The 57671-nt window shown below is 53.1% G+C and carries 46 protein-coding genes and 1 tRNA gene (1 of these 47 running past the window's edge); 24 read left to right on the forward strand and 23 right to left on the reverse strand.

The features are described 5' to 3' along the window. Positions 1-185 precede the first annotated feature (185 nt). Positions 186-1685, forward strand: coding sequence for a TIR domain-containing protein (locus ABD851_RS00005; protein WP_344973336.1), 1500 nt, complete (start codon positions 186-188; stop codon positions 1683-1685). Positions 1686-1792: 107 nt separating this feature from the next. Next, complete coding sequence (locus ABD851_RS00010; RefSeq protein WP_344973338.1) at positions 1793-2359, forward strand: hypothetical protein; 567 nt, start codon at positions 1793-1795, stop codon at positions 2357-2359. 38 nt (positions 2360-2397) lie between these two features. Here the strand turns inward: ABD851_RS00010 and ABD851_RS00015 are convergent, their stop codons facing one another. The 5 genes from ABD851_RS00015 to ABD851_RS00035 all read right to left on the reverse strand — a co-directional run bounded on the left by ABD851_RS00015 (position 2398) and on the right by ABD851_RS00035 (position 8516). Then, entirely contained in the window at positions 2398-3090 is a 693-nt protein-coding gene (locus ABD851_RS00015; RefSeq protein WP_344973341.1) for a DUF2711 family protein, read from the reverse strand. A 391-nt stretch (positions 3091-3481) separates the two neighbouring features. Beyond that, positions 3482-5350 (reverse strand): phosphoinositide-specific phospholipase C-related protein, encoded by a 1869-nt coding sequence (locus tag ABD851_RS00020; RefSeq protein ID WP_344973344.1) that lies wholly within the window; start codon positions 5348-5350, stop codon positions 3482-3484. Between the two features lie 237 nt (positions 5351-5587). After that, entirely contained in the window at positions 5588-6094 is a 507-nt protein-coding gene (locus tag ABD851_RS00025; RefSeq protein WP_344973347.1) for a hypothetical protein, read from the reverse strand. A gap of 127 nt (positions 6095-6221) precedes the next feature. Continuing rightward, positions 6222-6737, reverse strand: coding sequence for an RNA polymerase sigma factor (locus ABD851_RS00030; protein ID WP_344973350.1), 516 nt, complete (start codon positions 6735-6737; stop codon positions 6222-6224). Between the two features lie 642 nt (positions 6738-7379). After that, positions 7380-8516 carry an acyltransferase family protein gene (locus ABD851_RS00035; protein WP_344973354.1) on the reverse strand — a complete coding sequence of 379 codons (1137 nt, stop codon included), beginning with the start codon at positions 8514-8516 and terminating at the stop codon, positions 7380-7382. A 104-nt stretch (positions 8517-8620) separates the two neighbouring features. Between ABD851_RS00035 and ABD851_RS00040 the strand changes: the two genes are divergently transcribed. Continuing rightward, positions 8621-9370, forward strand: a complete 750-nt coding sequence (locus ABD851_RS00040) for an MBL fold metallo-hydrolase (protein ID WP_344973357.1) — start codon at positions 8621-8623, stop codon at positions 9368-9370. A 99-nt stretch (positions 9371-9469) separates the two neighbouring features. Here the strand turns inward: ABD851_RS00040 and ABD851_RS00045 are convergent, their stop codons facing one another. Continuing rightward, a complete protein-coding gene (locus ABD851_RS00045) occupies positions 9470-12241 on the reverse strand; it encodes an alpha-L-rhamnosidase (protein WP_344973360.1) in 2772 nt (923 codons plus the stop codon). A 236-nt stretch (positions 12242-12477) separates the two neighbouring features. Here ABD851_RS00045 and ABD851_RS00050 point away from each other — a divergent pair, with 236 nt between their 5' ends. Next, positions 12478-12843, forward strand: a complete 366-nt coding sequence (locus tag ABD851_RS00050) for a DUF2200 domain-containing protein (protein ID WP_344973362.1) — start codon at positions 12478-12480, stop codon at positions 12841-12843. Between the two features lie 8 nt (positions 12844-12851). Here ABD851_RS00050 and ABD851_RS00055 read toward each other — a convergent pair whose 3' ends face one another. Genes ABD851_RS00055 through ABD851_RS00065 form a run of 3 tightly spaced genes read right to left on the reverse strand, consistent with a single transcriptional unit; the run spans position 12852 to position 15122 of the window. Next, entirely contained in the window at positions 12852-13454 is a 603-nt protein-coding gene (locus tag ABD851_RS00055) for a Fic family protein (protein WP_344973365.1), read from the reverse strand. A 34-nt stretch (positions 13455-13488) separates the two neighbouring features. After that, the gene (locus ABD851_RS00060; protein ID WP_425549945.1) at positions 13489-14409 is read right to left on the reverse strand and encodes a helix-turn-helix domain-containing protein; all 921 of its coding nucleotides are present in this window, start codon (positions 14407-14409) and stop codon (positions 13489-13491) included. Next, the gene (locus ABD851_RS00065) at positions 14403-15122 is read right to left on the reverse strand and encodes an SDR family oxidoreductase (RefSeq protein WP_344973371.1); all 720 of its coding nucleotides are present in this window, start codon (positions 15120-15122) and stop codon (positions 14403-14405) included. The genes ABD851_RS00060 and ABD851_RS00065 overlap by 7 nt, the downstream gene beginning before the upstream one ends. A gap of 186 nt (positions 15123-15308) precedes the next feature. On the opposite strand from ABD851_RS00065, the gene ABD851_RS00070 reads away from it, so the two are divergent. Further along, positions 15309-15473, forward strand: coding sequence for a hypothetical protein (locus ABD851_RS00070; RefSeq protein ID WP_344973374.1), 165 nt, complete (start codon positions 15309-15311; stop codon positions 15471-15473). Here the strand turns inward: ABD851_RS00070 and ABD851_RS00075 are convergent. After that, positions 15467-15856 (reverse strand): DoxX family protein, encoded by a 390-nt coding sequence (locus tag ABD851_RS00075; RefSeq protein ID WP_344973377.1) that lies wholly within the window; start codon positions 15854-15856, stop codon positions 15467-15469. The genes ABD851_RS00070 and ABD851_RS00075 overlap by 7 nt on opposite strands. 253 nt (positions 15857-16109) lie before the next feature. Between ABD851_RS00075 and ABD851_RS00080 the strand changes: the two genes are divergently transcribed. The 4 genes from ABD851_RS00080 to ABD851_RS00095 all read left to right on the forward strand — a co-directional run bounded on the left by ABD851_RS00080 (position 16110) and on the right by ABD851_RS00095 (position 22298). Next, complete coding sequence (locus tag ABD851_RS00080) at positions 16110-16868, forward strand: ImuA family protein (protein ID WP_344973380.1); 759 nt, start codon at positions 16110-16112, stop codon at positions 16866-16868. Between the two features lies 1 nt (position 16869). Next, the gene (locus tag ABD851_RS00085) at positions 16870-18366 is read left to right on the forward strand and encodes a Y-family DNA polymerase (protein WP_344973383.1); all 1497 of its coding nucleotides are present in this window, start codon (positions 16870-16872) and stop codon (positions 18364-18366) included. An 18-nt stretch (positions 18367-18384) separates the two neighbouring features. Continuing rightward, a complete protein-coding gene (locus tag ABD851_RS00090) occupies positions 18385-21576 on the forward strand; it encodes an error-prone DNA polymerase (protein ID WP_344973386.1) in 3192 nt (1063 codons plus the stop codon). A gap of 155 nt (positions 21577-21731) precedes the next feature. Beyond that, positions 21732-22298: a dihydrofolate reductase family protein gene (locus tag ABD851_RS00095; protein WP_344973388.1), complete on the forward strand. Its 567-nt coding sequence runs from the start codon at positions 21732-21734 to the stop codon at positions 22296-22298. A 4-nt stretch (positions 22299-22302) separates the two neighbouring features. Here the strand turns inward: ABD851_RS00095 and ABD851_RS00100 are convergent, their stop codons facing one another. Next, positions 22303-23205 carry an NmrA family NAD(P)-binding protein gene (locus ABD851_RS00100; RefSeq protein ID WP_344973391.1) on the reverse strand — a complete coding sequence of 301 codons (903 nt, stop codon included), beginning with the start codon at positions 23203-23205 and terminating at the stop codon, positions 22303-22305. 245 nt (positions 23206-23450) lie between these two features. On the opposite strand from ABD851_RS00100, the gene ABD851_RS00105 reads away from it, so the two are divergent. The 3 genes from ABD851_RS00105 (at position 23451) to katG (ending at position 27146) form a co-directional block, all read left to right on the forward strand. Continuing rightward, positions 23451-24386, forward strand: coding sequence for an SRPBCC family protein (locus ABD851_RS00105; RefSeq protein ID WP_344973394.1), 936 nt, complete (start codon positions 23451-23453; stop codon positions 24384-24386). Between the two features lie 156 nt (positions 24387-24542). Continuing rightward, positions 24543-24710: a hypothetical protein gene (locus ABD851_RS00110; protein WP_344973397.1), complete on the forward strand. Its 168-nt coding sequence runs from the start codon at positions 24543-24545 to the stop codon at positions 24708-24710. 159 nt (positions 24711-24869) lie between these two features. Continuing rightward, positions 24870-27146 carry a catalase/peroxidase HPI gene (gene katG / locus ABD851_RS00115; protein WP_344973399.1) on the forward strand — a complete coding sequence of 759 codons (2277 nt, stop codon included), beginning with the start codon at positions 24870-24872 and terminating at the stop codon, positions 27144-27146. 114 nt (positions 27147-27260) lie between these two features. Here the strand turns inward: katG and ABD851_RS00120 are convergent, their stop codons facing one another. From ABD851_RS00120 to ABD851_RS00145, 6 genes are all read right to left on the reverse strand, one after another. Then, positions 27261-28772 carry a sulfatase family protein gene (locus ABD851_RS00120; RefSeq protein WP_344973403.1) on the reverse strand — a complete coding sequence of 504 codons (1512 nt, stop codon included), beginning with the start codon at positions 28770-28772 and terminating at the stop codon, positions 27261-27263. A gap of 49 nt (positions 28773-28821) precedes the next feature. Continuing rightward, the gene (locus ABD851_RS00125; RefSeq protein WP_344973407.1) at positions 28822-30240 is read right to left on the reverse strand and encodes a sulfatase family protein; all 1419 of its coding nucleotides are present in this window, start codon (positions 30238-30240) and stop codon (positions 28822-28824) included. Between the two features lie 59 nt (positions 30241-30299). Beyond that, positions 30300-31790 (reverse strand): RagB/SusD family nutrient uptake outer membrane protein, encoded by a 1491-nt coding sequence (locus ABD851_RS00130; protein ID WP_344973412.1) that lies wholly within the window; start codon positions 31788-31790, stop codon positions 30300-30302. A 40-nt stretch (positions 31791-31830) separates the two neighbouring features. Then, a complete protein-coding gene (locus ABD851_RS00135; protein WP_344973415.1) occupies positions 31831-35283 on the reverse strand; it encodes a SusC/RagA family TonB-linked outer membrane protein in 3453 nt (1150 codons plus the stop codon). 119 nt (positions 35284-35402) lie between these two features. Next, positions 35403-36452, reverse strand: a complete 1050-nt coding sequence (locus tag ABD851_RS00140) for a FecR family protein (RefSeq protein WP_344973418.1) — start codon at positions 36450-36452, stop codon at positions 35403-35405. A gap of 61 nt (positions 36453-36513) precedes the next feature. Next, a complete protein-coding gene (locus ABD851_RS00145) occupies positions 36514-37098 on the reverse strand; it encodes an RNA polymerase sigma factor (protein ID WP_344973421.1) in 585 nt (194 codons plus the stop codon). A gap of 246 nt (positions 37099-37344) precedes the next feature. On the opposite strand from ABD851_RS00145, the gene ABD851_RS00150 reads away from it, so the two are divergent. Continuing rightward, positions 37345-38874 (forward strand): glycoside hydrolase family 32 protein, encoded by a 1530-nt coding sequence (locus ABD851_RS00150; RefSeq protein ID WP_344973424.1) that lies wholly within the window; start codon positions 37345-37347, stop codon positions 38872-38874. Positions 38875-38931: 57 nt separating this feature from the next. Here the strand turns inward: ABD851_RS00150 and ABD851_RS00155 are convergent, their stop codons facing one another. Continuing rightward, positions 38932-39366, reverse strand: a complete 435-nt coding sequence (locus ABD851_RS00155; RefSeq protein WP_344973427.1) for a YdeI/OmpD-associated family protein — start codon at positions 39364-39366, stop codon at positions 38932-38934. A 158-nt stretch (positions 39367-39524) separates the two neighbouring features. Between ABD851_RS00155 and acpA the strand changes: the two genes are divergently transcribed. Continuing rightward, positions 39525-40859, forward strand: coding sequence for an acid phosphatase (gene acpA, locus ABD851_RS00160; protein ID WP_344973430.1), 1335 nt, complete (start codon positions 39525-39527; stop codon positions 40857-40859). A 36-nt stretch (positions 40860-40895) separates the two neighbouring features. Next, positions 40896-42701: a cytochrome-c peroxidase gene (locus tag ABD851_RS00165; RefSeq protein ID WP_344973433.1), complete on the forward strand. Its 1806-nt coding sequence runs from the start codon at positions 40896-40898 to the stop codon at positions 42699-42701. 31 nt (positions 42702-42732) lie between these two features. On the opposite strand, the gene ABD851_RS00170 is transcribed toward ABD851_RS00165, so the two are convergent. Next, positions 42733-43494 (reverse strand): SDR family NAD(P)-dependent oxidoreductase, encoded by a 762-nt coding sequence (locus tag ABD851_RS00170; RefSeq protein WP_344973436.1) that lies wholly within the window; start codon positions 43492-43494, stop codon positions 42733-42735. A 289-nt stretch (positions 43495-43783) separates the two neighbouring features. On the opposite strand from ABD851_RS00170, the gene cysS reads away from it, so the two are divergent. Then, the gene (gene cysS, locus ABD851_RS00175) at positions 43784-45286 is read left to right on the forward strand and encodes a cysteine--tRNA ligase (protein WP_344973439.1); all 1503 of its coding nucleotides are present in this window, start codon (positions 43784-43786) and stop codon (positions 45284-45286) included. 47 nt (positions 45287-45333) lie between these two features. Continuing rightward, a complete protein-coding gene (locus ABD851_RS00180; protein WP_344973442.1) occupies positions 45334-46326 on the forward strand; it encodes a M28 family peptidase in 993 nt (330 codons plus the stop codon). A 136-nt stretch (positions 46327-46462) separates the two neighbouring features. Here the strand turns inward: ABD851_RS00180 and ABD851_RS00185 are convergent, their stop codons facing one another. The 4 genes from ABD851_RS00185 to ABD851_RS00200 all read right to left on the reverse strand — a co-directional run bounded on the left by ABD851_RS00185 (position 46463) and on the right by ABD851_RS00200 (position 50177). Further along, positions 46463-46705 (reverse strand): putative signal transducing protein, encoded by a 243-nt coding sequence (locus ABD851_RS00185; RefSeq protein WP_344973445.1) that lies wholly within the window; start codon positions 46703-46705, stop codon positions 46463-46465. An 82-nt stretch (positions 46706-46787) separates the two neighbouring features. Continuing rightward, positions 46788-48422 carry a CotH kinase family protein gene (locus ABD851_RS00190; RefSeq protein WP_344973448.1) on the reverse strand — a complete coding sequence of 545 codons (1635 nt, stop codon included), beginning with the start codon at positions 48420-48422 and terminating at the stop codon, positions 46788-46790. A 115-nt stretch (positions 48423-48537) separates the two neighbouring features. Further along, positions 48538-49533, reverse strand: coding sequence for a GTPase ObgE (obgE, locus tag ABD851_RS00195; RefSeq protein WP_344973451.1), 996 nt, complete (start codon positions 49531-49533; stop codon positions 48538-48540). A gap of 56 nt (positions 49534-49589) precedes the next feature. After that, positions 49590-50177, reverse strand: coding sequence for an adenylate kinase (locus tag ABD851_RS00200; protein ID WP_344973454.1), 588 nt, complete (start codon positions 50175-50177; stop codon positions 49590-49592). 69 nt (positions 50178-50246) lie between these two features. Here ABD851_RS00200 and msrB point away from each other — a divergent pair, with 69 nt between their 5' ends. From msrB to ABD851_RS00235, 7 genes are all read left to right on the forward strand, one after another. After that, positions 50247-50699 carry a peptide-methionine (R)-S-oxide reductase MsrB gene (msrB, locus tag ABD851_RS00205; protein ID WP_344973457.1) on the forward strand — a complete coding sequence of 151 codons (453 nt, stop codon included), beginning with the start codon at positions 50247-50249 and terminating at the stop codon, positions 50697-50699. Between the two features lie 18 nt (positions 50700-50717). Next, positions 50718-50791 (forward strand) — tRNA-Thr (locus ABD851_RS00210). 124 nt (positions 50792-50915) lie between these two features. Continuing rightward, the gene (gene glk / locus ABD851_RS00215) at positions 50916-51983 is read left to right on the forward strand and encodes a glucokinase (protein ID WP_344973460.1); all 1068 of its coding nucleotides are present in this window, start codon (positions 50916-50918) and stop codon (positions 51981-51983) included. Positions 51984-52162: 179 nt separating this feature from the next. Then, complete coding sequence (locus tag ABD851_RS00220) at positions 52163-52750, forward strand: RNA polymerase sigma factor (RefSeq protein WP_344973463.1); 588 nt, start codon at positions 52163-52165, stop codon at positions 52748-52750. 73 nt (positions 52751-52823) lie between these two features. Continuing rightward, entirely contained in the window at positions 52824-53792 is a 969-nt protein-coding gene (locus ABD851_RS00225; protein ID WP_344973466.1) for a FecR family protein, read from the forward strand. A gap of 108 nt (positions 53793-53900) precedes the next feature. Beyond that, a complete protein-coding gene (locus ABD851_RS00230) occupies positions 53901-57251 on the forward strand; it encodes a TonB-dependent receptor (protein WP_344973469.1) in 3351 nt (1116 codons plus the stop codon). A 36-nt stretch (positions 57252-57287) separates the two neighbouring features. Further along, positions 57288-57671, forward strand: the beginning of a protein-coding gene (locus ABD851_RS00235) for a RagB/SusD family nutrient uptake outer membrane protein (RefSeq protein ID WP_344973472.1). Its footprint extends 1239 nt past the window's final position; 384 of the gene's 1623 nt are visible here — the first part of the coding sequence; its start codon is at positions 57288-57290; its stop codon lies beyond the right edge, outside the window.

Here is a 57671-nt window from a genome sequence, read left to right on the forward strand (position 1 = left end):
CGACTGCACAACATTTTTTATTTCATAACTATATACATATTTGTTATTCCCATAAATAATCACCCGTTAATAGCACAACGCGTCAAATATTAATATTTATCCCATTGCCTTGAAAGGAGCGAATGACTACATCATTAGACCGTCTGATAAAAACGGGTAATCAGGGGTTATTAATCTAAATAATTATGAAAACTTATCTTGAAGATGTTTTTAAAAAATCTGGCATACCAACTTATACCTTCGTAAAACCGATTGAATATAACAAGATTATCGTTTCGCTTAGGACGAAGGGAAGAGGAATTATCATTGAAGGTCCTTCTGGAATCGGAAAGACAACTTCCATCCAAAAAGCCATTGAGGAATTAAGTCTAAATAAAAATGTCCTTAAATTATCAGGAAGGAAAGCTTATGATAGAGATTTGATTAAGGAATTACCAGAAATGGGAGATATCGGAACAGTAATAATCGATGATTTCCATGTATTAATCGCTGAAGCCAAATTATCTATCGCTAATTACATGAAGATATTAGCAGATGAAGAAAGCGGATATAGCAAACTAATACTAATAGGAATAAATAAAGCAGGCGATTCTCTTGTACAGCTGGCATCGGATTTAAATAATAGAATTGACACTGTAAGATTCGAAAAAAATCCAGATGAAAAAGTCATGCAAGTAATTGAACAAGGAGAGATAGCCCTGAACATATTATTTAATACCAAAAAAGAAATAGTTGAGCTCTCTAAAGGCAGTTTCCATATTGCACAATATTTATGCAACGAGATTTGCACTTTTGAGGGCATTCTTGAAAGATCAGATAATAAAAGGATTATTGAGACTAGCCTTGAAATAATAAAGCAAAAGGTACTTGATGAATTTGGAAGAACTTTTTATAGTAAAGCTAGAAGCTTCGCAACAGGAACAAGACTTAGAAGAGAAGGTAGGGCTCCTTACCTTCATCTATTATATTGGCTATCGCTCTCTGATGATTGGACAATTCAAATTGATGATATTTCAAGAGAGCATCCTGAACACAAATTGAGTATTCTCCAAGTTGCTGATAAAGGACATTTAGAAGGCGTGATTAAAGATGATGAAAGCATACAGGAAGTTATCCATTTTGACAGCCATTCTCGAGTATTGTCAATCGAAGATCCCAAATTCATGTTTTATCTAAGAAACTTGCTTTGGAGCAAGTTTGCACGTCAAATAGGTTATTTAACTTTTGAAATAAAAAGCAGATATGATTTCGCATTGTCCTTTGCTGGAGAAGATAGAAATCTTGCTGATGAAATTAACAAAATATTGCTTGAAAATGATATCGCTGTGTTCTACGATAAAAACGAGCAGAGTAGAATATTAGGCGAATCCGTAGAAGATTATTTGGCTCCGATATATTCTTCTGAAGCAAGATTCATAGTGGCGCTACTAAGTATGAATTACCCTCGAAAAATATGGACCAAGTTTGAGTCAGACAATTTCAAGCAGAGATTTGGAGAAAATTCCGTAATACCAATCTGGTATTCAAATTGTCCCATTACGATGTTTGATGAATCGAGGAAATATGGAGGGATAACATTTGATGTCAATGTCGATATTCATTCTCAGGCTACCTTGATATGTAGCGAACTAATAGAAAAAATCTATATAGAACGGCAGCTTGAATCTGAAAAGTTAGAGAGCTAAGCGAATCATCAAAAAGTCAACCGCCTCTAATAGCAGAGATAGGATAATTCGGTAAATTAACTACATCTGAATCTAACAGAACCGCCCTCGTACAAGAGAAAATGGAAATGGAAAAACAATACGAAATATTAGACGCTTTACCGACTTACGGGCCGATGCATATTTCCATAACTGATAATGAGCAGCCGTTCTATTCAGAAGGATTTCCTGTTCGGCTTTATAAGACAGATGGAACCAATTGGGTTGCCAACTTTAAACCAGGATGGACTGATTTAAGGAAGGTGATAGAACTTGAAAATACCCAAAACTTATTGGTGATCTCCGGTGGAACCTGTTATTTAATGAACCCAAACCACACCCAACCAATTTTAGCCTTTGGAACTGACTACAATAACATCTTTGAAGCGAGTAACAACAGGCTTGTTTTACAAGATCTAACCGGCTTAACGATCATTGAGCCGGATGGCGCCCATTGGGATACGGAAAGAATATCGTGGGATGGGCTAAAGGATCTAAAAGTTGAAAGCAATATTGTATCAGGGCTCGCCTTCGATCCGATCCATGACGATGACGAATGGGCTCCGTTTAGTTACAATCTTGATACAAGAACTTGGACAGGCGGAAGCTATAATAACTATGCACACACAAAGCCCTGGTGGAAACTATGGAAGTAAACCCTTAAGCCATATATCTGAAAGCCTCCGACGGACGTCTATTGAATATACCAATAAATATTTGTCTCCTGATTTGCCTTAAATCCTTCATAATTTAACCTTGCAGCAATTTCATTCGCAGCAATGCCATTGGTTAATAAAAGGGAATAAGGGGAGTCATGATAAGGCAATTTTAAACAGCAATCCTTTTCCAAAGAATAGACAAAATTTCGATTCGCAAGTTTTACCGCAAGATCAAATTTATTCTCTCCTGTCAGTTTTACAAGTTCAATTTCCTCTCCCATATATTCCGGCCAATGTCCGACCTTAATATCGGTATGTCCCATCTCCAAAAGAAAGTTAAGAAAACGAAGAAGGACATCTTCCGGAATCTTGTCCTCAGCCCAACTTGGTTCAAGAATATGGTTTTCTTTCAAAAAAGGATGAAATTCATTCCATTCTGATCCCACCATTTTCCTAAAGTTATCATTCAAGGATGGATAGGTGATAGTCAATGCTAATCGATCTTTATTCTTTATGCCCGTCTGTTTTATTACCTGACTCCAGGTCACCCTTTCAATTAATGGGTACGTAAGTTCATAATTTTGAAGCTCGTTATAGTGGTCTGCAAATACTTCTTTATAGAACGGATGTAATATGATAAAACAGTCGGTAAAAACCCCTTCAAAAAAAGATAGAATCGGCTCTTCAAGTTCAGTTGCTAAAAGTTTTTTATCTATCTCAGTGATCATTATCCGTAGATTAACTGCATAATTATAACCCCGCCGTCACTTTTCCTCATTAAAATTAAACTTTTTGAGTTAATCATAAATTGTTTGAGATTTAAGGGCGGATACCCGCGTCAGAACACTGGCTATGCCGTGAGCTTACTCCGTTTTCAACAACAATACATCCCAAACGATCCATTACGGGAACTGGATCAAGTATATACGGCGAGATTTCATCGTGTGAATAGCGCATTTCATGTAAGCCAGGCCGGATTTCATGTAATTGGCTACGGATCCAGGGGTAATTTCAGGATATTCGTTACCGAACCTGGCACCGCGCTGCTTTTCCTCTGCGGGATCGCCTGCTTCGTCCTCGCCATCGTCAAGCAGGAATTCGCCTGGGATCAGGGAGCACCTAACCGATAATTTTAAACTTGTTGGGATAGTTAGGATAACCAAAGTTCGAATCTATGATAATAGATACCACATTAAGCGCTCCGTATTTGTCCGTATTATAGGACGTTAATCCATAATTGAACAAACCCCACCCAAAAGTTCTTATCCGTTTGTCAGCGGATGTTTTTCCAAAGTAATTGATTACCCTGTCGTTGATATCTATTTTAAAGGCTAAATACCAGGTTGCACTGGCGAAATTCCAAACAACTTCCCCTTCTTTTTTCTTCTTATAGGCGTCTATAAACAGTCCAAACTTCTCTTTCTCAGCGCCGAAGGTGGAAAGTCCATCGTACTTATCCTGTACATACACGTTATAGTCTCTGTTACTCGAGTTGTGGGCATAGTGGCCCGGTGTGCTGTGAGGCCAATCTATAGGAACCCCTAATTCCAATTTGTTGTTGATCCTGTTGTAAAGAAATATCTTTCCTCTTACCGCACCCAAAGTGGGCAACTCTTTGAACGCGATAACCGGATACTGATGCAGCAATTGTGCCAAGGCGTCCTTAGCAGCCCCTTTGTCGTCCGAGCTAACACCATTCCAATCATCAATTTTTACTGACATTAAAATCAATTCGCTGGGATTAGTCGATAGGAAATTACGGCACTCATCCATTAAAGACGATAAGGACTGGTAGGTATTATCGGGCAGGTCCCCATGACAGGTGTTGAACGTATAGGTTCCGTTTTTGTAATAAACCTTAATCCGGACATCCAGCAACCGGATCCCGTACTCAAGCTGCTTGCTGATCGAATAGTTATGGCAGGTATAGGGCGTATTAATAGTGGATTTTATCGCCGCCGCATCATGGGAGCCGGGGATATTAATTTCCGATATCACAATGTTATCGGATAACCCTTGCATCCATTTGGCCTGATTACTTAGCGTAACTTCGGAAACACTGACGCCAGGTGTATGATCCGATTCGGCATCCACATCTCCCGCCTGATACCGGATGGCGGTATTGCCCCGCCAGGTGGTTCCATCAAAATACGCCGAATAAAGGTTGTTGTTGTCCCAGCCCTTAAAGACGATATAGAGTTTGTTATCGAAGATTTGTCCATTAGGGGCATAATTTGATTGCGGATTGATGCCCCCCGGCTGAGCGCTGATCGGGACATTCCCCTCCCAGGTATTGCCATCGTACCAGGCCACAAAAATATCGTTGGTGCCCTTCCCCTTATAAAACATATAAAGCAGGTCATTAAAAACGACGGCCTCCGGGGCCTGATCGGATTCCGGATTGACACCGCCATTTGCCATTTTTATTTTATTGTTGCCATGCCAGTGAACGCCATCAAACCGGCAGAGGTAGAGATAATTGCTGTTGTTCCCCCTGAAAACGGCGCAAAGCTCGTTTTTATAAACAGCCAGGCCGGGATTATAATCAGATTGTGCCCCTGCCGTGCTGCCCTCCATCATTATTGGTGTATTACCAAACCATTTGCTGCCATCAAACCAGGCGGCGTACAAGTTTTTAGTGCTGCCTCCTCTATAAACAGTAAATAAGTAGCCTTGATAAACGGCCACATTGGGGCTGGCCGTGGATTCCGGGTGTATATCGCCCAGCTGCCTGCTGATCGCATTATTGCCATGCCACCTTTCCCCATCAAACCAAGCGGAATACAGTTTATTAGAGCTAACCCCTTTGAAGATGAGGTACAGCCAGTTGTTGTAAACCGTACACCCCGGATTGGTCTGGGATTCGGGGTGTATCCCACCGGGTTGATCGGCGATCGGTGTATTTCCGTTCCATTGCGTGCCGTCGAAATAAGCCGTATAAAGGGCATTGGAGCCCGGCCTTTTATAAATAATTGATAGGTTTTCCATAGATGTAATTATTGAGAGGGGTTGTGAGTTTAAAATAGGGGCTATCGCCTAAACAGATGGTAGGATTTTTTCGGGGACATTACTTTGAAACCGGGTTTGGGGGACCTCTGTGCAATGGATCTTTTATAGGAAAAGTCTTCATAGGGGGTTTTCGGTTGGAACTGAAAAAAAGAAATGAGTACTTCCAATGTAGTAACTATATTTTAGAAGTACAAAATTTTTATTCTAATACATTGATTAATATATGGAACCCATTTCGGAAAACTCATCCGTCAGCTCCTTAAGCTGTTGCAAGGGCTTTCTGAATTTTTCCCTGTTTTCTGTTCCGATGGTTACATAACACGAGATCAGGGTGAGGACAAACACGGTCAGCGCTAAATAAATGCTTCCCCGAATGCCGCCGGGTATGAATAAGGCAAAGGTAAGATACGTGCCTATGGTACAACTCAGGGGAACGAGTATTACGTCACTTAATTTTTTAAATCTATAGAACCGGAGGAGCGCACGGCGGGTTTCCTGCAGGTAACCATAAAGCGCGCCCGTAGCCTCTCCATTCGGACCGCCCGAAATAACCTCCTGCGCCCGTTTATATAAAAAAACGGTAAACGGAATGTATAATACTATTCCCGCCACACTGGCCATTACCATAACAGGATCAAACCGATGGGCCACGATCACGTAACTCAGCAACAGGTATATCAATAGCTGGAGCAGCAAATTAACCCGGAAATACTGTATGACCATTTTTCTGTGTTTTTGTACACAGCTTTTAACGGTGTGCTTTAAGGATGCCCTGTCATATTCTTGTTTTTCCGGGATCTGATGCTGAGCTTTCCATTCTGCTTTGAAGTGATCCAGTACATTCATCGGATTAAAGATTTTTATCGTTTTTTAATTTTACCTCGAGCGCCCGCTTTATTCTCACCAATCTTACGCTTACGTTGGATTTGCTGATCCCGACGATAGCGGCAATTTCTTCATAGGTCATTTCTTCAAGATAGAGCAGCACAATAGCCTTGTTCAGGCTTGAAAGGGTAGAAATGGCCTTATAAAGCGCATTAACGGCCTCCTCGCGATCCTGAACAGGTTGATCGGGGACATGGGTGGAAACCTCAAGATGATCTCGCGATAATGTTTCAACCTTTTCCTTTCCGGCAATCGTCTTTTTGTATTTAATGGCCGTATTGATACAGACGCTGTACATCCAGGTGGAGAACTTCGATTTCCCACCGTAGCTATCAAAGGACCGCCATAGCTGATAGATCATCTCCTGCATAGCGTCCTTGCGTACTTCCTCGTCATGGAAGTAAACCCTGCATGCCTTGTATGCTATTCCCAGGTTTTGATTTAACTGCTTTAGAAAAACGGCTTCTTTATTACCGGACATTGTTCTCCTTTGATTTCCTCATGGCGTAATCTTTATAAGATTAGTATGGTATTTCATCAGAAAACTACATTTTTCAGGAAATTTTCTTTCCGGATCGCGAAGAAAGTGTTTATACAATCAATTAGGGGCCAGGGTCAAAGGCCGGATGAAGAAGGGATTTTGAGACTTCAATAGCTTCGCCCCGCCTTATCAACGATTTAAGATCCTGCTCAAGAGGAGTTTCCTTTATTTCAATGGCGGTATGTCCCTTAAACTATACTATTTGATAAATAATCAATCACAAAGTATGACTTTATGATAACTAATTTTATAATCAGTTCAATCTAAATAATTATAAATATTTGATAGTTAATCATTTATAACAATTCTCAAAATCGAATGTGATTATCGGCGATAGAGATTAACACTCAATTTCGCCAAATTCAGGAGCATTGACGGCAAGCTAATGCAAACCGCGGCCGGTGAACACTATACGGCATTGTCTTCGCAATGTGGAGACAATTGGAGTGAACAATGTTTTTTCATGTCGAAAATTAACGACAATTTCGACATGAAGATGAATTGATGTTGAACGGTTCACCATAATGAGGGGGCATGAAGTGAATTATAACAGGATGCTTATCCCCGGAGATCAAACAAGCACTATTTCCGCACCCGCAAAAGACGCTTTGTCAGAAACCGGCGCACGGGTTCGTCATATAGCTTCAGGCATAAATAAGCCAGTATTACAGAACCGGTAACCAGCGCTATGGCGCCGGGCAGAGATTGTGTAAAGGTGAGGTGCTCATTTTTTACCCAGGCATAATACAAATAAATAAAGGGGTAATGTACCATATACAGCGGATAAGAAATATCCCCTAAGAATTTGCATACCCGGATGGTCACCTTATTCGTTGTCCTTTCCGAAGCGCCAAGATAAACAAGCAAGGGAAAGACAACAGCAAAACAGATCGTTTCATATAACCCGTTCATCCACAAATTTTCACTACCGCCGATCCGCGGCACCGCAGATAAGATAATTATGAAAAGGCCGCCGATCCAAAAAACGCCTTTTACCTTGACAGGTCTGAATATCCGGGACAGCAGCAACCCTGCCGAGAAGGAAAATAGCAGGCGCAAAGCACCGCCGATCATATTTTCCGGCGTTAAGGAAAATCCCACGCATATATCGCCAAGTGGCCCCCAAATGGCAAATACCGCCAGTCCGCAACCGGCCAGTAAAACCAATACAGAAAGGGCTTTGGTCGGGAGCCTGCGGATGAAGAATGCATACAGGATATTACCAACGTACTCAAAAAATAAAGACCAGCTCGGCCCATTCAACGGGTACATCTCGCCAAGGCCCCGGATCTCAAAACCGGGAGTGGCCGGAATTAAACAAGCATTGATAAGCGTAGCGACCAACAGCATCGTTATCGATACTTTTGAAACGTCCCAGGCGGCGCAACCCTGAAAGTAGAACATAACCGCGCCGATAACCGCCCCCATAACGACCATGGGATGCAGGCGGATAAACCGGCGTTTGAGAAACTCCTTTATGGTCATCGTTTTCCACCGGTCGTCGTAAGCATAGCCAACAACAAAGCCGGAGAGGATAAAGAAGAAGTCGACAGCGAGGTATCCGTGGTTGATCTTCTGGTCTAAATGGCTGGTAGCATACGCTTCAAATAAGTGAAAACAGACCACTGTCAACGCCGCTACGCCGCGTAATCCGTCCAGTATCCTGTAATGCGGCTTCGTGTCCCCAAATGCAGCGGCAGAGATCTCGTTTTCTGACATGGATATTGAATTTGATAGGGTAAAGGCGCAAAAATAACCTGCCTTTTCCGGTTTTTATCCTGGAAAAAGGTATTTTTATGTGAGCAGCTATAACCTTCAGACCCATGAAAATCGCGCGCTTATTGACAACAGCATGCCTGCTGACGTTAGGGACGGCATACGGACAGCCGGCTCCGGACCAGATCGGCAAGATCACCGTTCAGCCTGTCGAACATGCCTCGCTGGCGCTTTCCGTTCCCGGCAAGACCATCTTTGTGGACCCGGTAGGTCATAGCGACCAGCTGAACGGGATGAAGGCGCCCGATATCGTCCTCATCACCGATATCCACGGCGATCACTTCAGCCCGGAGACCCTCGAAGCTCTGCATCTGGATCATGCCACGCTGGCGGTTCCCCAGGCGGTAGCCGATAAGTTGCCGGCCGCTTACCGGTCCCGTGTGGTCGTGCTGCACAACGGCGACCAAAAAACGATCAAAGGAATATCCGTCACGGCGATGCCGATGTACAATTTACCGGAATCGCCCGACGCCTTCCATACCAAGGGAAGGGGGAACGGCTATATCCTCGTGCTCGATGGGAAACGGGTCTATATCAGCGGGGACACCGGGGGCATCCCCGAGATGCGCAGCCTCCGCGATATCGACCTCGCTTTCGTCTGCATGAACCTGCCCTTTACCATGGATATCGACCATGCTGCGGATGCCGTACTCGCCTTCAAACCGCATATCGTTTATCCTTATCATTACAGAGGCAAAAGCGGGAAAAGCGACGTAGCGGCCTTCAAAAAGCAGGTGCAGGACAAAGATCCCGCTATTGATGTGCGCCTGCGCGACTGGTATCCGGCCGAGCCCTGAACATAAAATCTACTACATAGCCCTGGTAATTTTTACAATTTCGGAATTCAATTCCGAAATTGTAACCCTGTGACTATAATCACAAGGGGCGACTACATTTCATGATCTTTTCGACACAAAGCGATACGTTCCTGAACCCACTTCAAACAAAGCCCGGTCGCCTTCCATTTTTATGAAGCGGACGCCTTCGGCGGCGTTTGCGGCTTTTCCGCCTTCTGTAACATCCTCCATTCGTCCGGCCGGTACAAAGATGCGGGCTGTCGTATTGGCCGGTACGGTGAGCTGCCAGTCAAACGTGCCGTCTTTGCTGTGCCAGCTGCTCCTGATCCAGCCCTGCACCGAATGGAAAGAAGCCTGCACCCGGTCCAGGCCCGGGACGGGTATGGGCTTCATAATGATCTTTTTGAAACCCACCGCTTCCGGATCGCTCCTGATACCGGCCAGATCTTCATAAAACCATACGATCAGATCGCCCAGCAACATCAGGTGGTTCCCGGAATTCATGGCCGGGTCGGCGGTATTGCCGTTCCACAATTCCCATATGGTCGTAGCGCCCTCTTTGACCATATATCCCCAGCTGGGATAGGTGGTATTGGTCGCCAGCTTATAGGCCACATCGGGACGGCCGCAACGGGTCAGCGTGCGCATCAGCCATTGCCCGCCCACCAGGCCGGTGCTGATATGCCCGTTGAAATCATGCAGGGTCGTCTGTACGACATGCCCAAAAACCTTTTGCCGGAGGCTGTCGGGCGCCAGATCGTAGGCCAGTGCCAGGATATTCGCCGTGGCAGTATTGTTGGAATAGCTGCCGTCGGGATGCAGGTACTTCTCATTGAATGCTGCCTTCACCTTGCCGGCCAGCGCAGCAAAGGCCGCCTTGTCTTCGGGCTTGTGCAGCAGACCGGCGAACCGCTCCATCAGCTGCAGCATCCGGTAATAAAAGGCGGTGCCGAGATAATCCCCTGCCGTGATCCGCTCGGGTAAGGTCGAATGGATAAGCTTGGGATCCCGGGGCGGCATGCACCAATCGCCATAGATATCCCTGCCGAGGATGTAGCCGCTCATGTATTTGTCTTTCATGTAATCCAGCCACTTTTTCATCGCATCGTAATGGGTACGTACCGGCTCCAGGTTCCCGAACTGGCGATCCAGCATATCGGCGATGATCAGATAAGTGGCCGGCCAGGTCATGTTGTCGGTATACATCTTCCAATAGGTGGGCGCTATGTCGGGGAGGCTGCCCTCGTCTGTTTGCCCGTCTGCGATGTCCTGCAGCCATTTGGCATAAAAGGTATTGTTGTCGAAAATAAAACTCTCTCCGTAGGACCCTACAGCACGATCGCCCAGCCAGCCCATACGCTCATCCCGCTGCGGGCAATCGGTGGGTATACCCCGGTAATTGCCGCGGATGCCCCAGAAGGCATTGCGATACACCTCGTTGATCACCGGGTTGGACGTTTCAAAATGCCCGGTGACCGGCAGATCGTCATAGACCACTTTTCCGACGAAATCATCAGGCTTGGGCGTTCCCGGATAACCGGAGACCTCTATATAACGGAATCCGTGATAGGTAAAATGCGGCTCCCACTGCTGCGCCCCTTCCTTCATCACATAGCGGTCCGTGGTCTCGGCCCCCCGGAGGTTGTCCGTATACAGCGTGCTGTCCGGATTGAGCCGCTCTGCAAAATGTAAGCGGACGGTGTCGGATCGCTTTCCGTTGGCGATCTTCATGGCGGCCCATCCCACCATGTTCTGCCCCATATCCACGATATATTTCCCCGGCGCGATCTGGAAGACCGTCCGGGCATGGAGGGTATCCATCACCTTGATCAACGGGTTCATCTGCGCCACGATCCGGCCCTCCGGCGCCTGCACCTGCCGGGCCGGCAGCCAGCGGCTGTCGTCGAACCCGGGCTGGCTCCAGCCGGGCATTTCCCGGGTGGCGTCATAACATTCGCCGTCAAATTCACTATTGGCCACCACCGGACCGGCGGCCGTTGCCTTCCAGCCGGTATCGCTGGCGACCTGCTTTACGGTCCCGTCTGTATAGGTGATCTCCAGCTGCAGCCGCAGTTTGGGATAACCGAAATCCATGATGGCCGGTATCGCATCTACCGCGTTCGGACGCATGGAAAAAAAACGGCCGTTACCTACTACGGTCCCCAGGGCGTTCGCTCCGCTTTTGAGCGCAGCGGTGACGTCATAGGTGTTATAAAAAGCCCTTTTATTATATTGGGTCGGCGCCGGAGATAATTCTGCATGACCGATCTTTTCACCATTGATAAAAAGCTGATACGTACCCAGCCCGCTCACGTAAACCCGGGCCTGCTTTATCTTTTTATCCACCGCAAACTCCTGCCGGAAATAACGGGCCGCCAGGCGGGTATGCGGCGCATGCGGCGCTTCCCAGGCAAACGTGCTGTCCAGCCCGATCCATTGCCCCGACCAGTCGCCCTCGTGCAATAATCCCACGCTCCAGTGCGCCGGTGCGGACTCGGCCGTATTCCCTTTATTGGTCCATACCCGGACTTTCCAATACCCGTCCGTACGGCTTTTCAGGTCTTTGCCGGCATAGCGTACGCCCACAGACAGGGCCGATTCCACTTTCCCGGAATTCCAGAGATCGCCGCTGTCCTTCTCCAGCAGCTCCGGAGACGAAGCCACCAAAATACGGTAAGCCTGCTGTACTACCCCGCGGGCCGGGGAAGTTATCTCCCAGCTTAAACGCGGGGCGGCTTGCTGGATGCCCAGGGGGGCTTCCCGGTACTCGCAGCGGAGCTGCTGTACCGACAAGCTGGTTTTATGTTTACCGCAGGACAGACCCAACAGCAGAAAGAGGATCGCAAAACAGAAAGAGATGTTGTGGCGCATGACAGGCTTTTTAGCGTACGGATACGGTAGTTGCACCCGTAAGGGCTACTAAATTAAGCCTTCGCCCGGGCAGGAGCGTCCTGTTGTATCCTGTCTGCATTCTATGGCAAAGGACAGCTCATCATCCTCAGCTTAGCGTAAGCTTAAAGGACCGGAAAATTTTACCGAAGACCCGGTTGCCTTGTAATGACCGGTACGATTTGCTGCGTCAAAGATGTTATCTTTATAGGAGAAATATGAACACTTCCGATACACATAATGAGCGCATCGCAAAAATGACCTTCGCCTCGGTCTATCCCATGTATCTTGCCAAAGTGGAGAAGAAAGGCCGGACAAAAGCAGAACTGCATCAGGTGATCTCCTGGCTGACTGGCTTCGATGATAAGCAGCTCCAGCAGCTGATCGCCGAAAAGGCAACTTTTGAAACTTTCTTCCAACAGGCTTCCTTAAACCCCAACGCACAACTGATCACCGGAATGATCTGCGGGTATCGCGTAGAAGAGATCGAGAACCCCTTAACCCGGCAGGTCAGGTACCTGGATAAGCTGGTGGATGAGCTGGCCAAGGGCAGGAAAATGGAAAAGATCCTGCGCGGCGCGTAGGGGTCGACTTAGAAAAGAGGCAACTGATATTTGGTACTTCTGCCCCCGCTTTCTCCTAAATGAGTAATTGCACCTTTCCGTAACAGGTCCTGAAGATCCCGGGTAGCCGTTGCCTTCGATGCTTTGGTCAAAGAGATGTATTTACCGGTACTCATGCCTCCTTCAAAACCATCAGGTCCGGCTTCAAACATTTTTTTGATGACCTTAAGCTGCCGCGCGTTAAGCAGGCTTTTATATCGATCAAAAAACCGGGTCTTTCTTAAAGAAAACCCCACCATATCTTCTGCAAACTGTTGCGCGGCAAGCGCCACATCCACAAAATAGCTGATCCATGCGGTAATATTCAGGGTTCTTTGCGCTTTTTTCAAAGCATTATAATATGCCTGCCGGTGCCTTTCAATAGTGCCCGACAAGCTCAGCAATACCGGCCTTCCGATGCTTTGCGACAGCACCTTTTCTGCTATGGCGCGACCCATCCGGCCGTTACCGTCAATATGCAGAAAAATAGCGCTCTTGGCAAACTTAAGCTCATCATTTCGGCTTAACCAGGGCAAAAGGGTGATAATACAGCAGCATAATTCTTCTCGATGATATGCGAAACAGCGGTGCAAACAAAAAGAAAGACGGTTACCGTTGCAGCACCGGTCAATTGAACTTCGCCCTGAACGCCAGCGGGGTTTGACCGGTTTGGGTCTTGAACAGCTTGCTGAACGACTGCGGGTGCCCGAAGCCCAGCGCATAGGCGATCTCGCTGACGGACAGCTCGGTGACAGAGAGTCTTTCCTTCGCCTTTTCGATCAGCTTGTTGTGGATGTGCTGCTGCGCGCTTTGTCCCGTCAACGTCTTCAGCAGGCTGCTTAAATACCGGGGCGAAACGTTCAGCCGGCCGGAGATGTATTGAACGGTGGGCAATCCTTTTACGGCTATCTCTTCATTATTAAAATGATCCGTCAGCAATTCCTCGAGGCGGCTCAGTAGCTGGTGGCTGGATCTCTCCCGGGTAATGAATTGGCGATGATAAAATCGCTCGGCATAGCTCAGCAATGTTTCAACGTGTGAAATAATGATCTGCTTGCTGAACTTGTCGATATTGGCATGGCACTCCTGCTGAATGTGGGCAACGATGTTACTGACCGTTTCCTCCTCTTTCTCGGAAAGGAACAGGGCTTCGTTTACGGCATAATCAAAGTATTCGTATCGACGTATGTTTTTTGCCAATGCCGTATTCCATAAAAAATCGGGATGGATCAGCAGCATCCAGCCGGATCGCCCGGTAGCCGGACCGGAATCCTCTTCAATGCTGAAGACCTGGGCCGGGGCAATAAAGAACATTACCCCCTCGTCAAAATCATACGCCTGCTGACCGTATCTCAGCTTGGCATTCACTCCGCGCTTGACCGAAATATGGTAAAAATCATTCACCCACCTGACCTGGCCGAGATCGGGCTGACGTACGATCTTCGCGTAATCTACCACGCTGATGAGCGGATGCTCCGGCGGAGGCAGGCCCCTGAGCCGGTGAAACTCGCTGATCGTCTTTACCTTTTGTGTCTTCATCTTTACCAGGCAATTTCGCCCTTTTTCCCAAAATATTTCCCTGTCGGCCCGTCAGGGTCTATCGTGGCATATTTTACAACCACTTCTGCCGCCTCCGCTGGGGTCTGGATGCCCTTGAACTGATTTAAGCCGGTTGCCGTATAACCGGGGCCCACGCTGTTTATCCTGAAAGCGGTGTCCTCAAGTGCCCGGGCCAGCATTACCGTAAAAGCATTTAACGCCGTCTTTGAACAGCTGTAGGCATCATAGATGCGATGATGGGGATTGGAAGTACCGCGCTGAAAGGTCAACGACCCCAGCTGGCTTGAAACGTTCACGATCCGCGGCCCGGAAGACTTTTTCAGCAGATCAAGAAATACTTGTGTTGTCTGTACCGCGCCGAAGAAGTTGGTGTCAAATACTTCCCGCAAATTGTCCATCCCGCCTGTTGAGATATGTTGCGGCTGCTTTCCGGCAATGCCCGCGTTGTTGATCAGGACATCCAGCTGCTGCGTTTTGCTTTCCAGTTCTTCTCTGGCCGAGCGGATCGAGACGATGTCCGTTACGTCTATCTCCAGGCAGTTCACATGGGTCAGCCCTCCGGCTTTCAGCTTTTTTACCGCTTCCAGTCCCCTGGACTTATCGCGGCTTCCGATATAAACGTAATGATCAAGCTGCGCCAGTTGCCTGGCGGTTTCAAAACCGATTCCCTTATTGGCACCGGTGATCAGTGCGATTTTCATGGTACTTTCTTTATCCGCAAAGTTCCGGCAGGCTTAGCAACCGGAAGTAGCCGAAAGGTGGATTGTTGTAACCGGATTTCCCACCCCTACTTAACAGAAAGATAACCCGGATTTAAAAGAAAAAATCGTTATATTTGGATGGAAGGCCCGGAGCTTTACCCCTGGCTAAATATATAAAATCCGGATATGACTACTGCAGTCGTCATCATTGTGCTGGCCGTTATCATCCTTGTGATCTTCATTATAATCAGAAATCGCAGGGATAAGGAAAAGCTGCTCTCTCCCGGCCCCGAAGAGGATCCGATAACCGAAGAGAAGACGGATATACAACGACGGGAAGAAGATCAGTGACTACGGCGGAACGGTCCATCCGGTCTTAAGCGCCACGACAACAGGGTGAACAGGAGGAATATGAGCGGGAATACGACAGAAGCATAATCCTTCACGACGATATGCGAAACGGTTGCGCCCGTAAACAGGAAGACCAGCCCCGCATATGCCCACTCCTTCAGCCATTTCAGCCGGGGTAGGGATATCGCCACAGCGGCCGGTATCTTTGCGCTACCCAGTATAAAGGCCAGGTAGGCCGGATAACCCAAACGGGAAAGCACCCCCTGCACCGCTCCTTTATTGAGAATATTGAAGTCCCACAGCGCCCCGTCGATCAGCTCGAAGACCAGCAGCGCCGTAACGATCCAGAAAGCGATATGCTTTATTTTGAAAGGCTTGCCCATAAATCTGCCTGTTCGCGGATGGGTTCCATCCAGTCAACAATCGGATGAATACCGGCATTCTCGCATATCCGGCATTCTCGCATATAAAGTTAGGAACTTTTGAAAAGCACGTCGTATGGCGGCATACAGCATCTTTATGATGAGCGGCACAGACAGTCTCCCCTAACTTTGCCAAACCATGCGCTGTCCGAATTACTAATTTTTTTGGCACAATTACTAAAAATATTAGTAATCTTGCGAATAGAACATGGCTATGCCCATAGAAAACCGCCATATCGCCTGCCCGGATACGGACGCCAAAGCGCATATCTTCCAAAAGCTGCAAAAGGAAATACTGGCTTTGCAGGGGCTGCATAAGCCCGGGGAGAGCCTGCGGGTAAACGCAGGACTGGGCGCTGTGGAAGCGGCTTTCCCGGACGGGGTGTTCCCCACCGGCGCCATGCATGAGTTCATCAGCCAGGGCCCGGAAGAAGCCGCCGCCACCGAGGGTTTCATGGCAGGACTGCTGGGCGGGCTGATGCAGCAGGGCGGCTTTTGTCTGTGGGTGGGCTCTCCTCTTTTCCCGCCGGCCCTGACCCGGTTCGGTATCGCACCGGAAAAGATCCTCTTCGTCACTACCACCCGGCCGAAAGAAATCCTCTGGGCCGTGGAGGAAGGACTGCGGTGCGCAGGATTGACGGCCGTAGTAGGCCGGCTGCAGGAGCTGAGCTTCACGGCAGCCCGGCGGCTGCAGCTGGCGGTGGAGCAAAGCCGGGTGACAGGGTTCATCCACCGTTGCCGTCCGCGAAGCGAAAACACGATAGCCTGTGTGGCCCGCTGGAGGATAAAGCCGCTCCCCGCCCGCACGGAAGATGCCCTGCCGGGCGTAGGACATCCCCGCTGGACGGTGCAGCTGCTGCGTGCCCGCAACGGCAAGCCGGGCGCCTGGCAGCTGGAGTGGGCCGAAGGGCGCTTTCATGTGCTGCCGCCGGCCGCCACAGCCCCGGAAGTGCGGATACGAAAGATCGGATAACATGCACACCCGCTATGCCGCCATATGGTTCCCTTACCTGATCGCCGACCGGATGGCCCGCCGCCGGCCGGAGCTGTACGGTAAGCCCTTTGTGCTGGCTGCGCCGGAACAGGGCCGCATGAAGGTAACGGCCGTCAGCGCCGCCGCCCGGGCCGAAGGGATTGCCCCCGGCAGGGTGGTGGCAGACTGCCGGGCGATCCTGCCGGAGCTCCGGGTGTTTGACGACCGGCCGGAACAGGCGGGGAAACTGCTCTATGCCCTGGCGGAATGGGGCCTGCGCTATACTCCCGTGGCGGCGGTGGACCCGCCCGACGGTCTGTTGCTGGATATCAGCGGCTGCCCGCACCTCTGGGGCGGAGAACAGCTCTACCTCGAGGCCTTAACGGGTGAGCTGGAGGGCTATGGATACCATGTCCGCGCAGCCATCGCCGACACCATGGCCACGGCCTGGGCGGTCAGCCGTTACGGGCAGCAGCGGGCGACCATCGTTCCCCCGGACGAACAGGCTGCCGCACTGCATCCCCTGCCGCCGGCCGCGCTGCGGCTGGAACCGGCAACCCGCGAACGCCTGGAAAAACTGGGATTTTACCGGATAGGTCGTTTTATACACCTGCCCAGGCCGGCGCTGCGCCGGCGTTTTGGCGAGGCGCTGCTCCGAAGGATGGACCTGGCCCTGGGGCATACGCCCGGGGTGATCCGGCCGATTGAGCCCGCCGCGCCACACACGGAGCGGCTGCCCTGCCTGGAGTCGATCCGCACGGCAACAGGCATAGAGATCGCCCTGCAAAGGCTGCTGGAAGCCTTGCACCGCCGGCTGGAAAGAGAAGGCAAAGGTCTGCGCTCCGGCATATTCAAAGGTCACCGCGTAGACGGCCAGATCCGGCAGATCGCCGTGGCCACCACCCGCCCCTCCCGGAATGTGGCACATCTTTTCAAACTCTTTGCGTTGCAGATCAGCCGCCTGGAGCCGGATCTGGGCTTTGAGCTGTTCACCCTCGAGGCGCCGGTGGTCGAAGCGCTGCCACCCGGTCAGGAAACCCTTTGGGAAATGAGCAGCCACAGGGATAGCGCCATAGCCGAATTGCTGGACCGGATCGCCGGCAAGATAGGACCGCAGGCCATCCGCCGCTATCTTCCGGATGAACATTACTGGCCCGAACGGTCGTATAAGGTGGCGGCCTCCCTGCAGGAGCAACCCGCGGCCGCATGGCCGGACCACCGGCGGCCGCTGCACTTGCTGCCCCGGCCGGAACGCATCAGGGTGGCGGCGCCCATACCGGACTATCCGCCCATGCTTTTTGTCTACAAAGGGAAAATACACAAGGTCAGCAAAGCCGACGGACCGGAAAGGATCGAGCAGGAATGGTGGATCGAAACCGGGCAGCAGCGGGATTATTATATCGTCGAAGACGAAACGGGCGGCCGGTACTGGCTGTTCCGCTCGGGTCACTATGATCAGCAAAAGCCGGAATGGTTTTTACACGGCTTTTTTGCATAGCAAGAAGGAGGGCGTAGGATGAACTACACGGAATTACAGGTAACGACGAACTTCAGCTTTCTCCGGGGCGGCTCGCACCCCGAAGAGCTGGTGGAGCAGGCCTCCCGTCTGGGCTATACGGCCATCGGCATCACCGACCACAATACGCTGGCGGGCATCGTCCGCGCGCATGCCGCTGCCCGCACACAGGGTATCCGGGTGATCCCCGGCTGCTGTCTGAACCTGGAGGACGGGCCGCCGCTGCTGGCTTACCCTACGGACAAAGCGGCCTATGCCCGCTTGTCCGGCCTCCTCACCCTCGGCAATCTCCGGACCGAGAAAGGCCAATGTCTGCTGTACCGCAAGGATGTCTATGCGCATGCCGAAGGCATTTTGTTTATCGCATTACCGCCGGCGCAGCTGAATGAGAAATGGGATTTTGAACCGGATTTCAAAAACGCCCTGCAGGCCTACCGCCGTGCATTCGGGGCCGCCCTGTACCTCGCCGGCTCCTGGTCCTACCGGGGTTTTGACGCCAAAAGGCTGTATCGTACACAACAGCTGTGTACGGAGCTGGACATTCCCATGGTAGCTGTCAACGATGTATACTATCACGATCCGGCCCGCCGGGAGCTGCAGGATATGCTGACCTGTATCCGCGAAAAATGCACGATCTCCGGCGCCGGCTACCGCCTCTGTCAGAACGCCGAACGCTTTCTCAAGCCTTTTTCAGAAATGCAGCGCCTGTTCCGGCTGTACCCGGATGCTATTCAATGCACGCAGGAGATCGCCTCCGCTTGCCGCTTCTCGCTGGACGAGCTGGAATACGTCTATCCTGAAGAGATCACTACGGAAGGACGCACGCCGCAGGAAGAGCTTTGCCATCTCACCTGGCAGGGCGCCCGCGAAAGGTTCGGGGAACCGGTTCCTGAAAATATCCAACAGTCCATCTTATTCGAGCTGGACTTTATCGCCCGGAAGAACTACGCCGCTTATTTTTTAACGGTCCACGATTTTGTGCGCTTTGCCCGCAGCCGGGATATCCTTTGCCAGGGACGTGGCTCTGCGGCCAACTCCGTGGTCTGCTATTGCCTGGGCATCACTTCGGTCAGCCCTGCCAAATTCAAGCTGCTCTTTGCTCGTTTTATGTCGGATGCCCGCGACGAGCCGCCGGATATAGACGTGGACTTCGAGCATGAACGCCGGGAAGAGGTGATGCAGTACATCTACCAAAAGTATGGCCGCGACAGGGCGGGCATCGTGGCTACCGTCACCCAGGTGCATTACAAAGGCGCAGTGCGGGATGTTGCCAAAGCCATGGGGCTTTCGGTGGATACGGTAAACCGTCTCGCCGCCTGCGGCGGATTTCACGGGGAAGGGGTGGAGGAAGAACGTATCCGGCAAAACGGACTGGATATCCATGATCCCCTCTTGCGCAAAGCGCTGGAACTTACCAAGCAGTACATCGGCTTTCCCCGGCAGCTGGGACAGCATACCGGCGGCTTTGTCATTACCCGGGGAAAGCTTTCCGACCTATGCCCGGTGCTCAATGCCCGCATGGAAGACAGGACCAATATCGAATGGAACAAGGATGACATCGAAGCGCTGGGCTTCCTCAAGGTGGATGTGCTGGCCCTGGGTATGCTGACCTGTATCCGCAAATGTTTTGACCTGGCCGGGCAGCACCACGGCCTTGCGCTGACGCTGGCCAATATCCCCGAAGACGACCCGGCGGTATACGAGATGATCAGCCATGCCGATACCATCGGCGTTTTCCAGATCGAAAGCCGGGCGCAGATGTCGATGCTGCCCCGGCTGCGGCCCAAATGCTTTTATGACCTGGTGATCGAAGTGGCCATCGTGCGTCCGGGGCCGATACAGGGCGACATGGTGCATCCTTATCTGCGTCGCCGCAACGGAGAAGAGCCGGTGGAATTCCCTTCTCAGGAATTAAGGGACATCCTTGGCCGGACGCTGGGCGTACCGCTTTTCCAGGAGCAGGCGATGGAAATAGCGATCGTGGCCGCCGGCTTTACGCCCGACGAAGCCGACGGGCTGCGCCGGAGCATGGCCACATTCAAGGCAAAAGGGAAGGTGGCGGAATACGAAAAGAAGCTGATCTCCGGCATGGTGTCCAGAGGCTATACGGAAGAATACGCCCGCCGGGTTTTTAGGCAGATAGAAGGTTTTGGCAGCTACGGCTTCCCGGAAAGTCATGCCGTCAGCTTTGCCTTGCTGGCCTATGTTTCCTCCTGGCTGAAGTGTTATTATCCCGATGTGTTTGCCTGCGCGCTGCTGAACAGCCAGCCGATGGGTTTTTATCAGCCGGCTCAGCTCATCAGCGACGCCCGCCGGCATGGTGTAGAAGTCCTGCCGGTCGATGTCAACCACTCTTTCTGGGAATGTACCCTGGAGGAGCGCAACGGCAACCACTGCCCGTTACGCCTCGGGTTTGCACAGGTAAAAGGCTTGTCCGCCGGGGATGCAGCATTGCTGGTATCGGGAAGAAAAAAAGGCTACGCCACCCTTACGGCCCTGCGGGAAGCCGGCGTGCCGCCGGAGGCATTGGAACGGCTGGCCGATGCGGATGCTTTCCGCTCCCTGGGCCTCGACCGGCGGCAGGCGCTCTGGGAGGTAACCGCGCTGGGCGACCGTCCTGTCGGGTTGTTCGAAGGGCAGCCTGCGGTAAGCGCCGATGAGGAAAAGGTAACCTTGCCGGCGATGTCGCTCTCCGAACATGTGCTGCAGGATTACGGCGCTACCGGCCTGTCTTTAAAGGCGCACCCCGTTCATTTTGTCCGCCGGGAGCTTTCCCGGCAAAAGGCGACCCCCACGGCAGAGCTGAACCTTTGGCCCGACGGCACCATCGTCAGGGTGGCCGGGATAGTGCTGGTGCGGCAGCGTCCCGGCACTGCGGGCGGCACCTGCTTCATCACCATAGAAGACGAAACGGGGAGCGCCAACCTCATCGCTTTTCCCAAGCTGCTTGAAAAATTCCGCAAGGAAATACTCTATTCACGGCTGCTGATGGTGGAAGGCCGGCTGCAACGGGAAGGAGAAATTACGCACGTGCTCATCAAAAGCTGTTACAACCTTACAGGGCTGCTTGACCGGTTGCTTCCGGGTGAAGATGAAGCGTTCCCGCCGGGAGCTTTGGAACCGGATCAAGAGAAGATAAAAAGACCGCAGGCCATACAGGGAGAGATGTTCCCTTCCAGAAATTTTAAATAATAAAAAGCAATTCAGACGTGGTAAATAATTAAATGTAAGCTTTCTGCGCTAACTTTAAGTTGTTTGAGATTTAGGAATGCGGACGCCCGCGATGACTTTATGTACGGCGGCTGGGCCATAGCAGGAAGCCTTGTTTTTATCTAAAGCAATCTTGAATGAAAAAAGTAATCTTAGACCTCGCCACGACCTTAGACGGGTTTATTGAAGGCCCGGATGGGGAAGTCGACTGGTGTATTATGGACAGCGATATGGATTTTGAGGGTTTCCTATCGGGTATAGACACGATATTTTACGGCAGGGTGAGCTACGATGCCTGGGGAAATTTTCAACCGGATACGAATACCAGCCCTGCAGAAAAATCGATCTGGAAGGAAGTGCATTCAAAACATAAGTATGTTTTTTCCAGCCGGGACAGACAGGATGATAACGCCACTTTCATCAGCTCCGACATAGCCAATAAGGTTTCGGAAATCAAGAAGCAGGGTGGAAAAGACATCTGGCTATACGGCGGAGCAGGTCTCATCCATACCTTTATCCGGTTGGGCCTTATCGACCTGTACCGGATATCGGTACACCCGGTAGCTTTAGGAAGCGGCAAGCCTTTGTTTGAAAATCTCAGGGAACGGATAGAATTAAGACTGGTCAAAACCAACAGCTTCAGATCGGGCGTGGTACAGCTTATCTACGAACCCGAAAACAGAACGGCAGCCCGCCCGGTTTAACCGTCTATGGCTGATTAAAGGCCGCCGCGAAGTCGCGGGCAAAATCGCTGATCTTTATCCTCCCCAACGCCGGGCGATGGCGGTAATAGTCCTCATACAATACACCACCGCGCCGCGCCGCATTCATTTCCACAAAACCCCGGGCGGTCCGGGGGTTCATCCCCGAAGCGATCAAGCCATTCAAAAATTGCTCGTCGGGAACTTCCTCCCACTTTAGTCCGGGCCGGCCGATGGCCGCTCCTAAAATCCCGGCCACCTCGTTTGGCGAAGCCTCGTCGCTGGCGATATAACGGATCGTTCTGCCTTCAAAAGGCTGCTCCATTTCTCCGGCAATCGTTGCGGCAATGTCCGACGGCGAAACCCAGGGCTCCTTTTCATCACCGCCATAGTTTTGCACGATGGCGCCCCGGCTTTTTATAACCGGGATAAAGGCAAGCATATTGTAATAAAAGCCAACGGGCCGCATGAATTTAATGGAAATATTTCCCGGCAATTCGTTCAAAATACGTTCTGCAGCATGGTGGATGGCCAGGATACCATTTCCCTCGTCCATATGAGCGCCTATACTGCTTAAATGTACGACGCGTTGTATACCGGCCCGCCGGACGGCTGCTTTGAGATGGTGCCCAATCCGGATATTGGCCGTTGCAAAATCCAGGTCCGGATCAAAGAAGCTGCCGGCGCCAAGCGCCAACATAGTATACACCACATCTGCGCCGTTGAAAGTTTCCGCCAGGAAATCCACATCCTGCAGGTTACCGATAGCCGCTTTGGCCCCCAATGCGATGATGTTTTTTTCCCTTTCGGCCGTGCTGCTGATAACCGTAACCGCGTGTCCTTTTTGCACCAGCGCCTGCGCCAGTGGTTTTCCGATGTGCCCTATAGAGCCTGTGAGTACTATTTTCATTTTAATTGCTTTTTGACAGGACAAAGGTCGGCAGGCTTCCCAAAGCGGATGTAGCCGGATCTGCTTTTATTGTAGCCAAAATTGAGGAAGATGGCCTGTTGCTCGTCGCCATAGGGCCGGTATGCGGTACCCCATCGTTAAATGTCCAAATTGACCCGCCATAAAGTCTGTTTTACACCACCTCCGGGTAGGGATCTATCTCTACTTTTGGGTTGAAATAATTTCATCATTAAAATCTTAAGGTCATGAAAAACGAAGATTTCACAACGACGCTCCTGGTGGAGGCAACGCCACAGCAAGTTTTTGATGCCGTTAATAACGTACGCGGATGGTGGTCTGAAAACATCGAGGGCGACACGGCTCGGCTGAACGGCGAATTTGTATACCATTACCAGGATGTACACCGGTGTAAAGCGAAGATCACCGAATCGATCCCCGGCAAAAAGGTGGTTTGGCATGTGCTGGACAATTATTTCAAATTCACCAGGGACAAAAGCGAGTGGAAAGACACTGATGTCGTCTTTGAGATCGCCGGCAAAGGCGGCAAAACACAATTGACCTTCACCCACCGGGGACTGGTGCCGGCCTATGAGTGCTATAATATCTGTCACGACGCCTGGACGCATTATGTACAGGACAGCTTAAAAAGTCTTATCCTCACCGGGAAGGGCAAGGCTACCCCCAAAGACGACGGGGCTGGCAGCGCCGCGGCAGGATCGCCGGAGGATCAGGCTGTATCGGAGCCGGCAGCGCCGAAAAGCATTTGTCACAGGCTGCTCATCGAAGCGCCGGTGGAAAAAGTATACGGGGCATTGACTACGCAGGAGGGACTGGCCGGCTGGTGGACGCCGGATACCACGGCGAAGCCCGAGGTAGGAAGCGTGGCAAGGTTTGCTTTTGGCCCGGATTATTTCAAAGAAATGAAAATAACCGAGCTTAAGCCCTACAGCAGCGTGAAATGGGTTTGTCTTAAAGCATATCCCGAATGGATCGGCACCACGCTTAATTTTGAGCTGGAGCCTCATGCCAAAGGTGCCATCTTATCGTTTCACCATGACGGGTGGAAGGAATACACCTCCGAGTTCGCCTCATGCAGCTATGCCTGGGCGCTCTTTTTCAGAAGCCTCAAACTGCTTTGCGAAACCGGCAAAGGGCTTCCTTATCCGGATTTTGAGCAATAGGATGCCAAAAGATCCTGCAGCAGTTCATGTTCCCTGTCGCCTCAGGCGGTAGGGCATGGCTGGCAGAATGGAGCCGGCGTTTTCAGAAAAGCTCTACCTTCAGCCGGTCAATCGTCATCGTGAGCCGTACGGATCTACCGTCAAATATCAAAAGCCATGCTTTTTATCAGAAAATATGCTTCGCTGATCGTCGGGATAGGGTTTTTAGGAGTAGGTATCCTGTCCTTCTCCCGGATCTTTACGGATATATCAAAGCCGGCCGGACTGGCCATGGCGCTGGTCGGCATTATCAGTATTGCCTATTCGGTCTTCAGGAGAAAATAGCACGGCGCTGTCGCTGTTTCTCCCCTTCGAAGGGATGACATAGGTTTTTCCTATCAAAATATAAATTTAATTGATTTTGATTATTTCATCAGAATCTTACTTTTATTGTCCTGACAGGAATGCCTAATCTCATTATAAACGCATACAAAATCTTCGAACATGGGGAACGATTCAAACGACATCAGCAAATGTCCTTTTCATAACGGGCGGATGAAATCCAATGTGGGCGGCGGCGGCACCCGGAATCACGACTGGTGGCCAAACCAGCTAAAGCTGAATATCCTGCGCCAGCACTCGCCTTTATCCAATCCGATGGGTAAGGATTTCAATTACGCCGAAGCTTTCAAAAGCCTCGACCTCGAAGCCGTGAAAAAAGACCTGCACGCCCTGATGACCGACTCGCAGGACTGGTGGCCGGCAGACTTCGGGCATTACGGCCCGCTCTTCATCCGTATGGCATGGCATAGTGCGGGTACCTATCGCATCGGCGACGGCCGCGGGGGCGCAGGATCGGGACAGCAACGTTTTGCGCCGCTCAACAGCTGGCCGGATAACGTCAGCCTGGATAAAGCGCGCAGGCTGCTCTGGCCTGTCAAACAAAAATATGGTAACAAAATATCCTGGGCCGACCTGCTGATCCTTACGGGTAATGTAGCACTGGAGTCGATGGGCTTTAAGACGTTCGGCTTCGCCGGCGGACGGGAAGATGCATGGGAGCCGGATGAAACGGTATACTGGGGCGCTGAAACCACCTGGCTGGGCGGCGACGTGCGGTATGGGCATGGTTCCGAAGGTGTGAAAGAAGGTCACGGCGTACTGGTGTCCGACGATGATGCAGACGGCGACATTCACTCCCGCAACCTGGAAAAACCGCTGGCAGCCGTGCAGATGGGCCTTATCTATGTAAACCCCGAAGGGCCCGACGGCAATCCCGACCCGCTCGCTGCGGCCAAAGACATCCGGGATACTTTCGGTCGCATGGCCATGAGCGATGAAGAGACCGTGGCGCTGATCGCCGGCGGACACAGCTTTGGCAAAACCCACGGCGCTGCGCCGGCTACCCATGTGGGCAAAGAGCCCGAAGCCGCAGGCATGGAAATGCAGGGCCTGGGCTGGAGCAACAGCTATGGCTCCGGCAAAGGCGGCGACACCATCACCAGCGGCCTGGAGGTGATCTGGACCAAAACGCCGACCCAATGGAGCAATAATTTCTTTGAAAATCTGTTCGGCTTTGAATGGGAGCTCTCCAAAAGTCCGGCCGGCGCGCACCAATGGGTAGCCAAAGATGCGGGCGATATTATCCCCGATCCCTTCGACACTGCAAAGCGCCGCAGGCCGACCATGCTAACGACCGATATCGCCCTCAGAATGGATCCCGGTTTTGAAAAGATATCCCGCCACTTTTACGAAAATCCCGACGCATTTGCAGATGCCTTCGCCCGTGCCTGGTTCAAACTGACCCATCGCGATATGGGGCCGCGCTCCCGTTATCTGGGGCCCGACGCGCCGGAAGAAGTGCTGATCTGGCAGGATCCTATTCCCGAGGTGGACCATGCATTGGTCGATGACAGCGATATCGCCGCCTTAAAAACCAAAGTGCTGCAGTCCGGGCTGAGCGTACCCGAGCTGGTCTCCGCCGCCTGGGCTTCGGCGTCTACCTTCCGCGGATCGGACAAACGCGGCGGCGCCAACGGCGCCCGCATCCGCCTGGCGCCCCAGAAAGACTGGACGGTGAACAATCCGGCACAGCTGCAAAAAGTGCTGGGCGTACTGGAAGGTATTCAGCAGGAATTTAACAACGCGCAGCAAGGCGGTAAAAAGATCTCGCTGGCCGATCTGATCGTCCTGGCCGGCTGCGCAGGAGTGGAAAAAGCGGCGAAAGACGCCGGGCACGACATTACCGTTCCCTTTACGCCGGGTCGTATGGATGCCTCGCAGGAAGAAACTGATGTAGAATCCATCGGTCTTCTGGAGCCTGCCGCCGACGGCTTCCGCAACTATCGCAGCACAAAGGTGCCCGTATCTACCGAAGAGCTGCTGGTCGACAAGGCAAATTTACTGACCCTTACCGCTCCGGAGCTCACAGTGCTGGTAGGCGGGATGCGCGTGCTGAACACCAATTTTGACGGGTCCGGACACGGCGTCTTCACACAGCGCCCGGGTGCGCTCACCAACGATTTCTTTGTCAACCTGCTCGATATGCGTACGGCATGGAAAGCCGCTTCCGCAGATGAGGAACTTTATGAAGGCAGCGACCGCGCCACCGGCAAGCCCAAATGGACTGCTACGCGGGCGGACCTCGTGTTTGGCTCAAACGCTGAGCTGAGGGCCGTTGCCGAAGTGTATGCCAGCGCCGGCGGGCAGGACAAGTTTATAAAAGACTTCGTCGCCGCCTGGAATAAGGTGATGAACCTGGACCGGTTCGATCTGGACTGAGCAAGGCTCAGCCGAGCTATGCCATACAGCGCAGTACATGGGAGTTTTTATGGGGCAGCTTAAGGTAATCATGTTGTTTACTTTTAAGCTGCCTTAGTTTTAGGGGCACTTACACTATTCCTGCTTTTTGCCGTCAAGAAGCTGCTTTTCCCCTACCCAGTTAATGATCGGATCCCCTTCACGTTTTAGGTGTGTATACAGCGCAGCCCGGAGATATTTCAGGCTGTCCTGGTATTGGGATGTGGAAATCAGGTTATTCATCTCCCAGGGATCTCTTTTCAGATCATAGAGTTCGTCAACATCGGTCAGGTTCCAGATATATTTTAGGTTACTGCTCCGGATCATCCGTTCCACATACAATCCGAACTGCTGGCCGTTATAGTTGCTGAAGGCAAATTTCCTCCAGCCGGAAGGGTGTTTTCCGCTCATAAGCGGGACTAGTGACCCTCCCCGGCTCTGAGTAAACTGAAATCCTGCCAGATCGGGTATCGTAGCCGACAGGTCCAATCCGTTCAGAATGAAATTATCGCAATGGCTCCCCGGCTCGGTTACCCCCTTCCATTTTATGATCAAAGGGACATGCACTTCTTCTTCATACATCACATAATGTTTGTCTATCATTCCATGGCTGCCACCGGCATCCCCATGGTCGGCGGTAAAAATAACAACGGTATTCTCATCCAGGCCCATTTTATGCACTGTATTTAAAACCATCCCTATTGCGCTGTCTGCCTGGCTGATCATGGCATAGTAATGCTGGACATAGACGGCCCATTGCTTCCAGGTATAATTTTCTATGCCCCAATTATAGAGCTGCTGTTTCTGGATATACGGCTTATGCACAAAAGAATCAGGAAAGTTTCCCCAGGGTTTAATCTTGGCAGCATCATAAAGGTTCAGAAAGGCCTGCACAGGATTACAGGGAAGATGAGGCTCCGAAAGGCTGAGCACCACATGCCAGGGCTTCCCCATTCCGGCATATTTTTTTATCAACCCGATCGCGTTTTCCGCCAGCCAGTGGGTATGGGTCTGCTCCAGGGCGGCCGGGTCGCGTCCCCCCATCCATCTGTTGCCGTTGAGGGCCGGTACAGCCGGAGAAATCCCCTGCTGCTTTCTCCATTGCTGGTATTGCGCATCGGAAACATAATCCTCATACCCAAAGTCCAGCGGCGTCTTCTCCGGGCTTACATGCCATTTCCCCACATATCCCATGCTGTAGCCAGACCCTTTCAGATCTTCAGACCAGGTATGTTCATTAAAAAGCGATACCGGCAGGGTGATGTCATAATTCCACAAACCCTTATGCTGGGCAGGCCACTTTCCGCTGAACAGGCTCTGCCTTGCCGGACAGCAGGTAGGGATCGGGCTGAACGCATTACTGAACCGCATGCCCTGAGAAGTCAGCCGGTTCAGGTTGGGCGTTTTTACCACCGGATTGGTGATGCCCTGGCAATCATAACGAAACTGATCGCATATAATGAATAATATATTGGGTCTGTCAGGCCGTTCCTGTACATGCTGACCCAGGGTAGCTCCCGGGATGCCTCCAATCAGGAACAACAGGATAAAAACAATCCTCCGATATCCCGGTTTCAGATTCGATAAAAAGCTTGTGATGGACTGCATAAAACTGTTTTTAAAGATTGATACTTCTATTATGCCGCAGCAACGCGAACTATTTTGAACGCAGGCCGACAAGATGAGCCGTCAATACCGATCTGAGCGAATCGACCACCAGGTTATAGGAAGGGTCGCTGACCAGGTTACGCGTTTCTCCCGGATCCCGGCGAAGATCCACAAACATCTCGCGCTGTTTTCCCATAAGGTCTTTCTCATACTTATACCGGGTGGTACGGACCATATCCCCGATCTGGTTTTCCAGAAAGAGATATTTCCTCCAGCTTCCGCTGTAATCGCCGTCGATCAAAGGCTTAAGCGATCTGCCGGCCAAACCCGGAGGCGGCTCGATGCCGGCCAGATCACAGAGCGTCGGCAAAAGATCAAGCCCGTTGCTGACAAGGTGTATCGAATCGACATGCCCTCTTCTTCTCATCCGGGGGGTGGAAATAATCAGGGGTATGTTGGAGGCTTCTTCATAGAATACCGTTTTGTGCTCAAGCTTATGGGATCCGTTATTATCGCCATGATCAGAAGTAAATATAACAACAGTATTTTCGGCGAGTCCGGATTTCTTAAGTGCCGCCAAAACTATCCCTATCAGGGAATCGGCACGTTCTGTAAGCCGCATGTAAGCCCAGCTGTGCAGACGCCAGTCTTCTTCTGTCCACTGCTGCCTTACGATCTTCCGGAAAGGACGGAGTGAGATAAGGCTGTCCTCTGCATCGGGTACTCCGATCATAGGCATATGATTGGAAGGTAACGGCGGACAATACACGCGGAAAAATTCTTGCCGGGATACACCCTGGGGCAGGCTCAATGCCGGGTCCAGGTCTGCCGGTGTATGCCTGGCGAGGTTGCTTTCCGGCTCGGCCCACCGGATGGCGTCATAACAGATATCATGCGGGTTAATAAAGGAAGCCACCAGCAAAAAGGGAGAGGCATCCTTTTTCCGGCTTAAAAGAAAATCCCGGCATGCCGCAGCCAATCCATCCCTTTCGTCGGTCGTCAACAACTCATATCCCCATGAGGTGATGGGAATGCCGGTTACGGGTAAATGCACCTTTCCGCCATAATAGGTCTGATACCCTCCGGCTTTTAAAGTGTTGCCCAGCGAAGTGCCGAGTAATGTCTTGACTTCGGCCGTATCCACATGCCTATCCCCGTTCTCCCGCATACCGATGGCAGAGGGAAACAACCCGGTTTGCAGCGAAAACCGGGAGGGACAGCATACCGGGTTGGTACAATAAGCCTGTGTAAAACGGAACCCGTTTGCAGCAAGGTTATCCAGCGCAGGCGTCTTCAGCCACGGATTACCGGTGCATGACATCATAGAAGCGCTCTGCTGGTCGGTCATGATCACCAATATATTGGGTCGCTGCCGCTGGGCCCGGCATGCTGGAAAGGCCAGCAAGAATGTTGCAGACAGGCACAAGGCAAGATCATACTTTAACCTTTTGAAATTTATGATGCGCATGCGTATGGTTTAAATATTGAAAAATGATTTTTAATTTCCTTTATCCGATATAATCCTGGTCATCTTCCGGGATTTTGGGTCAGATGATCCACCCTTACGGCTCTTTGGGGAATAGGATAAAGCAATTTAAATTCCTTCACGTCAAAGTCATCTGCAGTCAGTCTTGGCTTTAACTGCTTTTGCACCTTACCATGCTCCGTCATCGTCTGCAGCGCCCTGCCGGTTCGCAGCAGGTCAAACCAACGATGGTTTTCAAAGGCGCATTCCACCTGCTCTTCATGATAAACGGAGTCACGGAAGGCCTCCCGGCCAAGTCCCGGCGTCAGCGGCGCTATCCCCGCCCGGTTGCGTACCTTGTTGATATACCCGTAGGCTGTCCCCGTCTGACCGACCTCGTTCAGTGCTTCCGCCATCAGTAAAAGCACCCGGCCATAGCGGTAAACCGGCCAGTTCTCGTTCGTTTTTCCCGGCTGCTCAAAAGGGTGGACATATTTCTTGATATAGGGAATGGAATCGCCGAGCGCTACATCATATTGCGTGTTGTCCGGCTTCACATAAAATGCAATGGAGGCTTCCTTTCTTTTATCCCCCGTCTGGTAAGCCCCGATAATATCCGTGGTGGGGATGTTGTAACCTGCATGGCCCCGGGTCAGATTATTGAACCCGATGATATCCGACCCGGAGTTGAACGGCACAAAGCGATAAGCAAACTGGCTTGCCTCTCCATCGAGAGAAGCATTGAACTGCACCTCAAATATCGATTCCGGGTTGTTTTTATGCGCGGGGGCGAAAATATCCTCATAATCCGGCATAAGGGAATAGCCGGTCACGGAGTCCAGCACGCGGACAGCAGCAGGAAAATCCTTTAACGTCATATAGATTTCTCCCAGCAGTGTATACGCAGCGCCGCTGGTCGCCCTCCCCACATCCGTACCGGTATAGGCTGAGGGTAACATCGATGCCGCCTCTCTTGTATCGTGGATGATCTGGTCGTAGACCTCCTTGACGGGAGCCCTTCCGCCCGAGAAGGCTTCATCAGGCGACTGTACCTCTTCCAGGATAAGCGGAACATCCCCGAAAAGCCTCACCAGGTTAAAATAATAGAAGGACCGCAAAAACTTGGCCTCCCCGGTGAACTGATGCTTCAGGGCAGCATCTTCGAACGGCACATCTTCGATGCGGCTTAAAATAGTATTGCAATGTGCTACGCCCATGTAAAGTCTTTCCCATACCAATTCTATATCGTTATCCGAAGGGGTTTCCATAAAGGTCTCGACAAATTCCATGTCAAATTCGCCCCGGTCTGCAGGATTATACTGAAAGCTGGTATTGTCGGACCGCATCTCCGTAAGCGCCCAGAAATCGTTAGCGCCGGCTGTATTATAGAGTATCTGCAGATCGCTGTAAGCGCCGTTAAGTCCGTATTCGATGGACGCCGCCGTCCGGAAATACCGGCCTCCGTCAATAAAAGACTGCGGGTTCAGGTCAAGCTGCCGGCTGCAGGAATAGAAGGCAATTGATATAATGAGTATAATTATCAACTTTCTCATATCGCATATTTAAAGTTATCAAAATAGACACCTGCTCTTTTCACATATTAAATTCCACTCCAAAAGTTATAATGCGTGGAACCGGATAACTCACAAAATCCAGACCCGGAGCCAGCACGCCGTCCCCGCTTGACGCATTGTAGTTCCCGCCTTCCGGGTTACTCCCCCGGTATTTACTGAACAGAAAAGCATTTTGTATGCTGAGGTATAAATGCAGGTTGTTCCTGTTTTTCCCGAGCTTTGGCAGGTCATACCCGAGAGTAATGTTTTTTATCCACAGGTAACTGTTATTTTCTATGGCGCCCGAGTTGACCATCCGGTAAAATCTCCGGCTTTCACTACCGGCATTATTGGGCACTATGCCGTCACCCGGGTCTTCCGGCGACTTCCATGCATTCAGCTGGTCACGTGTTACATTGAAAACGCCATCTGTATTATGATAGTAGTGATGGTCTTCCCGGTACATGCTACCGCCATACGACCCTGACATAAGCACCCTTAAACTAAAGTTCCTGTAACTAAGCGTATTGGTAAGGCCATAGATAAAATCCGGATACGGATTCCCGATGATCGTGAAGTCATCAAATTCAGTCAGCTTACCGTCCCCGTTGACATCAGCAAATTTCAAGTCGCCGGGCACAACGGTAGGATAAGCGGGAGAATTTTTAATATCTGCCTCATCCTTGTAAAGCCCGGTAAGCTTCCAGCCAAAGAACATCCCGACAGGCTGACCGATCATTGTAATGTTGGATGCTTCTCCTCCTCCTCCGAATCCGGAGTAGATCGGCGCACCGCTGTTGCCCAGCTCCAGGACCTTGTTCCGGTTGACGGTAAAGGTCAAATTCGTCGTCCAGCTGACTTTGCTTTCCCTCCCAAGGTTTACCGACGTGATCCCTAATTCAATCCCCTTGTTGACAATATTCCCCCGGTTGACCGTAACCGTAGAAAAACCTGACGACTCGGGCACCTCGTCATCCAACAACATATCCACGGTATTGCGTTTATAGACATCGGCATTTAACAAAATCCTGTCGTTCCAGAGGCCCGCATTTACGCCGATATTAATTTCCCGCGAACGCTCCCACATCAGGGAGGGATTGCCCAGGGATGTAATCACCTGCCCGGGCGCCCTGCTCCCTCCGAAAACATAATCGCTGGTGCCTATATGGCTGGAATAAGCATAATTCCCGATATTGAAGTTGCCGGTAACCCCGTAGGATGCCCTCAGCTTCAGGTTGCTTATCCACCTCACACTGTTCATAAAAGGTTCCTCAGAAACGCGCCATCCCAGAGAAGCCGACGGAAAATTTCCCCACTGGCTCTCTCTCCCGAAGCGGGATGATCCGTCCCTTCTGAAGGTTGCTGTGAGTAAATATTTATCTTTATAGGCATAATTAATACGCGCGAAATAAGACACCAGCGACCATTCTTCTTCCGTAGTAGCCCCCGTTATTGTCGCCGCCGCATTCAGCGTTTCAATATCGTCGCTGGGATAATCGGTACCGTTAAATGCAGCGCTTGATACGTTATTCTTTTGAAAGGTGTATCCCGCCATTGCGTCTACGGAATGCATATGGTCAAATGTATTTTGATAGGCAACGGTGTTCTCAAGGTCATAATTTGTAAAAGAAGGCGCATTGAATGTCCCTGTCGGAATTACCGGCGGAGCCTGGTTAGTTCCTCCTATATAAGAAGGATGAAATGTTTTGGTACGATCGCTGGAATAGGACAGGTTTATGGCAGATCGTAAGGTCAGGACCGGAAGGGGTTTGTATTGCACAAACCCGTTCATAATACCTTCAAATTTCTGTGACTCATTTTTCAGCTCCTTTAATACCATGACAGGGTTGGCAAACGAAAATGTTCCCGTACTGTTCACCATAGGCACATAGCTGCCGTCCTCATTGTATATGGCTGCTATGGGACTCGCGGAGAGTGCGTAACCGAACCCCGGCTCGTTCCTGCCGTTCCCTCCTATGGAAGACAAGTGCTGTATAGAAAAGGTCGGCGCAAGGTTCAGACCAGCTTCTATTTTGTTATTAATATGGCCGTCCACATTAGCACGAAAGGAAAACCGCTTATAATCCGTTCCGATAATCACTCCGTCCTGCTGGGTATAACCGCCCGAGATATATGATCTTATCCTGTCGCTACCCCCGCTGATGCTGAATCTCAGCTCTTGCATGGGAGCAACCCGCTCGATGGCATCGATCCAGTCTGTGCCTTCGCCATATTGCCCGGGGTTTCTGTATTCAACCGGTATATCATCCGGCACCGGTTCCCGGCCCTGCTCATATCTTATCTGTGAGGATATCGCATCTTTTCTCCATTGGGCGAATTCCCGGGCATTCATCAGGTCAGGCCGTCCTTTTCCCGGCACCTTCTGGACGCCCCGGTATGCACTTATCTGCGTCTGCAGCTTGCCCGACTTACCCTTTTTTGTTTCAATAATAACCACGCCGTTTGCCCCACGCGACCCGTAAATTGCAGTAGCTGACGCATCTTTAAGCACAGATATGGAGGCTATGTCTTCCGGCATGATATTATTTAACGGGTTGGAGACTACCGTGCTGGAACGGGGCAGCGGAAATCCGTCGACTACATATAAGGGCTGCGACCCCGCGCCGATGGCGCCGATCCCGCGCACCTGGATAGTAGGACCTCCACCCGGAATGCCGGCAGGTTGAGTGATCTGCACCCCGGATATCTGCCCGGTAAGCAGCTGGTCCGGACTGGTGACGGCCTGATGCTGCACATTTTTCATGCTTATCGTGCCGATGGACCCGGTAACGTCCTTGTTGGCCTGAGAACCATATCCGATCACCACTATTTCACTGAGGTTGCCGCCGGCTTCGTCAAGCACGATATTTACGGTTGAACGGCCCCCTATCGCAAGCGTCCTTTCCCGGTAGCCGATATAAGACGCTACCAGTGAATCGTGTGGACCGGCATGCAAAGAAAATTCTCCCCCAGTTCCGGTGATGGCACCGCTGCTTTTTCCCTTTACCCTTACGGTCACTCCCGTAAGGAGCTCCCCACCGGAAGCCCGTACCGTACCGGATATCAATGTGTCCGCCGGTTTTGACGGCGGCGCCGCATCCCCGCCCGGCAGAGGCGCTTTAACAGGAGGCGGAGCGCCTTCCTTTATAAGCAGAATGCGCGCTCCTTTTCGAAGATAAGTAATGTGCAACGGCTTGAGTATCTTATCCAGCACTTTTCCCAGCGGCTCATTGTGAACGGTAACGGACACTACCTTTCCGGGCATTATCTCCGAGCTAAAAAGAAATGAGACATCAAGCTGATGTTCCAGCTGACGAAAGATTTCTTTCAGCTCCCGCCGATCCATGTTCAGGCTGACGGTCCTTTCCATTAATTCCTGTGTATTTGCACTTGCCATAACAGGAGCTTTCATCTGGCTGAGGATAATAACCCGGGCATTTACCTCTATTTTAAATACCTGGAATACTGCAATAAAGAGTATTGCTTTTCTCATATCGTTAAATTTTACGTTAACGGTTCCTTGCAGGCAGACCGAAGCCATCAGACAGGTGATGCGTCGCCTGCAAGTGATAGATATTGTTACTTATGATTCTGGAAACTGACTTAGACTTGTTATTTCCCTGCGGTAGCTACCCGTCTGATATGAATCACTCCCGACCGCTGCTCAAATTTGGCGTTGGCGATGGTGCAGATCACGTTCAGCAGCTCTTTAACCGACAGGTCTTTATATCTTCCATAAAGGCTACATCGGTATAATTCCGGACTGTCAATAGATATCCTGACATTGTACATTCGTTCTATGGCCTTGACGGCAAGGTCCATAGGGGTATTATCAAATACAAGCTGGTTTTCCCGCCAGGCTGCATAATCCGAGGCATCGTCCACAGTGGCCTTGACCAGATGATTTCCCGATTTGTCATACACCGCCTTCTGGTCTGCTTCCACCAGCATCCTGTGATCCTCCCGGACAGCAACGGCGCTGCCGGCGTCCCGCGCTACGGCAATCTTACCGCTTACAACGGTCACCACCAGATCGTTCTCGCTATCATAGTTCTTTATATCGAAAGACGTGCCCAGTACCCGGGTTATCAGTCCCCCCGTTCGCACGGAAAAGGGATGCTCATCATCCTTTCTTATGTCAAAAAAGGCTTCACCCTGTAAGAAAACTTCCCGGCCCTTGCCGGTAAGTCCGACGCTATACCGAAGGCGACTTTCTGCATTCAACCAGACATGCGAACTGTCGGGTAACCAGACGGAACGATATTCTCCCCTTCCTGTCTGTACAACGGTATAACGAGTGCCGGCAGGTTGCTGCAAACGGCTGTATCCCAGATAAAGCAATCCCAGGGCAAGCACTGCCCCGCCCGTCCATACAGCGGCATTCCGCCAAAAAGAGCCGCGGAACCTGCGCGCGCGTGGCCGGGATACCTGCCTGCGGCCGATCTGTTTATGAATGCGATCAAGGATAGTGGCCGACAGTTGTTTATCCAGCACACTATACGGATCATAAAGGTCTGTAAGATAGGATTTGAACGCGGCCAGGTGCAATGCGGACTGATCCTCGCGTTCCAGGTATTCAAGCAGCCAGCGGCAATCCTCCTCCGACCAGCATGCTGACCGCAGCAGGCGTTCTAAGTGTTCGCTATCGCTATCCTTCTCCACCCCGGACGTTTATATTAATATCTTCTGAAGGAAAAAAAGGGGGGAGCGAAAAACAACTTTTTTAGGGCAGGTACCATGTAATAAAAGCGAGAAGTCCGGCCGTTTGTACATTGCGGGCATGCTGCCGGACGTAATCCGTTACCTTGGCCATGGCGGCCGAAAGGTACTCCTTTACTGTATATCTTGAAATATTAAGCAGCCGTGCCGTCTCCTCATAGCTTTTCCCCTCTATCTTGCATAATGTGAAAACTTTCTGCTTCTGAAGGGATAATTGAGAAATAGCCTCTTTTAGCAGATGATATTGCCACTCTGCATTATCCCAGGCAGAAGTGGCATCTTCCTTATCATCCGCGGATAAGCCGGTCTTCATCTGCATTTCCCGGAGTCTTTTGCTGACACATTTCACAGCGCAGTTAAAGCTGACAACAAAAAGCCAGCCGGCGATTGACTGGTGCGGATCTATTGTATGCCGCTTTTCCCAGAGCCGCACAAAAACCTCTTGCAGCACATCTTCTGCATCGGTTGTGTTTTTGGTGATCCGTAACGCATTTCGGTACAAGGCGTGGTGATACTGCCAGTACAGCGCATCAAAGGCGCTTCTGTCACCGTTCTTCAAACGGATAACTATGTCGCTGGCTTCTGCCATAAAAAGAGGATGTCTTGCAAAATAGCAATTATTTTAATAGACAGTGGTATATTTTAATAATGCTGCTTATCCCTGCTTTCACTTCTGACACTTATGCATAAGGCACGGACCATCTGTTTTAGTTTTTTTATTTATCACATTTTGATGCTATTTTACAAATGCTGCCGGACGGCGCCATGAGGGATGCGCAGCTTATCCGCCGGCGCTGCCGAACAATAAAAAGAAAACTGCTTATAACACGATATTATGAAAAAGCTATGGCCCTCACTTTGCTGTCTGCTGTTACCGGCGGCGCTGACCGCGCAGACCGAAACCACTCCCACTCCGCAATGGCGGCCGGTCTATCATTTCACGCCGGAAAAGAACTGGACCAACGACCCTAACGGGCTCGTCTATGTGAACGGGGTCTATCATTTGTACAACCAGCAAAACCCATTCGAGAATAAATGGGGACATATGAGCTGGGGACACGCTACCAGCGCTGATCTTATCCACTGGAAGCATTTACCGGTGGCCATACCCGAAATCATGGGCAGCGACACCACCTGGCGGTTTTCCGGCAGCGCCGTCCTGGATAAAGACAATACCAGCGGATGGTGTAAAAACGGCAACTGCCTCGTGGCCATCTATACCGGGCATCAGCAGAACCCGGCCAAAGAATCGCAGTTTGTGGCCTACAGCAACGACGGGGGCATCACCTTTACCAACTATGAGAAAAACCCGGTGATCGACCTGGAGAAGCACGACTTCCGGGACCCCAACGTATGGTGGTACGCGCCGGGTAAATACTGGCTGATGACCGTGGTACTGCCTACCGAGCATAAAGCGCTTTTCTACCGTTCCCCCGATCTGAAAAGCTGGACCCTGCTGAGTGAGTTCGGCCCGCAGGGATACACGGGCTCCAACTGGGAATGTCCTTTTCTGATCCGGCTGCCGGTAGAAGGAACAAAAAACGAAAAGAAGTGGGTGCTGGTGATCTCCGCCGCCGGCGGACGCGGCGTTTTCGAACAGTATTTTGTGGGTGATTTCGACGGCCGTGCGTTCAAGAACGACAACCCGAAGGATACCGTGCTGACGCTGGATTACGGAGACACTTATTATGCCGCCATTCCCTGGAACAACCTGCCCGAAGGGCGGCACACCTATATCGGCTGGATGATCCCCAATCCCCAGCCCACCTTCCCGTGGAGGGGACAGATGTCCATCCCCCGCGATCTCAGCCTGCGGCAGACCCCAAACGGCTTACGGCTGATCCAGCGGCCGGCAGCGGTGATCAGCAATCAGCTGGATGAGCTGTCGCACGGCCGCACGCTGGCCCTAAAGAACCTGCGGATCGGCAAGAAAGAAGCCGCCCTCGACAAAAACGGAAAGATAAAGGGTAATGCCTGGTGGATGAAGGCGACCTTAACGGTAGCGCCCGGCGCTGACGCAGGCTTTAAGATCGCACAGGAAAAGGACGCCGCGGGACGCACAATTCATGAAACGATAGTGGGTTATGATGCCGCTTCCCGCCAGGTATACATCGACCGGAGCCGAACGGGCGGCGACATCAACAAAGACCGGGCAAGACAGGCCGTCACGCTGCAGGCGCCTGCCCGCGAGCTCAGGCTGGAAATACTGCTGGACAGATCTTCGCTGGAGGTGTTCGTGAACGACGGGGAGGCCGCGCTGACCACCTACATTTACCCGGTGGAAGGAGCAGATCAGCTCTCTGCTTTTTCCCAAAACGGGAAGACCGTCATCCGGCAGCTGAAGCTATGGAACCTGTCCCGGTAAGCAGGCGGCTCCCCTGCCGGCGAAAGCAGCCTTCCGCTGCTGATACGGCACGACGCGTTAACTGCCGAGGACGGACAGGGCTTTGTCGATCCTTCTCTGCCGGGTCTCGGGTGTTTTGGCTTCCATGACAGAAAGCACCATCGCCTTCTTTTTGCTGGGCGCCAGCTTCTCGAATGCTTCCAGCGCCTGTTTGTTTTTCTTTAATGCCGCGCTGAGGTCGTCCGGCAGCTCCACCGTTCTCGGAGCGGTATCCAGCTCAATATCCACTTCAACCTTCTCGCCGCCCTGTACACCGGCATTCTTTCTGTTGGCTGCGCTCAGGCTGATCATGTATTGATCGTTCATTTTACCTACTGCGCTGCGATAGGTATACCCGTTCAGGGTAACTTTTACCAGCGGCTTTTTGCCCGCGCCCAGCTTGTCCAGCAATGCTTCCGGAACAGGGATGCCCGTGTTGTTGCCTGTTTGCAGAATGGTGGTTTTTATTTTCATTTTCCGGTCGTTTAGCCGTGAGGAGTTCAGGATAGAGACCTAAAGGTAGAATTTTGCGCATTTATTGAAATAATCCCTCAAAATATTTTAAACTTGCAGCGCTGCTCCTCCGCAACCCGTATTCCGGTACACTTTAACCTTTTTTTAATGCTATGCATGTGAAAAATAAAATAGCCTGTCTCTTTGCCCTGGGCGTCCTGGGCCTCGGCGGCTGCAAATCCAAGCAGGGAGAATCGTTCGACGAAGGCATAAAAAAGATCAACCATGTGGTGGTCATCTACATGGAAAACCACAGCTTCGACAACCTCTACGGCGAGTTCGAAGGCGCCGACGGACTGGCCGATGCACCGGCCTCCCACGTCACCCAGCTGGATGAGAACGGCAAACCTTACACTTATCTGCCCGCCATCCCGCGGACAAGCGTGTTCCCCACCAATTTGCCCAACCATTATTTCAATATCGACCAATACGTGCCGTCCGACCAGGAGATCCCCGACGTGCTGCACCGCTACTACCAGGAGCGCATGCAGATCGACAGCGGGAGAATGGACAAGTTCGCGCTGTACAACAGCTCGCAGGGGCTCACCATGGGGCATTACAAAACCAGTCTGCTGCCGCTGTATCCCCTGGCCAAGCAATACACGCTCTGCGATCATTTCTTCCACAGCGGTTTCGGCTGTTCCTTTTTCAACCACGTATGGCTGATCGCCGCGGCGCCCCCCGTATTTCCGAACGCGCCCGCCTCCATGGTCGCCAAAATGGACTCCACCGGCAAGATGATATCCGACGGAGTGGTAACGCCCGACGGCTTCGTGGTGAACACCGCCTTTTCGATCTACAGCCCCCATCCCAAGGGCTACGACACCACCAAGCTGATGCCGGGGCAGACCATGCCCACCATCGGCGACCGGCTGAGCGGAAAAGATATTTCCTGGGCCTGGTATGCCGGCGGCTGGGACAGCGCGCTGGCCGGCAAGCCGGATCCCACCTTCTGCTACCATCACCAGCCCTTTGCCTATTTTGCCAATTACGGCGACGGCACCTCCGGCCGGGAAGAACATCTTAAGGATGAGTCGGCCTTCTTCGAAGCCGCCAAAAACGGAACGCTGCCGGCCGTGTCCTTTGTAAAGCCCCTGGGCATAGACGATGAGCACCCCGGATATTCCAACGTCCATCACGGCGAAAGTCATGCCGTGGAGCTGGTCAACGCCGTCCTCAACGGACCCAATGCGAAAGACGCGCTGGTGATCGTCACCTACGACGAGAACGGCGGCTTCTGGGATCATGTGGCACCGCCGGTGATCGACCGCTGGGGACCCGGCAGCCGTATTCCCGCGATCATCATATCGCCCTTTGCCAAAAAGGGATTCGTGGACCATACGCAGTACGAAACAGTCAGCATCCTTTCCTTTATCGAGCGCAGGTGGGATCTTAAGCCTTTGACGGACCGGGATAAAAAGGCCGCTCCCCTGCAGAACGCCTTCAGCTTTTAGACGGAACGTCCCGGGCTACCGTAAGATCACCGGCGAATGAAAAATGTCCGGACCATAGCTGTATTGTGCCTGTCCGGCGCAGCCCTTCTGCTCTTCTCCTGCGGGCAACGGCGGGAAAAGAACGGGCAGGTTATCGAACGCCATGTCCTCGGGCAGGTGAACCGCTTCGATACCTTTATCCGGGACTCCCTGCAGCCGGCCATACAAAACGGCAGGACCGGCCCGGCCGCCGTACAGCGGCTGTTTCTCCGCGCCCGGCTGCTGTATAAAAGATTTGAATGGGCCGCGGAATATTTTGCCGGCTCCACCACGCTGTTCGTGAACGGCCCGCCGGTACAGGAGGTCAGCGTGAACGGCCCCCTTGTACAGGCTTTTAAGCCGGCGGGGCTGCAGGTCATAGAAGGGTATCTGTTTCCCCGCTATGACACTGCCGGCCGGAGCGCCCTGCTTCCGCTGCTGCAACAGCTGCGATCAGACTGCGAAGCTTACAGGGCTTATTTCACCCATATCCCCATCGCCGACTGGCAGATATTCGACGCGGCCAAAGCCGAGATGTTCCGGGTCCTGACCCTGGGCATCACCGGCTTCGACAACCCGCTGACGCTGCACAGCATGGATGAATCTGCCATGGCGCTCGAAAGCCTCCGTGCGGTGCTGGCTTTTTATACAGCCCCTGCGGATACTGCGGGTCTCCTGCACCGCATCGGCGGGGCCGTGGCTTATCTCCGGCAGCATCCGGATTTCGACGCCTTTGACCGGGCGGCCTTCATTACGCGTTACGGCAATCCCGTCAGCGCCGGCATCGTCGGTCTTGAACAGCGGCTGCACATTCCCCGCATCCGGTACAACCGCCTGCTGCGTCAGGAAACACCGACGCTGTTCGACAGCGGAGCCTTTAACGTCAACGCCTATGCGCCGGGACCGGAATACGAAACCACCCGGCAGCGTATCGCCCTCGGGAAAAAATTGTTCTATGATGCCGCCCTCTCCGGCAACGGCAAACGGAGCTGCGCTTCCTGTCATCAGCCGGACAAGGCCTTCACGGACGGGGTGGTAAAAAACCGGGATATCGACGGGCAGGGTTTTATCCGGAGAAATACGCCCACCCTGCTGAACGCAGCGCTGCAACCCGCGCTCTTTTACGACCTCCGTTCCCCGACACTGGAAGCGCAGGTGGAGGACGTGATGCACAACAAAACGGAGATGCACGGCTCCCTGGTCCGGACGGCGCAGCGGATCCGGCAGGATACGGCCTACCGGAAACTCATGGAAGCCGCCTATCCGGAGCGCCGGGGAACCGGCGTGGATACCTTCGAGGTGATGAACGCCCTGGCCTCTTATGTCCGCAGCCTTACCCGGCTCAACAGCCGTTTCGACGACTATATGCGGGGGGATACGCTGGCGCTGAGCCGCCGGGAGATCAACGGCTTCAACCTGTTTATGGGAAAAGCCAAATGCGCCACCTGTCATTACATGCCCCTGTTCAACGGCACGCTTCCGCCGAAATACATCTACAGCGATGCGGAGGTGATCGGCGTCCCCGCCGACTCCTCCGGGACGACGCTCGACGCCGACCGCGGATGGTACGACGTGGTGGGCCTGGACGCTTTCAGGCATGCCTTTAAAACACCCACCGTCCGCAATGCCGCCCGTACGGCGCCTTATATGCACAACGGCGTATTCTCCACACTGGAGGAGGTCATGGATTTTTACAACAAGGGCGGCGGGCAGGGAAAAGGCCTCCGGGTCGATAATCAAACGCTCTCCCCGGAAGCGCTTCACCTCTCCGATACCGAAACCGCAGACATCATCGCCTTTATGAAGAGCCTGGACAGCCGGTAAGTAGCCGGACAGAAACGTACCGCCCCTCCGATCAGAGATTCATCCCGCCGGAAACTTCGATGCGCTGCGCATTGATCCATCTCGCTTCTTCGGTGCATAAAAATGCTACTACGCCGCCGATGTCTTCCGGCAGTCCCGCACGGCCCAGGGCGGTGATGCCGGCGATACGGGCATTTATCTCTTTATTGTCCCTGGTCCGGCCGCCGCCGAAGTCGGTAGCGATCGCCCCGGGGGCGACGACATTCGCCGCAATACCCCGCGGCCCCAGTTCCTTGGCCAGGTAACGGGTAAGCACTTCGATAGCGCCTTTCATGGAACCGTATGCCGAGGATCCGGGCGAACAAAAGCGGGCCAGTCCGGATGAAATGTTGATGATCCGGCCGCCGTCGTTGAGATACGGCAGGGCTTTTTGCGTCAGGAAAAACACGCCTTTGAAATGAATGTTCACGGCCGCGTCGAACTGCGCTTCGGTGGTTTCTGCAAAAGAAGCATACAGGGCGGTTCCTGCATTATTGATGAGGAAATCGAAATTGGGACTGCCGGTCTGTTCTTTCAGGTGGGCGGTCACCTGCTGAAGAAAACCGTCAAACGCCCCCACGTTACCGGTATCCAGCTGAAAGGCTGCCGCCTTTTGCCCCAGCGATTGTATTTCCGCCACCACCTTGCCGGCTTCCGCTTCATTGCTGTGATAGGTCAGCACGACATCCATTCCCTTTTTGGCCAGGTTGATCGCCATGTCCTTTCCCAGACCCCGGCTTCCGCCGGTGACCAGGGCTGTTTTACTGTTTGCCATCGTTTATCTTTTAAGGATTGTAGTTAACTGCTGATCAGGCACAACGGTCTTTACACCTGCTCCGTGAAGTATTTCTTATGGTTTTCATCTACCCGGACCGTTGATAAAGTTCAAATGTACGGAATAGCAGACTTAGGCACATACCTGATTCTTTCATATTCACCCTTCGCCTTCCCTTTACCCTTTACCTTTCGCCTTTTACCTTTTGCCCCCTTTGGGGTTAGGAGGTTTCACCCCCTTCCGGGAATTGGGGGGTTCGTCTTTTCAACGTATTTTTGGGCTTTTGCCTATGTCATCACTGAAAATCTATAATTCCCTCAGCCGGCAGAAGGAGGTTTTTACACCCCTGTATGCCGGTTACGCGGGCATGTACGTCTGCGGCCCCACCGTATCCGGGGAATCCCATCTGGGCCATGCGCGGCCGCTGATCACCTTCGACGTGATCTACCGCTACCTGCTCCACCTGGGATACAAGGTGCGCTATGTGCGCAACATCACCGACGCGGGTCATTTTGAGGAAGAAGGCCGCGAAGCGGAAGACAAGATCGCCACAAAAGCCGTGCTGGAGAAGCTGGAGCCCATGGAGCTGGTTCAGAAATACACCAACCTGTTCCACGAAGCCACGAAGCAGTTCAACTGCCTGCCCCCCGATATAGAACCTACCGCCACCGGTCATATCATCGAGCAGATCGAGATGATCAAAAGCATCCTCGACGCCGGCTACGCCTATGTAGAAAACGGTTCCGTCTATTTCGACGTAAAAAAATATGCCGCAAGCTATCACTACGGAGAGCTCAGCGGCCGGGTGCTCGACGACCTGCTGGAGACCACCCGCGAGCTGGACGCCCAGCACGAAAAGCATCACCGGGCCGATTTTGCGCTCTGGAAAAAAGCGCCCCCCGAACACATCATGCGCTGGCCCAGCCCCTGGGGCGAAGGATTCCCGGGCTGGCATATCGAGTGCTCGGCCATGAGCAGCAAATACCTCGGACGGCAGTTCGATATCCACGGCGGCGGCATGGACCTGCAGTTTCCCCACCACGAGTGCGAGATCGCACAGAGCCGTATCGCGCACGGCGGCGAGCTGATGGCCCGCTACTGGGTGCACAACAACCTGATCACCATCAACGGCAAAAAGATGGGCAAGAGCTATAACAATGTGATCAAGCTGAGCGAGCTGTTCAGCGGCGTACATCCCCTGCTCGAAAAAGCCTATAGCCCGATGACGGTCCGTTTCTTCATCCTGCAGACCCATTACCGGAGCACCCTCGATTTCTCCAACGAAGCCCTGCAGGGCGCTGAAAAAGGCCTGCAGCGCCTGTGGAGCGCCTACGAAACGCTGCAAGAGCTGCAGCACCCGGCCCGGGAAGCGGCCGGAGATGCCGACCTGGAGCAAAAGGTGATACGGCTTTGCGAAAGCTGCACCGCTTTTATGGACGACGACTTTAACACGGCACGGGTCATGGCCAGCCTTTTTGAGCTGGTACCGGTGATCAATGCCATGCGGTTGGGACAGATCGCCATGACGGCCATCAGCGACGCTGCCTTTTCGCTTTTGCAAAAAACCTGGCAGACTTACGTCTGCGACATCCTCGGGCTCCGGGAAGAAGGCGCGGGTCACGACGATAAGCTGGCGGGGGTGCTCCGGCTCCTGACCGAAATGCGGCAGACGGCCAAAAGCCGGAAGGACTACGCCACCTCCGACCATATCCGCCAGCAGCTGCAGCAGCTGGGTATTATGCTGAAAGACGAGCGCGACGGAACGACCAGCTGGGATATCGCTTCGTCATGATACGCGCTGACGGTTCCCGTACTTATAACACCGCTACAGTACACGATATGAAGAAAACACATTATACCTTGCCGCTCCTCTGCGCCGCGCTGCTGCTCCTTGGCGCCTGCCACAACCGGCAGGGCGGACAGCAGGAAGAGGAAGCGCAAACCACTGCGGTGAATGTGCCGGCATTCAATGCCGACAGCGCCTATGCGTATACGGCGCAGCAGGTAGCCTTTGGTCCCCGCATCCCCAATACGGACGCCCAGGAAAAATGCGCCGCCTGGCTGACGGAAAAGATGAAAGCCTTTGCGGATACGGTAACGGTGCAACGTACTACCGTTACCGGACCGGGCAACCAATCCCTCCGCTGTATCAACATCATCGGGCATGTGAACCCCTCCGCCAAAATGCGGACCCTGCTGCTGGCGCACTGGGACACGCGCCCCTTCGCCGACGGAGCGGACTCGTCCAAAAACCGGCATTTCGACGGGGCGGACGACGGGGCAAGCGGCGCCGCCGTACTGCTGGAGATCGCCAGGCAGCTGAAGCAGCAAAAGCCGGAAGTAGGGGTGGACATCCTGCTGTCGGACGTGGAGGACTCGGGGGTGGAGAACGACGACGGCTCCTGGGCGCTGGGCACCCGCTATTGGGCGCAGCAGGCCAGGACCGCCGGATACCGCGCCCAGTACGGCATCCTGCTCGATATGGTCGGGGGAAGGGGCTCGCATTACTACATTGATGCGGCCTCCCAGCAGCTTGCCGGGCTGCAGGCCAAGATGGTATGGGATGTAGCGAACAGCATCGGCTATTCCGACTTTTTCCGGTATGAGAACAAAGGGCAGCTCAGCATCACCGACGATCATATCCCCGTAAACCAGATCGCCGGTATCCCCACGCTGGATATCGTGGCCCTGCGGCCCAACCGGCAGGACGATAAAATATTCCCCACCTGGCACCATACGGTGCAGGACAACATGGACATCATCGACAAAAGCACACTGAAGGCCGTAGGACAGACGGTGCTGCACGTACTGTACACCAACCCTTCTTACTGAGCGGTACGCCCAGTGGAGCTTGGCCTGGGATGGGGTAGCGGTTTTGGCGGGGGATCTTCCTACTGAGCGATACGCCCGGCAGAACCCCGGCTGTTTTCCGGCACGCAGACACAGCCATGCATGACCCGTATAAAAGCTACGCTTCGGAGTCTCCCTCCGGCAGGTCGTCCTCATCCAGCACCTGCAGGGCCCTTTCGGCATCTTCGAGGAATACCCGCAGCTTGATACCGCCGATGGCATTGGAAAGAAAGGGCGTAAGCACGGTGCTGTGCTCATCCATCAGGTAACAGGTAATGCCCGCCGCTTCCAGCTTGGTCTTATAGAGATTGGCGGTAAAGGAATTATCATAGCTGGCAAGGGTGATCAGTTCGTTCTCCATAGGTCTCAACACGTTTTATGATTTAAAAGATTGCCGGGGAAGCCGCGATACCTCCCGCGGCGGCGGGAAAAGCGCCGGCGCGCTATTCGAACCGGCTGCTGTTGAACTGTGTGTCCAGCCAGCTGATACGGTCCTTGAGGTATTCCCGCAGGTAATCCACCTCGCCGGGGTAAGAGCCTGCGGCCTGCAGGTTCTGGTGCACCTTGACGCCCAGGATATCCCAGCGTCGGAAGTTCAGCGCCTGCGAAAAGGCCAGCTGCCGCGCCAGCTGGTCCACGAACTGCGGCAGTGTATTCACCTTGTCGGTCTTCACCGCATTCCAGCGGCCCCGGACCGCCTGCCGGAAGCCCTTATCCTCCATCAGCCGGTTGATCCAGGTTCTTGGCTCATGACCGGCGTCGATCATCATCTTGTGGACGGCATCGCCCAGCCGCTGATCGTTATTGCAGGCCAGGTCGAAATCCCATACCGGGCCGGCGTAGATCTTGTCGTCATTCCGCTTCTTATACAGATAAGTGCTCCAGAAGATATCCGAATTGCCCATGATCTCATTTACCAGATACCAGTTGATATAGGAATCCAGGTCGAAATATTTCCGGTAGCCTGTAGCCGGGTCTCCGAAATCCGGGGAGAACAGGGCATCTTCAAATTTTGTGACATGTCCGCTGATATAGCTTTTCTGCTCAGGGGTGATCTCGTCATCCTCCGGATAATGGATGGTAATGGCCATGCTTTTGGGGGTAACGAAATAGCTTTTTTCCGAATAGGCATAGCCGTCTACCTCAAGGAGGTACCCGCCGGAGATCCCGGGCAGGATGGTGGCCCCCTCGTCCTGCTCTTCGATGTTCACCCGGTGGCTGCCGACCTCGATCTTCTCGGTCAGCTCGTAGTTGCCTAAAAATTCCCCGTTCAGAAATACATCTACATATTCCGATGCCGGAGAAAAAGCCAGCTGGAGGCGACGGCTCAGCTCAAAGGCCACCGCGTTGCGGATCAGGGATTTGTCGCCGTAATTGGCCAGCAGGGACCATTTTTTGTTTTCCTCCATGCCGAGCAGCCCGGCTTTTTTATCCAGCTTGATGTTATACGGCTTCTTGGGCATGTTCCAGGTAGCATTTCCCCGCCCCTTGATCTCCATCTTCCCTTCATAGCGGACCGCTTCCGGGAAACCGCTGACGATCCGCATCGTTCCTTCCACATAGTTGTCCTTGCTGTCGACCGGAACACCGCCGGTAGAAAGGTACAGCGCCGGTATACCCGTATCGAGGAAGCGGACGGTATATTTCCGGATACCCTTGTCGTCGCCGACAACGGTGTAAGTTACCGGCTGATTAAAATCATGGGCGCTGACGCCGCTGACCTGATCGCTGTCGTCTACCGTAAGCCGTACGCCCGTATGGGTGAAGATGGGGGTCAGGTCCGAGATATCCGTGCCGGCCGGGGCATGGACATAGATCGTATCTCCTTCGATGTCGCCGGTAATATCGAATTGAAGCGCGCTGTTGCTTCCCGCCTGAAAGGCAAAGCCCGTAAGGGAATCGCTGCCGGAGACAGGCGCCTGCGGCACCTCGTCGTGGCGCGCGCAGCCGGCGAGCAGACCGGCCAGGAGAAGCGCTGCATAAAACGGAAAAAGAAGGCCGGTTCTTTTTATCAGCCGGACCTTCGGGGCGGGCAGGGATTTACCCCGGGGAAGGGCGACTGTGCTGCGGATTCCCATTGTATGGCTTTTTGATCAGTTAAATATACGTTTTCCAAGGGAGGTGAAGGGTAAAAGGCGAAGGGCGAAAGGCAATCAAACTTCAAACAAGAACCGGAAATCAGAAACTTCCCCCCTACGGCCGGTTAAGCGCTTCCCAGAGCATGTCTTTTAAGGCCTCAAGCCCCTGCTGCTGCACCGCAGAGATAAACACATGCGGAATGTCCGGCGGCAGCTCGGCGGCAACGGCCAGCCGCAGCTCTTCGTCCAGCAGGTCGCTCTTGGAAACGGCGATGAGGAATTTCTTGTGCAGCAGCTCGGGGTTGTACTGCTCGAGCTCACGGAGCAGGATTTCGAAGGTTTTGCGATGGTCGCCGCTGTCTGCCGGGATAAGGAAAAGCAGCACGGCATTCCGTTCGATATGCCGCAGGAACCGGTGCCCAAGGCCCTTGCCTTCGGCGGCGCCTTCGATGATGCCCGGCAGGTCGGCCATACAGAAAGAGCGCTCGTCGCGGTACGGTACGATGCCGAGGTTGGGCGTCAGCGTGGTAAAGGCGTAGTCGGCAATTTCCGGGCGGGCTGCCGTCATCACCGACAGGAGGGTGGACTTTCCCGCATTGGGAAACCCGACCAGCCCCACATCGGCAAGCACCTTCAGCTCCAGGATCTTCCATCCTTCCAGCCCCTCTTCTCCGGGCTGGGCATAGTCCGGGGCCTGGTTTACCGGCGTCTTAAAATGACTGTTGCCCAACCCGCCGCGTCCGCCGCGCAGCCAGATAAGCTCCTGCCCGTCTTCCAGTATCTCCGCCTCTATCTTTCCCGTGACCTCGTCGCGGGCCACCGTGCCCAGCGGCACCTCAAGGATCACGTCGGCGCCAAAGCGGCCGGTGCAGTTGTTGCCGCTGCCGTTCACCCCGTTCTCGGCCAGGATGTTCTTCCGGTAACGCAGGTGCAGCAGGGTCCAGAGCTGGGCATTGCCCTTCAGGATGATATGTCCGCCGCGTCCGCCGTCGCCCCCGTCCGGGCCCGCTTTGGGGTTGAACTTGGTGCGCATGAAATGCATGCTGCCGGCTCCTCCTTTACCGGAGCGGCAGAACACACGGATATAATCCACAAAGTTTCCCTTCTCCACGGCGCTGATTTGTGGTTCCCGGTTTTAAACTTTAAACCTTTTAGACTTAAAATACCTTACGACGGCTGCTTCAGAAAGGGTGTTATTTCTTTGGAAAGCAGCGCAAAGGTCTCTTCGATGTTGCCGTCGCCCTTCACCTGCTGGAATTTGCCAAAGCGGGCGTAATGATCGGCTACGGGCGCCGTCTTGTTATGATATTCCGTGATCCTGGCGCGGATCACCGCTTCATTGGCATCGTCGCTGCGGCCTGAGGTCTGTCCCCGTTCGAGCAGGCGGCGCACCAGCTCTTCCTCCGGCACTTCGAGGGAAAGCACCAGGGTAATGGCCGTTTTTTTCAGGGCAAGCAGCTTGTCCAGCGCCTCCGCCTGGGCGCTTGTACGGGGAAAGCCGTCAAAGATAAACCCCTTGGCCTGCGGATGCGCATCCAGCACTGAGGAGATCATGCCAATGACCACCTCGTCGGGCACCAGCTGGCCCTTGTCCATGAACTTTTTGGCTTCCAGCCCCAGCGGGGTATGCTCGGCGATCTCATTCCGGAGCAAAACGCCGGTGGAGATATGGATCAATCCGTACTTTTCGATGATAAGCTCACTCTGCGTACCCTTTCCGCTCCCCGGAGGGCCGAACAAAATAAGGTTGAACATGCTTGCAAATGAAATTGATGGAGCACAAAGATAAAAAAAAGATATGCCTTTCACCCTTAACTTTGGCCCATGGACGAATCCTTGCATCCCGAAAACCCGTATTATTCCCGCACCGATACCGGCCCGCTGCAGGTAACGCCGGCCGAATGGGAAAAGATACTGCCCCCGGAAGTTTATCATATTGCCTTTGAAAAGGGCACCGAACCGCCTTTTACCGGTAAATACTGGGACCTTGAAGGCACCGGCACTTACTATTGCGCCGTCTGCGGCAATCCGTTGTTCCATGCGGACGCCAAGTTCGGCAGCAGCTGCGGCTGGCCCAGCTTTTTCCGTACCCTGGCTAAAAGCAGCGTGGTCTACCGCCCGGACCACTCCCATGATATGGACCGCACCGAGGTTATCTGCGGACGCTGCAGCGCACACCTCGGCCATGTCTTTGAGGACGGCCCGCCGCCGACAGGGCTGCGGTACTGCATGAACTCGCCGGTGCTGGATTTTGTGCCCGATAATCCCAAAAACTGATTATTTTTGTGCCCCTTTGCCACCCTAGCTCAGTTGGTTAGAGCAGCTGTTTCGTAAATAGCAGGTCGTCGGTTCGAGTCCGATGGGTGGCTCATCACGGCGCCTGTTTAAATTTTGCTTTTGAAGGCCGGGGGCCTGGGGCGCATTGGCAGCCCAAAGGGCAAAGTTCAAACAAGCGCTCAGCCCGCCGCCGGGAAATACATGCAAAACCGGACCATGCAGCAATCCGTTACCCGAAAGTTTCTGGTGCCCCTGGCCTTTCCCCGCCTGGAAGAGGCCGCCGGTAAAGAGATCCATGTGCTGGCCGGGGATGTGGGCGGCACAAAGACCAACCTGGCCCTTTTCCGCATGCACCGCCTTCATGCAGAAGCCGTGCACCAGACATCCTACCCCTCCCGGTCCTACGATTCCCTGACCGCGATCATCAAGCAGTTCCTCGCCGATTTTCCGCACACGATGCCCGACCGCGTTTGTATCGGCGTGGCAGGGCCCGTGCTGAAAGGCAAGGTGGATCTGACCAACCTCTCCTGGGAGCTGGACAGCCGCGATATCCGCAAAGCCACCGGCATCGGGGAAGTAGCCCTGATCAATGACCTCGAGTCCACCGCCTATGGGCTGGCGGCCCTGCAGGAAAGCGACCTTTTTGCCATCCGCGAAGGCGACTTCGACAACGGGGGCAACATGGCCATCCTCGCGCCGGGCACAGGCCTGGGCGAAGCGGGCCTGTTCTGGAACGGCCAGACCTACCACCCCTTCGCCACCGAAGGCGGCCACTGCGACTTTGCCCCGCGAACGGATCAGGATATGGCTTTGCTGCAGCATCTTCAGGAAAAATTTGATGTGGTCAGCTGGGAACATGTGGTATCCGGTCCCGGCATCTTCAATATATACACCTATCTCCGCGAAGCGGAAAAACGGGAAGAGCCCCGCTGGCTTACCGAAGCCCTCAAAAAGGCCGGCGACCCTACCGCCGTCATCAGCGAGGCTGCTGCAGCCGAAAAAGCCCCGATCTGCCGCGAGGCCATGCGCCTGTTTGTCCGCTACCTGGCGCATGAGGCCTGCAACCTGGTGCTTAAGCTGAAAGCCTCCGGAGGACTGTTCCTGGGTGGCGGCATCCCGCCTAAGATCACCAATATGCTGCTGGAAGAACGGTTTTACACGCATTACCGGCATTGCGACCGCATGCAAAGCCTTGTGGAGTCGGTACCCATCTGCGTCATTCAGAACGACAAGACCGCCCTGCTCGGCGCCGCCTATTACGGCGCTTACGGCGCCGCCGGCTGAGCAACCGCTTTTGTGATATCCCGCTGTTCCATCGTTCCGCAGTTCCTTACAATATGATCATATCCCCGTCTCGTTTTTTTGTGTATTTTGGCAAGATCCGGTAGCTTTCGATATAAAGCGAAAGAAAACAATCCTCTCTTTGGGCGTATCACCGATATAAAAACGAGAAGACTCCGGCGATGTCTCCAGTTATAAAAAATAATGCGATACCGGACGGGGAGCTGCTGCTCCGGCTGGCTGGAAATGACGCCGAGGCCTTCACCGTTATCTACAACCGGTACTGGGAAACCCTGTACCGTTCTGCTTTCCGGGTGCTGAAAGACCACGATGCCTGTCTCGACATCGTGCACGAGATCTATACCTGGCTCTGGGCCCACCGCCGTGAATTGCAGATTGCCCACCTGCGGGCCTATCTGCTCAGCGCGGTAAAATTCAAAGTGGTCAATCATATCCGCGCCGGAAGGATCCGCGAAAGCTTTTTCGGGGAAGCGGCGCAGCTCCTCCCGCCGGAAACGGCAGACGCCGGCAACAATCTCGCCGCAAAAGAGCTGGATACTGCCGTGCGGCAATGCATATCACGGCTTCCGGAAAGGTGCCGCACCGTCTATGACCTCAGCAGGAACGAACATCTCAGTCACAGAGAAATATCGGCGAAGATGGGCATCTCCGTAAAGACGGTTGAAAATCAGATCACCATCGCCCTGCGCCGCATACGCGAATCCCTCGGCTCTCTTCTTCTCTTCCTGCTCGTGCTCTGCGGGCGGTAATCCGTCAAAAAAGTTTGCTCCGCGTTTGGGGGCTCCGCGCCCCTCATTTGCCTTATTCAAAAGAACGGTACAAATGGATAAGGAACCGCTGTTACGACTGGTAAAAAAAATAGCCGCGGGAACGGCCTCCGAAACCGAAAAAGCCATCTTTGACCGCTTGTACCAACATTTCCAGCAGGAGGAGCTTGCTGAAGAGGACGTCTTTCCGGAAGGACGGAAGAAGATGGCCAGGAAGCTCTGGAAGCGCATCCGTGAGGACACGCTGGATAGGGAGCAACCGTCGTTCTCCGTCCGCCGGAAGGCCTGGAAAGCCGCCGCGGCGCTGACGCTGCTGACCGGATTGTCCCTGATGGCTTACCTGCTGCATCAGTATACCGGCAGGTATCATCCGCCGGATGTGGTACATCGTATAACCGGGACCGGGGAGCAACGCAGGATTATACTTCCCGACAGTTCTTCGGTTTGGCTGAATGCCGGCAGCCGTCTTTCTTATGAAAGACATTTTTCCGGTAACGGCCGGGAGCTCTTTCTGGAAGGGGAGGCATATTTCGAGGTGAAACACCGGCAGGGAAGTCCCTTTGTTATCCATACGGCGGGCGTCGTCATCACCGATCTCGGAACGGAATTTAACGTCAACGCCTACCCCGAGGACGATTCGGTCACGGTGACCGTAACCGGCGGCAAGGTACAGGTAAGCCTGCAGCAGCAGCAGGCCCGGCTGACAGCAGATCAGCAGCTGAGCTATTATAAATCATCCGGGACCCTGGCGCAGAAACGCGTGGACGGAAACGCCGCATCCGCCTGGCGAAACGGAAAGCTGTTCTTTGACGGTATCCCGCTTGAGGCCGTGATCAGGCAACTGAAGCGGACCTATAATATTTCGATTACGGTGGTCAACAAACAGATCATAACCTGCCCGGTGTACGGGGACTTCAGTCATACCCACATCCGGGAAAGCCTGCAGCTGCTGGCCGAAAGTCTGGGCGCCACCCTCCGGGAAACGGGGGGCAGCTACCGGATCACAGGCGGCAGCTGCCATTGAGTAATTGCTTGCAGACCGGCAGAACAACGCCATCGTCGCAGAGAACCGGCAACCCTAAAAAGCATGCTTTATAATGCCGGCTGATTAACCATATGTAATTCCATAAACATGATAACCGCTTCGACTCAACCGTCCAAAACGTTTTCTCCTGTCTTTTTCAGGGGTATCTTTTTTGCCGCCCTGCTGCTGTCGCTGACCTCGCTGGTACAGGCAAAAGCAGCCCGCGGACAGGATGCCCTGGAAAAAAAAGTGTCCGTCTCCCTGCACGATGTGCTGCTGAAAGACGCCCTTCACCGGGTGGCCGAAACCGCCGGCGTGAACATCGTGTTCACCGGGAACGCGTGGTTCAATACGGCCCGGGTATCCCTGACGGCAAAGGAAAAACCCTTACGGCAGGTGCTCAGTTCCCTGCTGGCCGCTTATCCCCTCACTTACAAAGCTGCAGGCAACAATATCATTATCCGGCAGCGCACGGAGCCGCCGGCCCCGAAGAACATTACCCGGCCGGCGCCTGAAAAACAAGTACAGGGGCAGGTCACCGATGAAAAGGGGACTCCTCTCCCGGGAGTGACCGTAAAGCTGCAGGACGGCAACGCCGGCGCCGTAACTGACGCCTCCGGACGCTATACCCTTACCGTTCCGGACGACAACGCCGTACTGTCATTCAGCTATATCGGCTATAATCCCAGAACGGAAGTTGTCGGTAGCCGCAGAGAAATAAACATCACCCTCAAGGAAAGCACCGGGGGCCTCAATGAAGTAGTGGTGGTCGGCTATGGTACGCAGAAAAAAAGCGACCTTACCGTAGCCGTTTCTACCATTGCGCCTACCAAGCTCACCCAGCGCCATGCTTCCAACCTGACGACCGCCCTGCAGGGACTGGCCCCCGGCGTTACCGTATGGGATAAGGGCGGTGAACCCGGCGGCTCAAATAACGCTTTTAACATCCGCGGCGTAACCACCCTGAACAGCAGCACGCCCCTGATGATCGTGGATGGGGTGGAACAAAGCGCGTATGACCTCAACCCGGACGACATCGCCTCGGTATCCGTACTCAAGGATGCCGCCTCCACCGCCATCTACGGCTCCCGCGCCGCCAACGGGGTGATCCTGATCACCACCAAAAGAGGCAAGAAGGGTGAGGTGAGGGTAAACTACAGCGGATGGATGGACTTCCAGAACCTCAGCACCGTTCCCAAGCATATCGACACCCGGTCGTACCTCGAGCTGCAAAACCTGGCCTATGAGAACCGCGGCAGCGACCCGCTGTATTCCGACGAAGATATCCAGCACTATGTGAGTGGCGACGACCGCCTGAAATATCCCCTGCCCAACGACTGGTTCAACCAGCTGATCCGGAAAAACGCGCCCTGGCAAAACCATTCCATCGATATTTCCGGCGGCGGGGAAAAGCTGACCACCTTTCTCAGCCTGCGCTACATGGACCAGCAGGGCGTTTTTCCCAACCACGACATGCAGCGCTACCAGCTGCGGATGAACAACGACATCCGGATCGCCGACAACTTCAGCGTGAATGCCGATCTTAAGGTACGCCGGCAGAACCGGAACCGTACCAATATGGATCAGCTGTATCACTGGATGATCCACGGCTCCCAGCTGGCCGTGCCCCGCTATCCCGACGGCACCTACGGGCTGAGCAAACAGGGCAACAACCCGCTGGCCTATGCCGACCCCAATATTGTCGGCGGTACAAAATTTACGGATGACAATGCCGTCATCAACCTGCAGGCCAACTGGGATATTGTAAAAGGCTTGCATTTTATGACCCAGTACGCCTTTGAGATCAACCGGGTCGACACGCTGATGAATACCCCTACCTACGAGATACGGGATTACTGGAACAAGGACGTGGTGCTCAAAAGCAACGATGTAAACCAGCTCAAGGACGGCCGGCAGGAAGACCTGCAGAAAACCTGGAACAGCACCCTCTCCTACGATTTCCTCCGGGATAAACACGCCGTCAACCTGCTGGCGGGTTATTCGGAAATCGCTTACCGCCTCACCGGCCTGCATGCTATCGGAAAGAAACTGTACAACAACGACCTGCAGGATATTGAGCAGAGCGAGCCGGACAGCCGGCTGATCGGTAACAAGTATGCCGACTGGGGCCTTCGCTCCGTATTCGGCAGGGTCAACTATAACTATGCCGAACGTTACATCCTGGAGTTCAACATGCGCTACGACGGCTCTTCCCGTTTTCCGCCGGGCAACCGCTACACCTTCTTCCCCTCCGTATCAGGCGCATGGCGCATCTCCGAAGAGAAATTCTGGGACCCGCTGAAAGACATTGCAGACCAGGTAAAGATCAGGGGCTCCTGGGGGAAGAACGGCAACCAGAACATCAATGATCTGTATACCTACTTCGACCGGCTGAAGGTAGCCAACTACTATGCCTTTAACGATGTGCCGGTAACCGGCGTGCTGCAGAACGAACTGACCGTGAACGATCTTCACTGGGAGATCACCACCCAAACCGATATCGGCCTCGATCTTTCATTCCTGCAGGGAAAGCTCAACGCATCGTTCGACTGGTACAAGAAGCTGACCAGCGGCATCCTGCAGGAGCTGCCGATCCCGGGCGTCATCGGCCTGCAACCCGTGGCCACCAATGCCGGCAAAGTACAGAATACCGGCTGGGAACTGCAGCTCAACCATCAGAACGATATCGGGCAGCTGCATTATGATGTAACCGTCAACTTTTCCGATGTAAAGAACAAGATACTGGACCTCTCCGGGGCCGGACCTTACTTCAGCCAGGAGAAAGACCGTTATATCCGCATGGTGGGACAACCCATCGACGCCCTCTGGGGATACAAGACAGACGGCCTGATCACCCAGGAAGACCTGGACAAGGGATACCCGCTCCTTTACCCGGATACCAAGGTCGGCGATATCAAGTATGTGGATACCAACGATGACGGCAAGCTTACCGCAGACGACAAGACCATCCTCGGATCTACCATTCCCCGCTGGACTTACAGCGCCAACATCAACCTGAGCTGGAAGAATTTTGACCTGAACCTTTTCCTCCAGGGCGTAGGACAGCAGAACATGATGCTCTGGGGGGCATTTATTGAGAACGGCAGCTGGGAAGGATTCATGCTCGATATCGGCAAAGACTACTGGACCCCGGAGAACACCGACGCCCGCTTCCCCCGTCCGGAAAAATCCAGCAACCGCGATACCGAGCCTTCTTCCTGGTGGACGCTGAACGCCAGCTACCTCCGGCTCAAGAACCTGCAGCTCGGCTATACCTTCCCCAAAACGCTGACCCAAAAGATCCGGATCCATAACCTGCGGGTATATGTGGGAGGAACCAACCTGCTGACCTTCTCCGGTCTGAAAAAATGGGGCATGGACGCCGAAACGCCCAGCGGCCGCGACGCCATCTACCCCCCGCTGAAGACATACACCGTCGGCCTTAACCTCGGATTTTAAACACGGATACCGCTCCTTTTGCAAAAAACAACAATCATGAAACCGACATTATATATAAAAAGCTGTCTTGCCCTGTTACTGTTCTGGGCGGCGGCCGGATGCCAGAAAGACCTGCTGAACACAGCACCAAAGACCGACCTTATCGGCAACACCTTCTGGAAAAGCCAGAAAGATGCAGTCAACGCCGTCAACGCTATTTATTCCAAGCTGCCGGGGATATCGGAGCTGCAATGGGACCAGCTTTCAGATATCGGAATGACCAACAATAACGGCTCGGCCCTCTCCGAATACATCGAAAAAGGCGCGCCCAACGCCAACCTGGACTTTTTCGGAAACCAGTGGAAAGACGCTTATACGGCCATCCGGGCGGCCAACTATTTTCTGGAGAATGTCGACAAGGTAAAGGACGCCGATCCGAAT

The organism is Compostibacter hankyongensis, from assembly GCF_039541075.1.
Lineage (GTDB): Bacteria > Bacteroidota > Bacteroidia > Chitinophagales > Chitinophagaceae > Compostibacter > Compostibacter hankyongensis.

What these genes read in the sequence shown, in the direction of transcription:
- ABD851_RS00005 (WP_344973336.1), top strand. Translation starts at nt 186, where the DNA reads ATGAAAACTTATCTTGAAGATGTTTTTAAAAAATCTGGCATACCAACT.
- ABD851_RS00010 (WP_344973338.1), top strand. Translation starts at nt 1,793, where the DNA reads ATGGAAAAACAATACGAAATATTAGACGCTTTACCGACTTACGGGCCG.
- ABD851_RS00015 (WP_344973341.1), bottom strand. Translation starts at nt 3,090, where the DNA reads ATGATCACTGAGATAGATAAAAAACTTTTAGCAACTGAACTTGAAGAG.
- ABD851_RS00020 (WP_344973344.1), bottom strand. Translation starts at nt 5,350, where the DNA reads ATGGAAAACCTATCAATTATTTATAAAAGGCCGGGCTCCAATGCCCTT.
- ABD851_RS00025 (WP_344973347.1), bottom strand. Translation starts at nt 6,094, where the DNA reads ATGGTCATACAGTATTTCCGGGTTAATTTGCTGCTCCAGCTATTGATA.
- ABD851_RS00030 (WP_344973350.1), bottom strand. Translation starts at nt 6,737, where the DNA reads ATGTCCGGTAATAAAGAAGCCGTTTTTCTAAAGCAGTTAAATCAAAAC.
- ABD851_RS00035 (WP_344973354.1), bottom strand. Translation starts at nt 8,516, where the DNA reads ATGTCAGAAAACGAGATCTCTGCCGCTGCATTTGGGGACACGAAGCCG.
- ABD851_RS00040 (WP_344973357.1), top strand. Translation starts at nt 8,621, where the DNA reads ATGAAAATCGCGCGCTTATTGACAACAGCATGCCTGCTGACGTTAGGG.
- ABD851_RS00045 (WP_344973360.1), bottom strand. Translation starts at nt 12,241, where the DNA reads ATGCGCCACAACATCTCTTTCTGTTTTGCGATCCTCTTTCTGCTGTTG.
- ABD851_RS00050 (WP_344973362.1), top strand. Translation starts at nt 12,478, where the DNA reads ATGAACACTTCCGATACACATAATGAGCGCATCGCAAAAATGACCTTC.
- ABD851_RS00065 (WP_344973371.1), bottom strand. Translation starts at nt 15,122, where the DNA reads ATGAAAATCGCACTGATCACCGGTGCCAATAAGGGAATCGGTTTTGAA.
- ABD851_RS00070 (WP_344973374.1), top strand. Translation starts at nt 15,309, where the DNA reads ATGACTACTGCAGTCGTCATCATTGTGCTGGCCGTTATCATCCTTGTG.
- ABD851_RS00075 (WP_344973377.1), bottom strand. Translation starts at nt 15,856, where the DNA reads ATGGGCAAGCCTTTCAAAATAAAGCATATCGCTTTCTGGATCGTTACG.
- ABD851_RS00080 (WP_344973380.1), top strand. Translation starts at nt 16,110, where the DNA reads ATGCCCATAGAAAACCGCCATATCGCCTGCCCGGATACGGACGCCAAA.
- ABD851_RS00085 (WP_344973383.1), top strand. Translation starts at nt 16,870, where the DNA reads ATGCACACCCGCTATGCCGCCATATGGTTCCCTTACCTGATCGCCGAC.
- ABD851_RS00090 (WP_344973386.1), top strand. Translation starts at nt 18,385, where the DNA reads ATGAACTACACGGAATTACAGGTAACGACGAACTTCAGCTTTCTCCGG.
- ABD851_RS00095 (WP_344973388.1), top strand. Translation starts at nt 21,732, where the DNA reads ATGAAAAAAGTAATCTTAGACCTCGCCACGACCTTAGACGGGTTTATT.
- ABD851_RS00100 (WP_344973391.1), bottom strand. Translation starts at nt 23,205, where the DNA reads ATGAAAATAGTACTCACAGGCTCTATAGGGCACATCGGAAAACCACTG.
- ABD851_RS00105 (WP_344973394.1), top strand. Translation starts at nt 23,451, where the DNA reads ATGAAAAACGAAGATTTCACAACGACGCTCCTGGTGGAGGCAACGCCA.
- ABD851_RS00110 (WP_344973397.1), top strand. Translation starts at nt 24,543, where the DNA reads ATGCTTTTTATCAGAAAATATGCTTCGCTGATCGTCGGGATAGGGTTT.
- katG (WP_344973399.1), top strand. Translation starts at nt 24,870, where the DNA reads ATGGGGAACGATTCAAACGACATCAGCAAATGTCCTTTTCATAACGGG.
- ABD851_RS00120 (WP_344973403.1), bottom strand. Translation starts at nt 28,772, where the DNA reads ATGCAGTCCATCACAAGCTTTTTATCGAATCTGAAACCGGGATATCGG.
- ABD851_RS00125 (WP_344973407.1), bottom strand. Translation starts at nt 30,240, where the DNA reads ATGCGCATCATAAATTTCAAAAGGTTAAAGTATGATCTTGCCTTGTGC.
- ABD851_RS00130 (WP_344973412.1), bottom strand. Translation starts at nt 31,790, where the DNA reads ATGAGAAAGTTGATAATTATACTCATTATATCAATTGCCTTCTATTCC.
- ABD851_RS00135 (WP_344973415.1), bottom strand. Translation starts at nt 35,283, where the DNA reads ATGAGAAAAGCAATACTCTTTATTGCAGTATTCCAGGTATTTAAAATA.
- ABD851_RS00145 (WP_344973421.1), bottom strand. Translation starts at nt 37,098, where the DNA reads ATGGCAGAAGCCAGCGACATAGTTATCCGTTTGAAGAACGGTGACAGA.
- ABD851_RS00150 (WP_344973424.1), top strand. Translation starts at nt 37,345, where the DNA reads ATGAAAAAGCTATGGCCCTCACTTTGCTGTCTGCTGTTACCGGCGGCG.
- ABD851_RS00155 (WP_344973427.1), bottom strand. Translation starts at nt 39,366, where the DNA reads ATGAAAATAAAAACCACCATTCTGCAAACAGGCAACAACACGGGCATC.
- ABD851_RS00165 (WP_344973433.1), top strand. Translation starts at nt 40,896, where the DNA reads ATGAAAAATGTCCGGACCATAGCTGTATTGTGCCTGTCCGGCGCAGCC.
- ABD851_RS00170 (WP_344973436.1), bottom strand. Translation starts at nt 43,494, where the DNA reads ATGGCAAACAGTAAAACAGCCCTGGTCACCGGCGGAAGCCGGGGTCTG.
- cysS (WP_344973439.1), top strand. Translation starts at nt 43,784, where the DNA reads ATGTCATCACTGAAAATCTATAATTCCCTCAGCCGGCAGAAGGAGGTT.
- ABD851_RS00180 (WP_344973442.1), top strand. Translation starts at nt 45,334, where the DNA reads ATGAAGAAAACACATTATACCTTGCCGCTCCTCTGCGCCGCGCTGCTG.
- ABD851_RS00185 (WP_344973445.1), bottom strand. Translation starts at nt 46,705, where the DNA reads ATGGAGAACGAACTGATCACCCTTGCCAGCTATGATAATTCCTTTACC.
- ABD851_RS00190 (WP_344973448.1), bottom strand. Translation starts at nt 48,422, where the DNA reads ATGGGAATCCGCAGCACAGTCGCCCTTCCCCGGGGTAAATCCCTGCCC.
- ABD851_RS00200 (WP_344973454.1), bottom strand. Translation starts at nt 50,177, where the DNA reads ATGTTCAACCTTATTTTGTTCGGCCCTCCGGGGAGCGGAAAGGGTACG.
- msrB (WP_344973457.1), top strand. Translation starts at nt 50,247, where the DNA reads ATGGACGAATCCTTGCATCCCGAAAACCCGTATTATTCCCGCACCGAT.
- glk (WP_344973460.1), top strand. Translation starts at nt 50,916, where the DNA reads ATGCAGCAATCCGTTACCCGAAAGTTTCTGGTGCCCCTGGCCTTTCCC.
- ABD851_RS00220 (WP_344973463.1), top strand. Translation starts at nt 52,163, where the DNA reads ATGTCTCCAGTTATAAAAAATAATGCGATACCGGACGGGGAGCTGCTG.
- ABD851_RS00225 (WP_344973466.1), top strand. Translation starts at nt 52,824, where the DNA reads ATGGATAAGGAACCGCTGTTACGACTGGTAAAAAAAATAGCCGCGGGA.
- ABD851_RS00230 (WP_344973469.1), top strand. Translation starts at nt 53,901, where the DNA reads ATGATAACCGCTTCGACTCAACCGTCCAAAACGTTTTCTCCTGTCTTT.